At 59.7% G+C, this 57,671-nt stretch carries 45 protein-coding genes (2 of these 45 running past the window's edge); 30 read left to right on the top strand and 15 right to left on the bottom strand.

Annotated elements, in window-relative coordinates:
• The 5 genes in view from cysQ to CO676_RS11610 are tightly spaced (at most 42 nt apart) and all read left to right on the top strand, a layout consistent with a single transcriptional unit that may run on beyond the window.
• On the top strand, nt 1-67 hold the end of the coding sequence (cysQ, locus tag CO676_RS11630) for a 3'(2'),5'-bisphosphate nucleotidase CysQ (RefSeq protein WP_097521150.1). The gene continues 740 nt to the left of window position 1, outside the view; only the last 67 of its 807 coding nucleotides appear in the window; its start codon lies beyond the left edge, outside the window; its stop codon occupies nt 65-67.
• Nucleotides 68-109: 42 nt separating this feature from the next.
• On the top strand, nt 110-2,071 hold the full coding sequence (gene asnB, locus CO676_RS11625; RefSeq protein ID WP_097521148.1) for an asparagine synthase (glutamine-hydrolyzing): 1,962 nt from the start codon (nt 110-112) through the stop codon (nt 2,069-2,071).
• A 41-nt stretch (nt 2,072-2,112) separates the two neighbouring features.
• Nucleotides 2,113-2,853 carry a PHP domain-containing protein gene (locus tag CO676_RS11620; RefSeq protein WP_179875470.1) on the top strand — a complete coding sequence of 247 codons (741 nt, stop codon included), beginning with the start codon at nt 2,113-2,115 and terminating at the stop codon, nt 2,851-2,853.
• Entirely contained in the window at nt 2,850-3,860 is a 1,011-nt protein-coding gene (locus CO676_RS11615; RefSeq protein WP_097521145.1) for an ATP-grasp domain-containing protein, read from the top strand. The genes CO676_RS11620 and CO676_RS11615 overlap by 4 nt, the downstream gene beginning before the upstream one ends.
• Nucleotides 3,861-3,874: 14 nt before the next feature.
• Complete coding sequence (locus CO676_RS11610) at nt 3,875-4,834, top strand: NAD(P)-dependent oxidoreductase (RefSeq protein WP_179875469.1); 960 nt, start codon at nt 3,875-3,877, stop codon at nt 4,832-4,834.
• Between the two features lie 138 nt (nt 4,835-4,972).
• On the opposite strand, the gene CO676_RS11605 is transcribed toward CO676_RS11610, so the two are convergent.
• The 4 genes from CO676_RS11605 to CO676_RS11590 all read right to left on the bottom strand — a co-directional run bounded on the left by CO676_RS11605 (nt 4,973) and on the right by CO676_RS11590 (nt 11,106).
• A complete protein-coding gene (locus CO676_RS11605; RefSeq protein ID WP_097521141.1) occupies nt 4,973-6,136 on the bottom strand; it encodes a calcium-binding protein in 1,164 nt (387 codons plus the stop codon).
• A gap of 255 nt (nt 6,137-6,391) precedes the next feature.
• On the bottom strand, nt 6,392-7,474 hold the full coding sequence (locus CO676_RS11600) for a glycosyltransferase (RefSeq protein ID WP_097521245.1): 1,083 nt from the start codon (nt 7,472-7,474) through the stop codon (nt 6,392-6,394).
• Nucleotides 7,475-7,545: 71 nt separating this feature from the next.
• The gene (locus tag CO676_RS11595; protein WP_348628069.1) at nt 7,546-8,742 is read right to left on the bottom strand and encodes a glycosyltransferase family 4 protein; all 1,197 of its coding nucleotides are present in this window, start codon (nt 8,740-8,742) and stop codon (nt 7,546-7,548) included.
• Nucleotides 8,743-8,994: 252 nt separating this feature from the next.
• The gene (locus tag CO676_RS11590) at nt 8,995-11,106 is read right to left on the bottom strand and encodes a nucleoside-diphosphate sugar epimerase/dehydratase (protein ID WP_245424304.1); all 2,112 of its coding nucleotides are present in this window, start codon (nt 11,104-11,106) and stop codon (nt 8,995-8,997) included.
• Nucleotides 11,107-11,770: 664 nt separating this feature from the next.
• On the opposite strand from CO676_RS11590, the gene CO676_RS11585 reads away from it, so the two are divergent.
• Nucleotides 11,771-12,262, top strand: coding sequence for a hypothetical protein (locus tag CO676_RS11585; RefSeq protein WP_097521136.1), 492 nt, complete (start codon nt 11,771-11,773; stop codon nt 12,260-12,262).
• A gap of 116 nt (nt 12,263-12,378) precedes the next feature.
• On the opposite strand, the gene CO676_RS11580 is transcribed toward CO676_RS11585, so the two are convergent.
• The 3 genes from CO676_RS11580 to CO676_RS11570 are packed head-to-tail and all read right to left on the bottom strand — an operon-like array spanning nt 12,379 to nt 14,865.
• On the bottom strand, nt 12,379-14,211 hold the full coding sequence (locus tag CO676_RS11580; protein WP_097521134.1) for a carbamoyltransferase: 1,833 nt from the start codon (nt 14,209-14,211) through the stop codon (nt 12,379-12,381).
• A 12-nt stretch (nt 14,212-14,223) separates the two neighbouring features.
• Nucleotides 14,224-14,373 carry a DUF5989 family protein gene (locus CO676_RS11575; protein ID WP_015887299.1) on the bottom strand — a complete coding sequence of 50 codons (150 nt, stop codon included), beginning with the start codon at nt 14,371-14,373 and terminating at the stop codon, nt 14,224-14,226.
• A 60-nt stretch (nt 14,374-14,433) separates the two neighbouring features.
• On the bottom strand, nt 14,434-14,865 hold the full coding sequence (locus CO676_RS11570) for a hypothetical protein (protein ID WP_097521132.1): 432 nt from the start codon (nt 14,863-14,865) through the stop codon (nt 14,434-14,436).
• A gap of 429 nt (nt 14,866-15,294) precedes the next feature.
• Between CO676_RS11570 and CO676_RS11565 the strand changes: the two genes are divergently transcribed.
• Nucleotides 15,295-16,626 carry a hypothetical protein gene (locus CO676_RS11565; protein WP_097521130.1) on the top strand — a complete coding sequence of 444 codons (1,332 nt, stop codon included), beginning with the start codon at nt 15,295-15,297 and terminating at the stop codon, nt 16,624-16,626.
• 40 nt (nt 16,627-16,666) lie between these two features.
• On the opposite strand, the gene CO676_RS11560 is transcribed toward CO676_RS11565, so the two are convergent.
• From CO676_RS11560 to CO676_RS11550, 3 genes are all read right to left on the bottom strand, one after another.
• Nucleotides 16,667-17,347 carry a response regulator transcription factor gene (locus CO676_RS11560; RefSeq protein ID WP_097521244.1) on the bottom strand — a complete coding sequence of 227 codons (681 nt, stop codon included), beginning with the start codon at nt 17,345-17,347 and terminating at the stop codon, nt 16,667-16,669.
• A complete protein-coding gene (locus CO676_RS11555) occupies nt 17,308-19,068 on the bottom strand; it encodes a histidine kinase (RefSeq protein ID WP_097521243.1) in 1,761 nt (586 codons plus the stop codon). Before CO676_RS11555 ends, CO676_RS11560 begins: the two co-directional genes overlap by 40 nt.
• A gap of 408 nt (nt 19,069-19,476) precedes the next feature.
• Complete coding sequence (locus tag CO676_RS11550; protein WP_097521128.1) at nt 19,477-20,391, bottom strand: methionyl-tRNA formyltransferase; 915 nt, start codon at nt 20,389-20,391, stop codon at nt 19,477-19,479.
• 418 nt (nt 20,392-20,809) lie between these two features.
• Between CO676_RS11550 and CO676_RS11545 the strand changes: the two genes are divergently transcribed.
• The 6 genes from CO676_RS11545 (at nt 20,810) to CO676_RS11520 (ending at nt 29,491) form a co-directional block, all read left to right on the top strand.
• Nucleotides 20,810-22,810 carry a tyrosine-protein kinase domain-containing protein gene (locus CO676_RS11545; RefSeq protein WP_179875457.1) on the top strand — a complete coding sequence of 667 codons (2,001 nt, stop codon included), beginning with the start codon at nt 20,810-20,812 and terminating at the stop codon, nt 22,808-22,810.
• 90 nt (nt 22,811-22,900) lie between these two features.
• Nucleotides 22,901-24,106, top strand: coding sequence for a glycosyltransferase family 4 protein (locus CO676_RS11540; protein WP_097521124.1), 1,206 nt, complete (start codon nt 22,901-22,903; stop codon nt 24,104-24,106).
• Nucleotides 24,107-24,215: 109 nt separating this feature from the next.
• Nucleotides 24,216-25,550 (top strand): O-antigen ligase family protein, encoded by a 1,335-nt coding sequence (locus tag CO676_RS11535; protein WP_097521122.1) that lies wholly within the window; start codon nt 24,216-24,218, stop codon nt 25,548-25,550.
• Nucleotides 25,551-25,969: 419 nt separating this feature from the next.
• Nucleotides 25,970-26,893, top strand: coding sequence for a sulfotransferase (locus CO676_RS11530; protein WP_097521120.1), 924 nt, complete (start codon nt 25,970-25,972; stop codon nt 26,891-26,893).
• A 29-nt stretch (nt 26,894-26,922) separates the two neighbouring features.
• Nucleotides 26,923-28,404 (top strand): pectate lyase, encoded by a 1,482-nt coding sequence (locus CO676_RS11525; protein WP_097521118.1) that lies wholly within the window; start codon nt 26,923-26,925, stop codon nt 28,402-28,404.
• Nucleotides 28,405-28,600: 196 nt separating this feature from the next.
• Entirely contained in the window at nt 28,601-29,491 is an 891-nt protein-coding gene (locus tag CO676_RS11520; protein WP_097521116.1) for an ATP-binding protein, read from the top strand.
• A gap of 129 nt (nt 29,492-29,620) precedes the next feature.
• On the opposite strand, the gene CO676_RS11515 is transcribed toward CO676_RS11520, so the two are convergent.
• Nucleotides 29,621-30,460: a sulfotransferase gene (locus CO676_RS11515; RefSeq protein ID WP_097521115.1), complete on the bottom strand. Its 840-nt coding sequence runs from the start codon at nt 30,458-30,460 to the stop codon at nt 29,621-29,623.
• Nucleotides 30,461-30,499: 39 nt separating this feature from the next.
• On the bottom strand, nt 30,500-31,837 hold the full coding sequence (locus tag CO676_RS11510) for a lipopolysaccharide biosynthesis protein (RefSeq protein ID WP_097521113.1): 1,338 nt from the start codon (nt 31,835-31,837) through the stop codon (nt 30,500-30,502).
• A gap of 292 nt (nt 31,838-32,129) precedes the next feature.
• Between CO676_RS11510 and CO676_RS11505 the strand changes: the two genes are divergently transcribed.
• From CO676_RS11505 to CO676_RS11490, 4 genes are all read left to right on the top strand, one after another.
• The gene (locus CO676_RS11505) at nt 32,130-33,383 is read left to right on the top strand and encodes a polysaccharide biosynthesis/export family protein (RefSeq protein ID WP_097521111.1); all 1,254 of its coding nucleotides are present in this window, start codon (nt 32,130-32,132) and stop codon (nt 33,381-33,383) included.
• Nucleotides 33,384-33,437: 54 nt separating this feature from the next.
• Nucleotides 33,438-34,127 carry a sugar transferase gene (locus CO676_RS11500; protein WP_179875456.1) on the top strand — a complete coding sequence of 230 codons (690 nt, stop codon included), beginning with the start codon at nt 33,438-33,440 and terminating at the stop codon, nt 34,125-34,127.
• Between the two features lie 73 nt (nt 34,128-34,200).
• Nucleotides 34,201-34,887 carry a PIG-L deacetylase family protein gene (locus tag CO676_RS11495; RefSeq protein ID WP_097521242.1) on the top strand — a complete coding sequence of 229 codons (687 nt, stop codon included), beginning with the start codon at nt 34,201-34,203 and terminating at the stop codon, nt 34,885-34,887.
• Between the two features lie 95 nt (nt 34,888-34,982).
• The gene (locus CO676_RS11490; protein ID WP_097521107.1) at nt 34,983-36,200 is read left to right on the top strand and encodes a DegT/DnrJ/EryC1/StrS aminotransferase family protein; all 1,218 of its coding nucleotides are present in this window, start codon (nt 34,983-34,985) and stop codon (nt 36,198-36,200) included.
• Here the strand turns inward: CO676_RS11490 and CO676_RS11485 are convergent.
• Nucleotides 36,197-37,363: a hypothetical protein gene (locus tag CO676_RS11485; RefSeq protein WP_097521105.1), complete on the bottom strand. Its 1,167-nt coding sequence runs from the start codon at nt 37,361-37,363 to the stop codon at nt 36,197-36,199. The genes CO676_RS11490 and CO676_RS11485 overlap by 4 nt on opposite strands.
• A gap of 734 nt (nt 37,364-38,097) precedes the next feature.
• Here CO676_RS11485 and CO676_RS11475 point away from each other — a divergent pair.
• From CO676_RS11475 to CO676_RS11460, 4 genes are all read left to right on the top strand, one after another.
• Nucleotides 38,098-39,276: a glycosyltransferase family 4 protein gene (locus CO676_RS11475; RefSeq protein WP_097521103.1), complete on the top strand. Its 1,179-nt coding sequence runs from the start codon at nt 38,098-38,100 to the stop codon at nt 39,274-39,276.
• A 152-nt stretch (nt 39,277-39,428) separates the two neighbouring features.
• Nucleotides 39,429-41,552, top strand: a complete 2,124-nt coding sequence (locus CO676_RS11470) for a mechanosensitive ion channel family protein (protein ID WP_097521101.1) — start codon at nt 39,429-39,431, stop codon at nt 41,550-41,552.
• 80 nt (nt 41,553-41,632) lie between these two features.
• Nucleotides 41,633-42,730, top strand: a complete 1,098-nt coding sequence (locus tag CO676_RS11465) for a glycosyltransferase family 4 protein (RefSeq protein ID WP_097521099.1) — start codon at nt 41,633-41,635, stop codon at nt 42,728-42,730.
• A complete protein-coding gene (locus tag CO676_RS11460) occupies nt 42,727-43,497 on the top strand; it encodes a polysaccharide deacetylase family protein (protein WP_097521097.1) in 771 nt (256 codons plus the stop codon). Before CO676_RS11465 ends, CO676_RS11460 begins: the two co-directional genes overlap by 4 nt.
• On the opposite strand, the gene CO676_RS11455 is transcribed toward CO676_RS11460, so the two are convergent.
• Nucleotides 43,484-44,314 carry an MBL fold metallo-hydrolase gene (locus CO676_RS11455; RefSeq protein WP_097521095.1) on the bottom strand — a complete coding sequence of 277 codons (831 nt, stop codon included), beginning with the start codon at nt 44,312-44,314 and terminating at the stop codon, nt 43,484-43,486. The two genes, CO676_RS11460 and CO676_RS11455, sit on opposite strands and share 14 nt — an antisense overlap.
• A gap of 372 nt (nt 44,315-44,686) precedes the next feature.
• On the opposite strand from CO676_RS11455, the gene CO676_RS11450 reads away from it, so the two are divergent.
• Nucleotides 44,687-45,874 carry a DUF3095 domain-containing protein gene (locus CO676_RS11450; RefSeq protein ID WP_097521093.1) on the top strand — a complete coding sequence of 396 codons (1,188 nt, stop codon included), beginning with the start codon at nt 44,687-44,689 and terminating at the stop codon, nt 45,872-45,874.
• Here CO676_RS11450 and CO676_RS11445 read toward each other — a convergent pair.
• Nucleotides 45,864-47,201 (bottom strand): nucleotide sugar dehydrogenase, encoded by a 1,338-nt coding sequence (locus CO676_RS11445; protein ID WP_179875455.1) that lies wholly within the window; start codon nt 47,199-47,201, stop codon nt 45,864-45,866. The genes CO676_RS11450 and CO676_RS11445 overlap by 11 nt on opposite strands.
• 499 nt (nt 47,202-47,700) lie before the next feature.
• Here CO676_RS11445 and CO676_RS11440 point away from each other — a divergent pair, with 499 nt between their 5' ends.
• From CO676_RS11440 to CO676_RS11405, 8 genes are all read left to right on the top strand, one after another.
• On the top strand, nt 47,701-49,050 hold the full coding sequence (locus tag CO676_RS11440; protein ID WP_097521089.1) for an adenylate/guanylate cyclase domain-containing protein: 1,350 nt from the start codon (nt 47,701-47,703) through the stop codon (nt 49,048-49,050).
• Nucleotides 49,051-49,057: 7 nt separating this feature from the next.
• Nucleotides 49,058-50,029, top strand: coding sequence for a polysaccharide lyase (locus CO676_RS11435; RefSeq protein WP_097521087.1), 972 nt, complete (start codon nt 49,058-49,060; stop codon nt 50,027-50,029).
• Between the two features lie 313 nt (nt 50,030-50,342).
• A complete protein-coding gene (locus CO676_RS11430) occupies nt 50,343-52,235 on the top strand; it encodes an ABC transporter ATP-binding protein (protein ID WP_097521085.1) in 1,893 nt (630 codons plus the stop codon).
• Nucleotides 52,232-54,133 carry an ABC transporter substrate-binding protein gene (locus CO676_RS11425; protein ID WP_097521083.1) on the top strand — a complete coding sequence of 634 codons (1,902 nt, stop codon included), beginning with the start codon at nt 52,232-52,234 and terminating at the stop codon, nt 54,131-54,133. Before CO676_RS11430 ends, CO676_RS11425 begins: the two co-directional genes overlap by 4 nt.
• Nucleotide 54,134: 1 nt before the next feature.
• Nucleotides 54,135-55,133: an ABC transporter permease gene (locus tag CO676_RS11420; protein ID WP_097521081.1), complete on the top strand. Its 999-nt coding sequence runs from the start codon at nt 54,135-54,137 to the stop codon at nt 55,131-55,133.
• The gene (locus tag CO676_RS11415) at nt 55,130-56,305 is read left to right on the top strand and encodes an ABC transporter permease (protein WP_014763973.1); all 1,176 of its coding nucleotides are present in this window, start codon (nt 55,130-55,132) and stop codon (nt 56,303-56,305) included. Before CO676_RS11420 ends, CO676_RS11415 begins: the two co-directional genes overlap by 4 nt.
• Before the next feature lie 78 nt (nt 56,306-56,383).
• Nucleotides 56,384-57,598, top strand: a complete 1,215-nt coding sequence (locus CO676_RS11410; protein ID WP_097521079.1) for a glycosyltransferase family protein — start codon at nt 56,384-56,386, stop codon at nt 57,596-57,598.
• A gap of 7 nt (nt 57,599-57,605) precedes the next feature.
• Nucleotides 57,606-57,671, top strand: partial view of a glycosyltransferase family 4 protein gene (locus CO676_RS11405; protein ID WP_097521077.1) — the 5' end (the start) only. 1,182 nt of this gene lie beyond the right edge of the window; 66 of the gene's 1,248 nt are visible here — the first part of the coding sequence; its start codon is at nt 57,606-57,608; its stop codon lies off the right edge, out of view.

The raw sequence follows: 57,671 nt of genomic DNA, 5'->3' as shown, positions 1-57,671 counted from the left end.
CAGCGACTTCGCAAATCCGCATTTCGTGGCCTGGGCGGACATGTCTCCGGTTTTGGCGGCTCTTTAGTGCCGCCAGCGGTTCGCTGCAAACCGCCCAAAGGAATTTCTCATGTGTGGAATTGCCGGCCAGATAGGTTATGCGCAGCACGGTCGGGAGGAAGTGGCGCAGATCCTGACGCACATGACGGATGCCCTCGCTCACCGCGGGCCCGACGCGTCGGATACCTGGCTCGATCGCGAGGGCCGTGTAGGGCTCGGACACCGCCGCCTGTCCATCATTGACCTCTCCCCCACGGGTGCCCAGCCTATGCATTCAAGCAGCGGCCGCTACTCCATCGTCTTCAACGGCGAGGTCTACGGATTCCTTGGCTTGCGGGCCGCATTGGAGGAGCAGGGCGCTCGTTTTCGCGGCCACTCCGATACCGAAGTGCTCCTGGAGGCGATCGAGACTTACGGCCTGGAAGGTGCTTTGCAGCGCTGCAACGGCATGTTCGCCTTTGCGCTTTACGACAGCGCCACGCGAAATATCATCTTCGCTCGCGACCGTATAGGAAAGAAGCCGCTGTATATCGGCGTATCCAAGAGTGGCATTGCCTTCGGCTCCGAGCTGAAAAGCATCAGGGCGCATCCGTCCTTTCGCTCCGTTGAAGTAGACCCCCAGGCGGCCACGCTTTTCTTGCGTTACGGCTACGTGCCAACGCCTTATTCGATCTACCGCGGCGTCTTCAAGCTTCCGCATGGCTCTTGGCTGAGCCTCTCGGTCGACACTCCGCCGGCGTCGGCGTCGGCCGCCCTGAGCGGAGTCAAGAGCTATTGGGATGCTTTCGAGGCTGTGGAACGAGGCTATGAGCAGCGGATCGAATGCCCCGACGAAGCCTTGGACGCGCTCGACGCCGAATTGAAACGCGCGGTGAGCGAGCGACTTGTCTCCGACGTGCCGGTCGGAGCCCTCCTTTCCAGCGGCGTCGACTCTTCCCTGGTGTCGGCCGTTATGCAGGAAGTTTCGACCTCGCGTGTAAAGACCTATACCGTGCGCTTCCTGGAGGAGCAGTATAACGAGGCGGATCTCGCGTCAGGCATCGCCAGGCAGCTCGGCACCGATCATACGGAGATCACGGCAGAACCCGACACGGCACTGCGCATGGTCACCGAGTTGCCGGATGTGTATGACGAACCCTTCGCCGATCCTTCACAAATTCCGGCGCTGCTTGTATCGAAGCTGGCGCGAAGAACCGTAACGGTGGCACTCTCGGGTGATGGCGGCGACGAGTTCTTCGGCGGCTACAAACGCTATCGGCAAATGCTCGCCTTCGATCGGCTGGCGAGGAAAACGCCTGCCGTTGCCCTGCGGGCGGCAAGGCACGCGCCTCACTGGGTGCTGGAATTTGCTGCCGCGGCGGCTCGGTATGCGGGTCCGTCTTCGCTTCAGGACGAAGTGACCGGCAAACGGCTAAGAAGACTTGCCGAGCTCCTGGAGATCGAGGACCCGGACGCCCGCTACCTGGACTTTCGCTCGCTCTGGTCACATCCGGCCGACGTCGTGCTCGGCGGAGCAGAGCCTCCGACCGCAATGACCTCGAAGCGGATACCGGCTTGCCTGGGCGCAGTCGACAGAATGATGTACCGCGACATGGTCGACTATCTGCCCGACGACATCCTCGTGAAGATGGATCGAGCTTCGATGGCGGTGGGCCTGGAGATGCGGGCTCCGTTGCTCGATTACCGCTTCGTCGAACTGGCCTGGCGCGCGCCAAGGGCGTTGTGTTTTGCCGAAGCTCCGGGCAAGCCCGCGCTGCGCAAGCTCTTGTCCCGGAGGCTGCCGGAACAATTCATAAATCTTTCAAAACGCGGATTCGGCGTCCCCGTCAATGCTTGGTTGCGCGGACCGCTGCGTGCCTGGGCGGAAGAGATGCTGTCGCCGTCTCGCTTGCAGCGTGATGGAAACTTCCGCGCCGAGCCGATCGTCAGTCGCTGGAAGGCACATCTTGCCGACCGCCGCGACTGGGGTCCGCAGTTGTGGGCGGTGCTGATGTTCAACTTGTGGCACGACCGCTGGGTGCGCCCCGACTGATGGAAACAGAAGGAAGCTTATCAAAGGGCGCAATGAAAAGCATGGAACCGCAACGAAAGACGGATAGCGGCAAGCCTGTGTTCTCCCGTTTTCGGGATCTCAGTCGCGAGCAACTGAATGTGGAACTCCAGGTCCATACCAACTGGACCGATGGGGAGGCGACGGTGTTCGAGGTGCTGCAAACCGCGAAAAAACGCGGCCTCTCCGAGCTCGCCTTCACGGAGCATGTCCGAGAAGACACGTCCTGGTTTCCCGATTTCAAGGCCGAGATCCTGTCGGCTGTGGATGGCTTCGGCGATATGTGCGTCTATGTCGGTTGCGAGACGAAAGCCATGGACGACGATGGACGGTTGGATGTGTCGCAGTCCGTGCTCGACGCCTGCGATATCGTTCTTGGCGTCGTCCACCGCCTGCCGGACGGGCAGGGCGGCTATCTCGATTTCAAACGATTGTCATTCGAGGAGACGGCCGAAATCGAATTCCGGCTGTCGATAGGCATGATTGCGAACGCGCCGATCGACGTGCTCGGACATCCGGGTGGGATGAGCCTGAGGCGATACGGCCGGTTTCCGGAGAATTACTTTCGCACGCTGATGACGGCGACGCTCGAGCGGGGGATCGCCATCGAGATCAACTCCTCGTACTTGGCCGATATGCCTGGATTCTTGGCGTTGTGCGACGAAATCAATCCATTTGTTTCGATCGGTTCCGATGCGCACAAGCTCAGCGAATTGGGCCGTTGCCGGGACAGGCTTCTTGAACTGGGGGTAGGGCTAACATGAAGGTCTTCATTACGGGCGCGGGCGCCCTCCTCGGACAGGGCATCATTCGCGCATTGCGGCGCTCCACGCTTCGAGCGACCATAATCGTGGGGGACCCGAGCCCGCTCTCCGCCGGGCTCTACTGGGGCGATGCCGCCTATCTTGTTCCGATGGCGAAGGACCCGGAATATCTGGACAGGCTGGGCGACCTGCTGCGAGCGGAGCGGCCCGACATCCTCATTCCCGGAACCGACGTGGAATTGCCGATCCTTTCAGCCAACCGCGAAGCGATCGAGAAGACCTACGGAACCAAGGTGATCATCAGTTCGCCATCTGTCGTATCCATCGCCAATGACAAGTGGCTTACCTCCGAGTTCCTCCGGGAACGCGAACTGGGCTTCGTTCCCTCCTGCCTGCCTGGCGATGAGGAGGCGCTCATCGAAGAGTGCGGCTTTCCGCTTATCATCAAACCGAGGATCGGCGCCAGGTCGATCGGCTTTGGCATCATCCGCGATCGAGACCAGCTAAGGCGCGCAATAGCCGAGCAGCCCGGCATCGTCATACAGAAATATGTCGGCTCCGATGCGACCGAATACACTGCCGGCACACTTACTTTCGACGGGAAATGTCGCGCGACGATCGTCATGCGCCGGGATCTACGCGACGGCAATACCTACCGCGCCTTTGCTGAGCCGTTTCCGGCCCTCAACGCGGCAATGGCGCAGGCGGCAGACGCCCTCGGCGCCTACGGGCCTGCAAATTTCCAGTTCCGCCTCGACGACGACGTTCCCAGGATCTTCGAGATCAATGCGCGGTTTTCGGGTACGACCGGGGTGAGGATCCATGCTGGCTTCAATGAAGTGGAGATGTGCATTCGGCTTTTGCTGTTCGGCGAACCGGTCGTTCAGCCGGAAATCACGCCGGTAACCATATTGCGGCACTGGTCGGAAACCGTGGTCAGACCCGGCGAACTGGTCACGGCCCCGCTCGTCTTGAAGAAGAAGCCTGAGGGAAGAGATCGGCCGTGAGTCCCAAGGAACTGATGATAACTGGCGCGACGGGCTTTATCGGGGCGAGACTCATTGAGCATGCACTTGCACGAGGCTACGCCGTCACGGCGCTTGTGCGCGATCCAGAGCGGGTGCCGGCGCGCAAGCATACGCGCTTGCGCATTGAGCAGTGGTCGATCGGCGAGCCACTTCCGTCGGTAAGGCAAGCGGAGGCGCTTCTTCATCTCGCAGCCTTTATTCCTGCCGACCTCAGCGATGCCCATCAGGCCGCCAAGTGTTTCGAACTCAACACGAACGGAGCGCTTCAGGTTGCGATGGATGCCGCCTCGCAGGATGTTCAGCAGTTCGTCTACTTTGGATCGGGGCAGGTGTACACGCCCGCCCCCGAGTCGGCCTCGGAGACGAGTCCCGCCTTTCCCGTCAATCGCGCCAGCTACTATCTGGCGAGCAAGCTCTCGGCGGAGATTTGCCTGCTCGCCTTCGGAAAAGCGAAGGGGATGCTCGTGACGGTCCTTCGCCCCGCATCGGTCTACGGTCCCGGCATGCATGGCAAAGGCATGGTGACAGCGTTCATCCGCGCGCTTGCTTGCGGACAGCCCGTGATTATTCGCGATGGGGGCGCCTACCGCGTTGATCTCGTCTATGTCGACGACGTGGTTTCACTGGCTCTCGAAGCCGTCGCAGCCGAAAGGGAGGGCGTGTTCAACGCGGGCAGCGGGCAGGCCTGCACGTCGTTGGAGGCGGCCCGTATCATTGCCGAGGTGATTGGAGCGGACCCCTCCCTGATCAAAGTGGAGGGTGAAGACAGGGACGCAGCGGTGGCGGGCTTTGCGGCGCTGAATGTCGCCAGGGCCGCCGAGCAATTGGCCTACACGCCGCGCGCGTTCCGCCAAGGCATCGAGGCATGGAAAGCAGAGACCGGGCTTGCGGACTTTCAGAGCGCGAGCGGGCAGAACAATACTGCCTCGCGAACGGAGGAGGGACCGCAGTGAGGCCCTAAACAGCAACAGGAGGTCGCCACCCTTTTACTTATTTTTTGCTGGCAAGCACGTTGCGTTGAAGGCGACACGCCGCAAGGCGTGTCGCTTTCCCGAATTTATAGGTGCGTCACGGCCTCGTGGCGATCTGCATCAGGCGAAGAGAAAGTCGCCTCTTGAAAAACTAGCGGCGCTCAGAGTGCCGTTGGGGTCGTCCAAGAGAATGGAGAACGCGTTGCCGCCGGAGCTGTGACCCTTTATCAACACGTCGCCGCCGGAGGTATCATAGGCATAGACGGTGCCGTTGGCGCCGGAGCTGGAATACTGGGTGACTCCAAGTTTCTCGATCACCAGGCAATCGACGCCATCCTGGAAATCCACGATCATGTCCTGGCCGCTGAGCGCGGGGGTTGCCTTGAAGACGAAACGGTCGGAATCGGCACCGCCCCAAAGGATGTCGCTTCCCGCTTCACCGATGAGAGTGTCCTTCCCGGCGTCACCGCGCAAGGTGTCATTGCCATCGCCGGCATAGATGAGGTCGATACCGTTGCCGCCCCTGAGCGAGTCCGCGCCGCCTTCGCCAGACAGGATGTCGTCGCCGTCATCCCCGAAGGCGATGTCGTTACCGTCACCGACCGAGATCCTGTCGTTGCCGATGCCGCCGTGAGCTTCGTCGATTCCAATTTCGGAATCGAGCACGTCATTGCCATCGCCGCCATCGAGATAATTGTTCCCGTCGCCGCCATCGACGATGTCGTCGCCGATGCCGCCATAGACGCGGTCGTGTCCCGACTGGCCCTTCAGGGCGTCATTGCCCGCTTCTCCATAGATTGTATCGTTGCCAGCGCCACCCGAGACAGCCTGCTGCGTCAGCTTTCCAGTTGCCGGATCTATGCGATTGTTGAAGCCGTCATTTCCCGAGCCGGCATAGATGAGGTCATCGCCGTAGCCTGCGTCGATATATTCTTCGCCTGCTCCACCGTAGATCTTGTCGTTTCCGCCGTCGCCCAGGATATGGTCGTGACCGTCACCACCGTCGATGATGTCGTTGCCGTCACCGCCTTCGAAGATATCGTTGCCCAAACCACCGATGAGCGTATCGGTCCCAAGCCCACCCTCGATCCTGTCGTTGCCGTCGCCGCCTTCGGCATAGTCGTCACCGAGGCCCGCCTTGATGTGGTCGTTGCCGAGCCCACCGAAAAACCTGTCATTGCCAGCTCCGCCGTCGAGATAGTCGTCGCCGGCATAGCCCCAAAGCTCGTCGTCGCCGAGAGCCCCGCGGATCGTGTCGGACAGAGTGGTTCCCTTTAATATCATCCTCATCTCCTAGCTGTTGCAGGAGGGCCGATAGTTTCAGAATTGGGCGCAAACGTGAACTGGCTCAAAAATGTGAACTAAGGTCTTAGTTACCCTCGTCACAAGAACACACAGTTCTACAGGGAAAGAATATTTACTACCTAATTTAGAAATGATCAATGGGCATTCAACCGAATTGAAGACGCCAACGGAGAGCCAAGCTCGCTCATCGATTTATAAATGCTCGGCAACAGATCTTCCTGATTTCAGTCTTGGTTAAGGCGCTAGAAAACTTGCGTATTTTGCCTTTATCGCGCTGATCTCGTACTCATTTTCGACACGCTCTCGGGCGTTGCGCGAATAGCGGGCATATTCGGTCGGGGAAAGGTCGAGGATTTCGCGGATCGCCTCGGCGAGTGCCTCGGGGTCGCGTGCGGGTACGGCAATGCCCGCATTTCCGGCGATGGCGGCGGCATCGCCGACGTCCGTCGTGACGATCGGCTTGGCATAACTCATCGCTTCTGCAATCACGTTGGGAAAACCCTCGGTCCTCGACGACAGCACCAAGGCGTCGATGCTGCGGTAGTAGGAAGGCATGTCGGAGATTTCACCCTTGAGATCGATGACGTGCTCAGGCAGACCCGCTTCCACCATCAGGTCGACCACAGCGCGGTTGTCGTGGGAAAGCCCGTTGCCGGCCGCAGAAAAGACCGCTCGTGGGTGCGTCTTGCGAACGGCAGCCACGGCTTTGAAGAACGTGGCGTGATCCTTCTGCGGATGAAATCGGCCGACGATACCGATCCGGCGGGCGGTTGTCGCCTCAGTGGGACCGATCCGCGGCAACTCGAAGCCGTTCGGGATGGCAACCATGTTCCTGTTTGCGTAACCGTAAGCTCGATGTAACTCGAGGGCGCGGGCGCTATTGTAGATGATACCGGCAGGCTGGCTCGACAGCAGCTTTGCGCCGGCAATCGCGAGGCGTGAGCTGCGTGTAAGCGAAGCGGGATCATCCAAGGATTGGCGAATATTCCAGTAGATCGGCACACCACGCCCGGCAAGGCGGGCCGCGATCGTGCCAACGATCATCGCGTGGTACATCCAGCACAGGATCACATCGGGTCGTTCCTTGCGGATAAGCCGGGCGAGCCGCAGGATCGCGCCCGGAAGCGCGGCGGGGGACGAGGCAGCCAGCGATACATAGGCAACTCTCGGATTGTCAGCGAGGTTGCGGTTCCGATCCGAGACACCGATCAGCGAAACGACGACAATACGCTCATCTGCCGCACCGTGAAGCAGACGTGCGAGCATGGTCTCGGCACCCGCACTGGCAGTGAAGTTGGTGATGACATGCATGATCATCGCGGCCGCTCTATCTTCGGCGCTGCCCATGCATTTACCGGAGGAATGATCTGCCGCGCCATGAACGTCCATCAATCGGTCAAGCCCATGCCGGCAAAGAGAATTCGGTTGATCATGTGCACATCAAATCTGGTTTCCGCGAGTTCCCGCGAGCGCCTGCCCATTTTTTCGGCGAGATCCGGATCGCGCGCAAACGACGCCATTGCATCCGCAAGGGCGGCGACGTCGAGCGGCTTCACGGTCATGCCGTTCACACCCGGCTGCACCGTATCGCGGCAGCCCGGCAGATTGGTCGTGATCACCGGTCTCCCGACGGCCAGCGCTTCGAGGATGCTCCGCGGAATGCCTTCGCGATAATAGGAAGGCAGGACGAAGACATTGCATGCCGCCAAGTAAGGGCGCACGTCGTCGGTGGTGCCAAGATACTCCAATACGCCTTCGCCGACCCAATCGTTGATCTCTTGGCGCGAGATTGCCGTCGGATTGCTGTCGAAGTGACCGAGCAATTGAAATCGGGCATCGGGGAAAGTGCGTCGCACGATCCTTGCGGCTTCGACATATTCCACCACCCCCTTGTCGCGCAGGAGCCGTGCGATCATAAGGAAGACAGGCCCGCCGGGAGCCGCTCGCGCAAAGGCAAAATGCTCCAGATCGACGCCGGATCCGGGAACCATCGTTGGCGTTAAAGCGTCCGGCAACATACGGTAGCGGCGAATGTCTTCCGCATCCGCGTCGTTATAGACAAAAACGACCCGCGCGCGCTTGAACGCTAACCGATACAGGCGGACGCATAGGTGGCGGATGGCCAATGCTTTGAACGAGCGTCCGCCCACATCGGAAAAGACGTGGCCGAGACCCGTGACGAGGAAGCAGCGTTCCTTGATCCCGAGCGTTCGGGCGGCGATGCCGGCATAGATGATCGGTTTCATCGTATAGGGCAGGATCATGTCAGGCTTCAGGCGCTTTAAGTGTTGCCGCAGCGACCAAAATGTCCGGATGTCCTCCAGCGGGTTGAGGCCGGTTCGGGCCATGGGAATGCGAATGAAGCGCACGCCGATGTCAGCGAGCGCCTGCTCGACTCGCGGGTCGTGCTCGGGAGCAAAGGCTATGACGTCATGTCCGGCGCAGACCAGGCGCTTCAGCAATTCCAACCGAAAAATCGTGAGAGACGCCGCCAGGCTTGCGACGACGGCGATCACGCGTCTGCGCGCTGGAGGGTATGCAACATCGGGCCGACCCGTCGAACAGGCAACGTCTTCTGTTTGCATGCGAGCAACATGTTCAGCGGAACTCAAAGCCGACCTCCCGAATGGACAGCCGAATTGCGTCCCGTGTGCAGAGCGAGGCGTGAATGTCGCCGCCACGCTACGGCTCCGGTTTCGGCAGCGCTGCTCGGTGGCACGCCCGAGCCTGAGACGAGAATCTCGGCGTCAGACGGTTTTCGAGAGAAGGGCCCCTTTGTGGCCAAACCCCTGCGACCAGTAATGGAGTTCAGGCGAACCGCGCTTCCCATTTTTCAATTAATCCGGCAACCGAAGCCCTCCGCGGGCGCTCTTTTGGTAGACTTGTCGCGGTGCAGTCCCAGCCTTGCTGCGGCTTTTCGACGGGAGCCGGCCCCGCTTCTTCTTCATGGCGGGAGGCTTCGTAACGGCGGCCTCGTGCTCGTAGCGCGGAAGCAGTTCGCGCATGACCGCCACGACGGCCGGATCGTTGCCCCGTTCCGCGTGGCGCTGCAGACGGGCGAACGCGTCCCGCAACGTGGGCAAGGGAATCGGCTCCGGAACCGCGCCCAGAACGCCCGGCACCGGCGACGTTGTGCGCTTGTCGCTCTCGTCGAAAAGTTCCTCGTAGAGCTTCTCGCCCGGCCGGCAACCGATGATCTTGATCTCGATGTCCTGGTCCGGGGTGAAACCGGCCAGCCGGATCATCCGGCGTGCAATGTCGACGATCTTGACTGGCTCGCCCATGTCGAGAACGAAAATCTCTCCCTGTCCGAGCTGTTTTTCAAAACCGTAGGCCGACGCCTGCAATGTCAGTTCCACGGCCTCACGGATCGTCATGAAAAAGCGCGTCATGCATGGATCGGTGACGGTCAATGGGCCCCCTCTTGCAAGCTGACGCTTGAAGAGCGGGATCAGCGATCCGCTTGATCCCAGCACGTTGCCGAAGCGAACAGTCATGAACCGCGGACCTTTGCCGGTTTCGTGACCCTCCAGGTCGAGCGCCTGGCAATAGAGCTCCGCGAGGCGCTTCGTCGCACCCATCACGCTTGTCGAGTTCACAACCTTGTCAGTCGAAACCTGGACCATGGCAAGGGTGCCGTATTTCTTTGCTGCGTTGGCAACGTTCATAGTGCCGATGACGTTCGTGAGGACGCCCTCGCGCGGATTCATCTGCACCATAGGCACATGTTTGAGGGCAGCAGCATGGAAGACCAGCTCGGGCCTGTGTCGCTTGAAAATTTCCTCAACACGCTGGCTGCGCCGGACGCTGCAAAGGTAACTCCGCCGAGACAGCTTCGGGAAGGTCTCGGTGAGCGTCATGTCGATCGAGTAAAGATTGTATTCCGAATTGTCGACCAGCACGATCTCCGCCGGCTCGCACGCAGCGACTTGCGACGTCAGCTCGCTGCCGATCGATCCGCCGGCTCCGGTGATCAGGACGCGTCGGCCACGAACAAGACGGGCGATCGCCTCGCGGTCGAGCGCCGCTTGTGGACGCTCGAGGAGGTCGGTGAGTTCGATCGACCGCAGTTCGTAAGGGTTGTCTCCTTTGGCGTGCTTGAGCTCGGTCAGCTGCGACAGGCGCGACACTGCAATGCCGAGCCTTTCGGCGGACCGCAGCAGCTCGCTCGACGCGGTTTCGCCGAAGTTCGCCGGAGCTTCCGTGAAAACGACGTGACGCGGCCGCTTATCGATTTGCTGCAGTTCCGCCACGACCTGCTCGAAATCCTCGATCCGCCCCGCGATCGGTACGCCACGAAGGCTCATCCCGAGCTGGTCTGCATTCTTGTCAAGGCAGGCCACCGGCACATGAGTGGCGTTTGGATCCCGGGCGAGTGCGCGCAGATAAAGCTCGGCGGCGTCGCCCGCTCCGACGAGCAGCAGCGGGACTTGGTGGTCGTCGCCCGCCCCCTTATTGCGCCCATTCTTGAAAACGGGTCGCGCCATCGGGAATTCCCCGGCGCGAAAGCTCAGCCGCGCGGCGGCGAGGAAGGCGATCAGAAGGAGCGACTGCATCGGCACGACGGTTCGCGGCATATCGATCAGTCTTGTCGAAAAGAACAGGAGCGAGATGAGCAACAAAGATGTGACGAGGACGGCGCGAAGAATGATCAAAAGATCGGAGATGGAGCCATATTTCCAGTTTCGGCTATAGAGGCCGAACAAGGGGAAAATGAATGCGCAAATGGCGAGGTACTGAGCACCGGACCACAACAGGACAGAGGCCGTTTCAGGCCTCGTACTGAGCTCCGCAAAGCCGTAACGCAGCAACAGCGCCACGGCGAGCGCAATGACTGCGGAGCCAAGGTCGGCAACATATAGGGCAGGGTATTTCTGAACGCTGGAAAAGGCCCGTCGTAGACGCCGAAAACCGATGTCGATGGCCGCACCGCATACCGCCAGCAGCATTTTGGCCGATGATCTTGCTGCTTCGCCTCTCGGCAACATTAGGAAACTATCGCGCACTGCCTTCGCGGCGTCGTAAAAACGCTGCATGACGGCCCCTTCCTAATATCTGCAAGCCTGTCGTCCCGCCGAACGAAAACCGCACCTCCCCAAGAAGGCTAAGGGTGGATCAAGAACGGTGCGTCTGTAAGTCTTGTCGTCGACCAGGTCGAAAGGCTTGATAAAACTAATTCGACAAAGGATTGCGGATCGCGATATTCTAGATCGCGATACAAAACGAACTATGCTAAAAAAGCACTTAATTAGCGGGTTGTAAATAGTCTTCAGTGCATCGGCCCAATTATAGTTTTCCACAAAAATTGACCGGCTGCTGTGAGCGCCTCCGGTAAAAAGCGGGCGCTCCACACGACATTTTGCCGTTCAAGGTGTCGATGAGGGCATGTCGGTCGGCTTGTCTGGTCGCGAGATGAGCAGGGCACACAGCTCAACGAGGCTATATATCCAAAGGCATATGGTGCAACGTGGATGAAGAAGATAGTCTGTGCGCCGTACTTGAAGCTTAGACATTCAAGCTTTCGACGAAATTGTAATCGATCACGCGCCATCTGGCGCATCGCCATAATGATCGTGGCGTCAGCCCCTCTTTTTCACCGAGGTGGGCGGAATCATGCAAGCACGAAGCGTTATCGAGATTGCTGAGTCTGGCGGGCGGCTGCCCACTGAACTGATCGTGGTCGGATATTGGGCAAGCCAGGCTGGCGTCGTGGTCTATGTTCTCAATGGCGTCACCCCCCACGCGATCAATTTGGTTCTGGATCCGATCGTGACGACCCTGCCGTTGTCGATCCCTGGCGTGCTTTATGTCAGCATCAACGACACGGCGCGCGTATGCGAGGCTGTCCGATGCGCCGAGGAGATTTATGCCGCGACCAGGGTCTTCCGTCGGCAGACAGCTGACTACGGCATCGCACCGAGCCTCATCCGGTCTGTCGCCGCCGCCATTCCAAGACTGGAAAGCCGCACTCTTCTGTCCGAAAGAGACGCGCGCGCGCCAAAGCTCGCGAGGCCCCATGTCGTCATGCCTTTCCCGGCGATGAACCGGGTCCACTGGGCTGCGACGGACACGAACGGTAAGCATCCGGCAAAGGCCGCGGTCTGAAGGACTTTCAGATTTTTCGACGGCATGTTTCACCGCCCTCGACATGGGCGAAGGCGATGAGGGCGAACGCGATCTGCGCTCGGCGTGATCACGTCGCCCTTTTTAGGCGGCATACATTAGTCGAGCTCAAACTGCTCTTTGTAGTCCCGCCGCAGGTGTGACGGCTGATCTTCTTTCCTCAGAAAGCAGTTGCCGACGACAAGACACTCGATCTCGGTGCCCATGAAACAGTGGAACGCATCCTCCGGGGTGCAGACGATGGGCTCACCGCGGACGTTGAAGCTGGTATTGACCAGTACGGGACAGCCGGTTCGCTCCTTGAACGCGCTCAGCAGCTCCCAATACCGTGGATTGGTATCGTGATGCACCGTCTGCACGCGGGCCGAATAATCGACATGGGTGACCGCTGGGATCTCCGACCGTGGAACGTTCAGGCGGTCTATGCCGAACAATGCGGCCTCGCCGGGACCAAGCGGCAATTTCCGCCGGTCGAGCACATCGGCCACGAGCAGCATGTAAGGACTGTCGCTGTCGATATCGAACCACTCCGCCACGTCCTCGCGCCGGACCGAGGGAGCAAAGGGACGGAAGCTTTCCCGGTATTTGACCTTCAGATTGAGCGTCTTTTGCATCGTCGGCGAGCGCGGGTCACCCAGGATCGACCTTCCGCCCAGGGCCCGCGGACCGAACTCCATGCGCCCCTGCATCCATCCGACCGCCTTGTCGTCGACCAACGCGTCGACGGTGCGTGCGATCAACACGTCGTCGTCCAGGACGGTGTAAACCGCGCCGGTGGCCGTCAGCCGCTTCTCGATCTCGCGTTGTTCGAAGGCTGGACCGAGATAGGCGCCGGCCATGCGGTCCCGTCCGTCGAGAATGCGGGTGTTTCCGAGATAGCCGTGCCAAGCCGCCAGGGCCGCACCGACCGCGCCACCTGCATCGCCAGCCGCGGGCTGGATCCAGATGTCGTCGAAAATCCGCTTGTTGAGCAGCTTGCCGTTCGCGACGCAGTTCAAGGCGACGCCGCCGGCGAGACAAAGGTGACGCTCGCCGGTTTCCTGACGGCAAAAACGGGCAAGTTTCAAAACGACCTCTTCGGTGACCGCCTGTATCGAAGCGGCGAGATCCATCTCGCGCCGGGTCAGGGGCGATTCCGGCTTTCGAGGCCCGGCGCCGAACAGTTGATGAAAGGCCGGGGACGTCATGGTGAGACCGGCGCAGTAGTCGAAGTAGCGCTGATCGAGACGGAACGAGCCATCCTCCTTCAGGTCGATCAGATGATCCAGTATTTTCTGCGCGAACTGCGGGCGACCATAGGGAGCCAGGCCCATCACTTTATACTCTCCGGAATTGACCTTGAATCCGGTGTAGTAGGTGAACGCGGAATAAAGCAGCCCTAGGGAATGCGGGAAGCGAATCTCCTTGAGTATCTGGAGGTCGTTGTCGCGGCCATGGCCGAGTGACGTCGTGCACCATTCCCCGACCCCGTCCATCGTCAACACCGCGGCGCTCGGGAAGGGCGACGGAAAAAACGCGCTTGCCGCATGCGCCAGATGATGCTCGGTGAACAGGAGCGAACCGGACCATTCCTTCGATCCGGCAAGCTTTCCCAACTGCCTGCGCAACAGTTTCTTTTGAAACAGTTTTTCCTTGATCCAGAGCGGCATCGCCATCCTGAAAGAGCGGAAACCACGCGGACTTGTCGCAAGATAGGTCTCAAGCAACCGCTCGAACTTCAGAAACGGCTTGTCGTAGAAGACGACATGATCGACGTCGGCCATGTCGCATTCGGCCGCAGCTAGGCAATAGGCGATGGCGTTCGCCGGAAACGCGGCGTCGTGTTTCTTGCGAGTGAACCGCTCTTCCTGCGCGGCAGCAACGATGCGCCCATCCTCGATCATCGCAGCCGCGCTGTCGTGGTAAAATGCCGAGATACCGAGAATACGCATGGATGGCCCGGCTCAGAACAGGGTATAGATGAACGGCGCCACCGCGGTACCTTGCGTCAGCACGATCAATCCGCCAAAGACGCCAAGTATGATGAAGATAGGCAGGAGCCAGAACTTCTTGCGGACGCCCATATAGGCCCAGAGTTCACGTACCAGTTCCATATTGCATTTCCTCCACTCAAGAACCCGACAACAGTTTTGGCGCTTTAGAACTGCTTGCGTTCAGAATTGATTGCGCATCGTAGTCGGATCCGGTTCATGCGGTGGCCGCTTGTTCCAGTAAGTGTCGACGCCTTTGTCGAATGAGGCGGCGAGGGGATCGTAGCCGCGTAGCCTCAAGAAGAGTCCGATCGGCACGAAGGCTACCGCATAAATCAGCAGCATCACCACGGGATTGACGATCTTGAAGAGCAACAGACCGAGCTTGGTCCATAGCCGGTTTGGCAAGGCAAGCCAGTCGGGCAAGGCGAACGCCAAGAGGACGAGGACGCCGCCAATAACCGCAAGTCCTGTTGAGATCGGGGTCAGCTGGCCGCTGATAAGCCACCTCACGAGGACAAAAGCGAGGAGGATGCCGCCGACCGTATAGCCGAAACTGCGGTTCGACGGCCCCTCCAAGGAGTGCTCGGGAAAAGATTCGTGCGACTGGTTCATTGTGCACTTCCTCAGCGGTCAGTGCTAATCCTTGCAATACGATATGCGCGAAATGCGGTCGCGCTTGCTTGAAAGGAATAATCGAGACGGATGATATAGAACAAGCGGTGACCGATCCGGTCAATATGCCATTAGATATAGACGGCCGAGAACGCGTGCTTACAGTTGAAATGATATGGCCGCTTCAATCGGGCCGTCAAGCAAGCCGGGAGTTTTTTGGGGAGACTCGATCGGCAAAACTCCTTATATTCCGCGCTGCAAAATGCTGCCCATAAGTTCTGTTCTCAATCCATTTGTGTGAATTCAAGTGCAAGAGAAAAGACTTTTATCAGCCAAAGCCGGTGAAACAGACAAGTCTGAATCGGCCGCTTGAACGAGCGGTCCGCAAGCGCTCGTCTTGCTGAACGGTTTGCTAGAGGACAAGAGGTCATGACAAAGCGGCATCTTGGACTTTTGGTCTGCGCAGTCCCTGGGCTGTACCTTTTATTAAGCCCCATTTACGCTCTGCTGCATTACCAATTGTTCGCAGCCGAAACCCCGCATTTCATCCGCTACGTGCTGATCCCAGGCCTGCTGGGCGCAGCCATCATTGCCATCGGCTTGCTTGCGAAGCCGCGCTTTTCCGCAGTTGTCGGCATCTGTGCCTCGAGCGTGTTGCTCGCCCTCTTCCTCTTTGAGGCGATGCATACGGTTTCGGTCGTGTCAGTCCGGTTGGAAATGCTCGGCCAGCTCAGCGAGGCGCAGGCCGAAATGCTCAGGCGCAACAAGAACATGGTTCCTGGCTTCACACTTCGGAGCCTGAACCGGCTTTCCGGCACCGACGAACTCCCCGAGGCGCTGCTGTCGGGTTTTCCGTCGACGGAAGTGGTGCTGTGCACGTCCAAGGGCGGCATCGTCAGCTACAAGGCGGACCGGTACGGCTTCAATAATCCCGACGATGTGTATGACCGCCGGCTGGATTTGATGCTCCTCGGAGACTCGTTCGTCGAAGGCTTCTGCCTGCCTCCGGGCGAGGACCTTGCATCGAGCGTGCGGGCAGGCGGCGCTACCACCGCGAGCATAGGCATTCGAGGAAATGGTCCCCTGGTCGAACTCGCAATGCTCGGTCGTTTCGGTGAAGTTTTGCGTCCCCGCCATGTGATGATGGTCTTCGTTGAAGGCAACGACTGGGAGAATCTGGAGCGGGAACTCGCAGTGCCATGGCTTCGTGAGGCGCTTTCGCCGGATGCGAACTACGGTTTGCAGTCGACCGCGCAAGAAACCATGCGCGAGGCTCGGAGCATCTTGGCGGAGCGAAAAAATACGCCGGTGACGAGTATCGACCTGCTCACGAGAACATCCTTGTTGCGCAATTTCGTCGCCCTGCAGCAAACCCTCGCGAGACTGGGGTTGGTGTATCCGAAGATTGCTGGCAGCAAGCCGGAGTTCAGAAAGATCCTGCACCGCGCGAAAGAACTGGCCACGAGCTGGGGCGGCACGTTTACACTGGTCTACGTACCGAGGATGGACCGTTTTATCGGACCGCTCTCATCGGATCAGCCCTTTGACCCGCTGAGGAGGAGGGTTCTCGATGCTGCCGCGGCAGAGGGGATCCCCGTCATTGATCTTCATGCGACTATACGCGCTCAAGGCGAGCCTCTTCTTCTGTATGCGCCCGACGCTCATTTCAGTCGTGCCGGGGCCAAAATCGTTGCGAACGAAATCCTCCGCTCGATAGCGGCGAAGGAGACTGACATTCCGATAACCGCAGAGAACAAATGATCGGCAAACTGCGGCGCAGCGTGCCAGCCGCCGGTGATGATCAATTCGAACCAAGCTGTAGCCGCTGGGAAATATTCGCGAGCTCCACGCGAGTCGTGATGTTGAGCTTGCTGTAGACACTGTGAAGGTGGAGCTTGACGGTGCCGGGGGTTATTCCGAGCCGCGCGGCTATTTCCCGACTGCGTAAACCTTCGGCTGCGAGGCCGGAGATCTCAAGCTCGCGCGGCGTCAACTTCTGCATGACCGAGCGGCGTTCGACATCGCGTTCGCGGATCCGATCAATTGCGGCACTCAAACTTTGATCCACCAAATAGGTGCCGCCTCCCATTACCGCCCGGATACATTCCATGAGGGCGCTCGGCGCCTGTTCCTTGAGGACAACGCCGCGCACACCATTGCGCATCGCCTCGGCAAGTTCTTCATCGCTGATATCAGCGGTGAGAATGACGCAAGCCAGTTCCGGCCGATCGCCGTGGAGGCGACGAACGAGGTCCAGTCCGGTCATTTCCGGCATCCGCAGATCGAGGACGACGACATCGACGGGCTCGCTCGAAACAACCTCGATCGCCTCGGCGGCAGTACTGCATTTAGCAACCACCTGCCAATCGGACTCAGCCGCAATCAAAAGGCATAGCGCATCCAGGACTATCAGGTGATCATCGACGATCACGATACGCGGGCTCATGGATGAGCCGGGATCTTGATGGTTATCCGCGTCCATTGCTCCACCTTGTCGATCGAGAGCTCCCCGCCCCACGTGGACACGCGTTCACGCAGACTTCGCGGACCCACCTTGCTGCTCTCCAGCTCGGAATGCTCAAGCCGCCGGTCAAAGCCGAAGCCCGTTCCGTCGTCGTCCACGGTCAGGATCACCGTGGCGCCGTCGAGCCGGAGCCGGGCCTCGATCGTTCGCGCTTGCCCATGACGGGCGGCGTTGGCGGTTGCCTCCGCGATCATCCGCGCCAGCTCGTCGATGATCCCCGCCGGCAACCAAAGATCTTCTGGATCCAGAACGAAGCGAAAGTCGATCGACCATTGCTGCCGCAAACGGTCGGCCAGGGCTTCCAAGCGCAGCGCCAGTTGAGAGTCGCCGGCGTGGCGATGGTCGGATCCCGGTTCAAGAGCGCGAATGAGGGCGCGGAGGTCTCTTTGTTCCTCGAAAAGCGTGGCTTGGATAGCCATCAGACGCCTGTCGATCTCGTCAGGCGCGGCCTTTGACGAGCGCAAGGCTTGTAGTTGCAGGGCCGTTCCTGCCAGCGTTTGCAGCACGCCATCGTGTATATCCCGCCCAATTTTGATGCGCTCCTCAAGGGCGGCTGCATCGCTGAGACGGCGCAGCAAGATCGATTGCTCGAAGAGTGTCTTCAATCGGTCGGCGACAATCTCCGCCATGGCGACGTCATCCAGTGTCGGGGCCGGCGGATCGAGAAGGAACAGGCGCGCCTCGACATCGTTCGCGTGGAACTGCACCGAGATTGCCGACGCGATCGAGAAATCGGCGACAAGCGCCGGAGAAATTGGCAACTCGTCTCCGCGCCATCGGTCGAAGCGTCCCTCGCCGCGATGAATGAGGGCTCGGGAGCGCTTTGCGTCGATGATCAGAAGACTGGCATGCTGCAGCACTTCCGGTGTCCACGGCAGGTATGCGGTCGGCGACAAATGCCTGACCTCATATGCGCCGTTCTTCCATATAGCGAGGTTGGTCCAAGGTTCGTCACCGTCACTCCAGATCAGCAACGCTCCGTACACGCGCATCATCTGCGCTGCATAATCCAACGCCGCTTCGGCCGGCCAATCGCGCCCCTCGGGCGCCGAAGGCGTCCGCTCGACCAATCGCAACAAATGGGAGCGCACCGCCTCCTGGTGAGTCCCCAGCCATGTGAGAAGAATCGTCGCCGTCAGCAAGGAGAGAATGAACGACAGGGCGACCGCCGCGTCCACGTCCGGATTAAACGGCCAGCCGGTATTCGAAAGCGCCAAGTATGCCAGGACCGCAATCCCAATGGAACCGGTCCACAGGGCACCGCGCCAGAGCCAGTGCAGCGTCGCTGTCAGCTGGACAAATGGCATGAGCATGAAGACTGGGCCAGACACACGACCTGTAAGAAACGCTAAGGCAATCAAAGTGGCGACGTCGATCATATGCCGAACGAATGTGCCGCGGACCAGATGAACCTGCGCTTTCCAAACGAAAAGGGCCGCGGCGATGGCGTAGACCAGATAAGCGATGAGCAGCCAAAAGGCGAGGTCCGAACGAGGGGGCCGAACGGCGGCATCAAGCCAGGTAATCCAGAGGCTGCCAATCGCCAGAACGATGCGAGCGATGGCGATCACGCCGTCCGAGCGAGCCCGAAATGTGTTGATCCAAGTCTGTCGATTGGTCCCCTTGGCCAACGCATTTTCGACCTGCACCGTGGAAATTGCGGACGCCCAGGGCTTCACCTTCAAGGTCCTTCTTTCAGGCCCACACACCGCTGGCAGTGATTGAACGCGCGCTGCTGGTGGAAGGCCTGCGACAGTCTCATTTCGGCTCCTGTAGCGATAAAATGCACTTACAGAGCTGCGCCAGAGATTGGACGCTTCGCGCAGTGGCAGGCAAGTAACGCCCGGCGTTTCGGCAGAACAGAGGGAATTATGTCGAATTGCGCTCCCAAAGGCCAGATTCGTTGCGGATTTTCTGGCTATGTCCGCCTTCAACGACTGGCAAGCGGCACTTGCACGGTGAAGCGAATAGCCGAAGGCTGACACTTGCTCGAAGATGCCAGTGTTGGAGAGGCGCTCCGATGAGTGTCACCGGCCAGTTGCCGGCGGTCTCTAGGAGGGACGGAGTTCTGACCCACTCACCGTCATCTAAGGCGCATGTCGATCGAACTTGCCGTGTACCGGCGGACGCCGGCCAGTGGGCGAGGCCCAGGCGAGCACATCGATACACTCACCGTCGCCACATAGAACGACGAAGCCGCGTTTCGAATGGCATTGAACCTGGCCCACCAACCCGATAAAGCGGCCCGAATTTTCGAACTGCACGGCTGCGTCGATACGGATCCTCTCGCCGTCATAAATGGAAAATGCCCCCGGGTAAGGGGCGCCGACTGCACGGATCAGCCGGAGCACCGAGCCGGCAGAAGCATTCCAGTCGATCAGGCCGTCTTCGGCGGTTCGCTTCGCACAATAGCTCGCCTGGCCATGATCCTGCTCTATCCGTGGCGGGTTATCCGTCTCAACGAGCGTAGCCGCCTCAACCACCATCTCGCTCAGATTTGTTGTGTGCTTTGCATAGAGGCTCCCAGCGGTTTCGTCGTCCGCGACGGTGAACAGCCGCTGAAGCAGGATGGGGCCGGAGTCGATACCCTCATCCAACCAAAACAATGTTGATCCGGTCACATCTTCGTCTCGTATTATCGTCCAGGGAATGACCGCACGACCACGCAAATGCGGCAAGGCGGCCGGGTGGAACCCGATCGTGCCCAGGCGTGCGACATCTCGAAATGGCTGCCGGCAGACTTGCGACCAGCCAATGACAAACGTCAGGTCTGGCTCAACCGACGCCATCGCCTCCAGCACGGCAGGGTGATTGATGTCTGTTGCATAGCAAACGGCACACCCGGCGGTGCGCCCCACGACTGCTACATCGGCATAGTCGGAGTGGCGTCCGGCCAACTCGGGTGGCAGGGTAATAACCAGTGCAGGAGCGCGCCCCGTCCTTATGAGCGCTTCCAGAGCGATTTTGGAGCTCTCAACGGCGCCGACGAAAACGATACGCATGATCTAGCAACGGCCGAACTATTGAAAAGCGCGGGATGTCCTGCGCCGAAGGGCAAACGATGTGATGCAATGCGGGCTGCATTGAACACAATAATGACCGCGGTGTCCAGCGCAGGAACAGCCAGTTTGTCGGCCGTATTCGAGAGGCCGCTGCCGCCCTTGCCCTGCATGCGCAATGGCGTTTTCCGAAACCTAATTATCCCTGGCAACGATTTCCGCGCCCGCTTCAAACGCCCGCGCCCCAACAAATTCTGCCCTCGCCTCTTCGGCAAGAAATAAAAAAAGATGAGTTTATTGAATAAGTTACGCCTGATTCCGCCAAACTACAGGTGGCGACGGGGATACTAAATTATTGCGCCTTACTAAACATTTCACTAATCTAACCAGATAGAGAAAATTGCTGCTTTAGATGGTTTCCATGACGACATTCGTTTCTGATGGCAGCCTATCTGCTCGCGATCACTACCGAGAAAGTGTCGAACTTGCGGTCCAGCGCGAGGGGAATTCGGTAGGTCTGCTGGATGCTTGGGCCTTGATCAGGCGGCGCATGCGGCTCCTTGCGTCAGTGATTGTCGGGTGCACCTTGCTCTCTGCGATAGCATCGTTCACGCTGCCGAAAACGTACACCGCCATTTCTGAAGTCGTGCTCGAGCGGAAAGATGTTCGACCATTTGCCACTGATGCTTCTTTGACGTCCCTTGACCGCGATCGCTCTGCGGCAGAAACCGAAATGGATGTCTTACAGTCCAGACAGTTTGCTGGCCGCGTGGTCGACAGATTGAATCTCACCGACAACCCGGACTTCAACCCGTATGCTCGCGGGGCCAGCCAACCGCTATCCATCGGTGGCGAAGCTCTTAGACTCTTCCAAAGTATATTCGGTATCGATCGGTCGCCTAAGTCTGTCAGGACGCTGCCGGATCTGAAAGCTCAGCGGGACCGCGCAATTTCGTCACTACTGCCCCAGTTCAATGTTAGCCGGACTGGGGAGAGCCTCGCGGTAAAAATTGACGTATCAAATCCGGATCCCAAGCTTGCTCAGAAAATAGCGAATACGATTGCCAACCTGTACGTTGAATCCTCGCTCGAGTTCAAACAGGACGAGCGCATCGCCGACAAGCAACGGGCCCTTAATACGGGCGGCGCTGTAGGGTTCCTTCGGCAAAGCATGACGCAACCGCTTTTGGTCACATTGCGGACCGAAGAAGCCCGATTGCTGCAGAGTAGAGCCGAGATCTCAGCGAAGTTCGGTAAGAACCACCCGCAGATGATTGATGCAGATTCGCAACTGGCTGGCGTGCGCAGGATGATCGAAGATGAGGTTCGTCGTATTTTGCTGGACCTTGAGGCGGAAGCTCTAAAGCCAAGCGCTCGAATTGTATCGGCGGCGGAACTTCCGAATTCACCGTCGTTCCCTCAAGCAAGTATTATTGTTCCGGCGGCATTCGCCGGTTCGACTTTGTTGGCCTTTTTGCTCGCGCTCCTGTTTGAAGCAACTGATACGCGAATCCGCAGCGGACAACGCACCGCGCAGCTGCTGCGAATACCCAACTTAGGCTACGTGCCCAAGATTCCGAAGAAGTATATGTCGCACGGCGCCAGGCGGTCGTCATGCATACCAGACTGGAGTAATGTGACATCTGCGGAAGCAGAGCGGTCGATCTATATGGCTTCCCGCTTCTCAGAGGCGAAACAACTGCATCGTGTTGTGATGGTCACGTCTTGTCGTCACAACATTGCAAACGCCTCAACAGCTTGGGGGATTGCAACCGCAGCAGCAGCCGACGGCCGCCCCACCGCTTTCGTGAACCTGGATTTCCATCAACACAGCGTTCCATATTTGAAAAGCATGGGGCGTTCGCCCGAACTCGTCGAGCGCTATCTCAACAATGAAGCAACGCTATTTGATGTTGTGCAGACGATTCCTGCCTTGCCTGGGTTGGGCTTCATTGACGCGACGCTCGCAATGACGGAGCCGTTCAGATTAGTTGACTCTGACAAGCTATGTGAACTGATCGTAGGGCTCAAGCAGAGCGGGTATGATTTCATTGTGCTTCACGCTCCACCCGTCCTTACCTCGGGGGATGCAACTTGGCTCGCGCCCTTTGTTGACGGGGTCATCCTCATGGTTTCTTGGGGCGAAACAACCGAGGACCAATTGTTGGCAGGTGTTTCGCAGCTCCGAATGAACCATGCGCCCCTGATCGGCACTGCAATTAACCAAGTTAATCCTGACGTTCATAAACGCCACCGCTACGGGGGGTATGTGATAACCTCAAAACGCGTCCCGGCCGGTGGCTGGATCAGGAGCCATTCCCGCGGCAATGGTGCGATCGCCGACCGCCTGACCAAAGAAACGAACACCGCGCCCGTGCTTTCGGCGAGAGCGGCACCCAATTCTTCGTCGAACGTCGTGTAGTTCTGGCTTCCCAAAGTTGGTCGATGGGTTGCTTACATCGAGCAAAGCTCGCCGGTCGGAAGCGATCGTTTGCCAGGGAGAGCATTCAACATGAGCAACGGGGAGCAGCGGATCGTGTGCTTTCCTTTCATTGGGGATTTTATCGGTGGAAGCCATCTGTCCGCCCTCGGACTGATACGAAATCTCCCCAAGTCGGTTTTCGCGCCCTTGGTTGTCCTTCATGATACTGAGGGACCGGTAGCAGAGCTGTTTCGCCGAGAAGGTATCGACTTTGAACCAGCGCCCGTTTTAAACCGCCTGGAGCGGGCCGGTGCGCGCAACGGCGCGGCAGCGCTCAATGTCGCTCGAACTCTTCCTGCGCTTGTCAGATATTTGCGAGCCAGGAACGTCGCAATCGTGCACACCAACGACGGTCGTGCACATCTCATGTGGGGTCTGGCAGCGCGACTGGCGGGATCGAAGCACCTCTGGCACCACCGTGGCGACGCGACTTCCTTCGGGTTGCGGCGCATCGCGCCCTGGCTTCCGAACCGTCTCGTGGCCGTTTCGAAATTTGCGTCGCCGCGCCCTGGGTTTTTTTCCGCTGCGGCCAAATGCAGTGTCGTTCATAGTCCATTCGACGTCATGAAAGCGATAGAGGTCGAGCGTGGAGATAGCCGAAGAAACATCATAGCCACGATCGGATGCTCGCCGGAAACAAGGCTCGTCGGATATGTAGGAACCTTGGTTGATCGCAAGCGGCCAATTCTTTTCGTCGAGGTACTTGCGGCCCTCAAGCGGCTGGAGCCGAATGTCGAATTTGCGGGGCTGTTCCTGGGTAACGCTCTGAACGGGCTTGACGACGCCGCAAGATCGCGCGCTCAAGCTCTCGGAGTCGGCGACCGCATTCATTTCATGGGTTTCCGCTATCCGAGCGAACCTTGGATCGCGGGGCTGGATGCCCTTCTGGTAACCGCGGTGAATGAACCGCTCGGAAGGACGCTAGTCGAAGCAATGCTGCTCGGAACGCCGGTCATCGCCGCAGACTCAGGTGGCAATCCCGAAGTTGTAGAGGACGGCGAAACGGGCATGCTCGTGCGCCCGGACGACCCGGCTGAATTCGCAAGAGCTTGCTTAAAACTGTTCGGCGATTCCAGCTATCTTACGCACATCGTGGAAATGGCTCGTAACGAAGCACGCGCCCGCTTCAGCATCGAGCGCCACGTGCACGCAATCACGGCGGTCTACGAAGATCTACTGCGCACGGGCGATACCACAGCGCCGCGCGTCGTATCAGACGCGCAGAGATCGCTGTAGCACTTTGAATTGCTACATGTTTTTATCCTTAAATCGGCTGCGATTTAAGGAAGCATGCAGTAGGGGTGCTGACCGAGTGCAGGCCCAGACCCGGTGACGGAGTTGCGATATGCGGCGCGAAACGACAGTGTCAGAAATCGGCAAAAAAACGACACCTCACAGTCATTCTGACAGCCATCTGCGCACACTGGCCTTGCCTGCAGTCGAGCGTGCTGTCCTATACACGGGCGTGTTTTTAGCGCCCTATGCGACATTGCGGTTTTCCGAACTGTTCTTTACGCTCAGCGATTTCTTTTTCTGTCTTAGTTTTTCTCTTCTTTTTATGACTGGACGGATTGGAAGTAAGCCGCTCGGCGAAGCAACGCCACTTTGGCTTATCGCGTTCATGCTCTTGTTCGTCGGGCTAATGATTGGCAGCCTCTTGCACAACAGTCCCGAACGGGGGCTGATCGTGACAGCACAGTATTTGTTCGCCTACATATTACTAATGTTCATTCTGATCCGAGATGAACCTAAGGTAGCGTATCGTCTGGCCGCCATTTTCCTAGTCAGCATGGTTCTCATCGATATTCACGGTATCATTACGTTCTACGCGATTGGCTATGTGCCTGGGGAGGGAAAGGGCGTCGTAACCGGGGGACGGCGTTTGGCCACACTCCTTCGAAACCCGAACTTAGCTGCGGCAATGAATGCATTGACGCTGCCAATTCCGCTCTTTTTGTGGGCGACAGGCCGGATCAAGTCATACGTCGTTTTACCGGTAATAGCGGTATTTATAGGTACGGTGATACTCACCAGCTCGAATAGCGGTTTGTTCGTAACGTTGCTTTGCTTGGCTGTCTTCACGGCGTTCCTTTCCACGCCTAAGCTGTTGTTACGTTTGGCGCTTGCCGCCGGCATACTGGCTGCGGTTGTGGCGGGATTTGGAAGCAAGGACCTGCTGCCCAAGACATTTCAAACGCGTGTCTTGGGCGCGCTTTCCTCTGGCGACATATCTGAAGCGGGAACTTTCGTTTCGAGAGCCGCACTTATCGAGGAAGCACTCGATTTGATATCCGAGGAGCAAATTGCGTTTGTGGGATTGGGCGCAGACCAGTTCCGAGAGAGGAGTGTACAAACTGCTCCCGTTCACAATCTTTATCTTCTCCTCTGGGTCGAAGGCGGACTGCTTGCGCTCATGGGCTGGATCATGTTTTCAGCAGTCGGCATGCTGCATGGATTTATGCTCAGAAAGGCTGGAGGAGATAAGAGGGTACTGGCAGCGATGATTACGACCATCGTCGTTTTTCTTACGATCGCTTTATTCAATCCGCATATGTACGCGCGGTATTGGACAATCCCAATTTTCTTGTGCTGCGGACTCGGCCTCGCGCAACTCCGGCAGGCAGCAGACCTTCCTCGGGCGAATTTGAGCCCGAAGGCTTTGTCGCTCAAGCGCCGCTAAGTTTATTGTGTCACCGCGTTGAGGAAGGGGTAGTGGTTAACATGGCTGGAATGCCTCCACGTGGAATAAATAGTTGAAGAATATTTAAAAAAAGAAGCGCGTTCAAGGCTGAACGACAGTAAAGCTCATCGGATTGCTAATCAGGCGTACATGCACTATCATTCTTTCTTTCTTTCATTTGTTTTGTCGAACGAGAGCAGACATTCCCAGCAGGAAGTTGGACGGGGCTGGTCCACGCGGCTCGGGTCCGATTGCTAGTGAGGTTGCGGCTATTTCGTGCCGACCCTTCTAGTGATGGCGCCCGTGGCAACAAGATTGAAGTCGACCCCGCCTGCTGGTGGGGCGTGCGCAGCCGGGCTTGATGCGCGCAAGTAGAATTGAAGGCAAGCTCAAGCGGTCTCATATGAAGGGCTGTAATAATGACCTCGCAACCCGCTCGTATTGCTTACATCGCAGGTTATGGACGCAGCGGGACCACCATACTCGATATTGCGTTGGGCCAGCACGATGCCGTGTTAGGGGCGGGTGAGATAACGTCGCTCACACGGCATGTTTGGCGTCACAACGAATATTGTGCATGCGGCAATCCTATTCGGGACTGCAGTTTCTGGAGCACCGTTTGCCAAGAATGGTTTGCGAATTCGGACTCGAGACTTATGTCAGAGTATTGCGCCCTTCAAGCAAAATTCGAGGGCCTGTCCGTACTTGCAAAAGTGTTCTCCGGGCTGGGTCTGGGAAAGCAATTTGCACCGTATGCCCTTCACACAGAGCGTCTGATGAACATGATGCTCTCCTGTTCCGGTAAACAAGTAATCGTCGATTCTTCGAAATTGCCAGGAAGGGCGATGGCGCTTGCGCAAATACCGGGAATAGACATGCGTGTCATCCACATGGTGCGTGATGGGCGCGGAGTGGCCTGGTCATTGCTGAAACCCTATGCGCGTGACGCGAACTCGGGACTGCAAAAGGAGATCCGGCCAAAATCGGTGTTTAGAACGGCGTTGCGGTGGAGCATAGTCAATCTCGCGGTCGAGTATCTCTCGCGAAAACTGGGCCCTGATAAAGTACTGCGTGTGAGGTATGAGGATTTCGTGTCAGACCCCGTCGCTACCATGCAGCAAATCGGGGTGTTTCTCGAGCTTGACCTCCACCAAATCGGCTCTTCTCTGCAGAATGGCGATTCTGTCGGTCCCGGGCACCAAGTCGCAGGGAACCGGCTGCGGATGGCGGGATCTGTCGCACTCACGAGAGACGAGTCGTGGCGGACCCGGATGCCGGCCGGTCAGCAGGTCTCCTTCGAGCGGTTGTGCGGCTGGATGCTCAGACGCTACGGCTATCTTTAAGCATCGCCCGCAAGAGCGAGGGAAAACTTATGCTGGCTACGCGTTCAACTGTTTCGCGAAGATCCCGACACTGGCACAGCCCCGACTTTGTCGTGGCTCCGCTGATGCTGGCAGGACTACTCCTTGGATTGTGGACCGGGCCTGTGCGGGAGGCCGAGGCTGCAACGGCAGTACAGGAACCGCTTTCACCCAAGCTTCAAGATGGCAGGCAGCGCGCCTTTCCTACGGCCGAAGGCTTCGGCGCCGGTTCCGTTGGAGGCCGAGGCGGCAAGGTGATCTATGTCGTTAACACGAACGAGTCGGGCCCAGGATCCCTGCGTGATTGCGTCGAAGCGTCCGGGCCACGCGTATGCATTTTCCGCACGGGCGGTACCATAACACTGCGCGAGAAATCGCTCGTGGTCCGAAATCCGTTCTTAACCATTGCCGGGGAGACGGCCCCGGGCGGCGGCGTCGCGATCCGGAACGGTGAGACACAAATTCGACCTTCAATCGAAATTTGGACCAACGACGTGATCATCAGGCACATTCGCCTCCGTCCAGGGCCGCATGCGCGCAAGGCTTGTTGTTCTGGCGGTCTCGGGATGTACTCCGAGGCGGCAAGAGACATCATGCTTGATCATATCTCCGCCAGCTGGGGATCGGACGAGACGATAGATTCAGAAGATGCCAGAAATTTCACCTGGCAATGGGGAATTGCCAGTGAGCCGCTGTTGAAAGGCGGCCCGGGGAAACAGAATCGTGCACGCAACATGCTGTTCACCAAGGGCGGCAACGTTTCGGTGCACCACTCGCTCTTTGCGTTCGGCAGGTTCAGAAATCCGCAGATAAAAATGAAAACCCCCGGCGCGGTCGCGGATGTCGTGAACAATGTTTTCTTCTCGCCAGCGTGGCAATACGTCGTAAGCTTTGGCGATGAATGGACGCATATTCAGGCCAATGTCGTCGGCAATTACAAGATCGCAGGTCAGAAGTTGCGCAACGACCACATGGTGCATCTTTTCACCGAAAGCGGACTCGGGCACTCGATCTATGTCAAGGACAACTATGACGAACCCTATCGTACTGCGTCTGGCCAAGATGACAGCTTGGTTCTAGCCGAGGATCAAAGGCGGTTTGTTGTGAAGGCACCGTTTGAGGTGCCGACGATTCGCACTTCCGTGCCCAGGGTCGCCTACGACGAAGTCCTGGCGAATGCCGGTGCCACAAAGCCCGAGCGCGATGCCGTCGACAATCGCATCATTGGGGCCATCAAGAGTCGAAGCGGTCGACTGCTGAAAACGGATCCGCGCGACGTTGGCGGCTGGCCTGATCTTGGTGCTGGAACGCCGTACCAAGACGCGGACATGGACGGCATTTCAGATGATTGGGAGACCAAGAACGGCATCGATCCAATGAAGCCGGATGATGGTCAGCAGGACATGGATGGTGACGGGTGGTCAAACCTCGAAGAGTTTCTGCATTTCATGGCCGGCGATCCCGAAGACGGCGTCCAACTGCCCCAACAATGAGCTGTTGCATTCGTTGCCCGAGACTGCAAGGGCACGCGCAGCGAACATACCGAAAGCGCTCCAAACCGGTGTTGAGGCGCCCGGTGTGCAGGGGCTTGAAAGACCGATGCGCTGGCGAGGGCGAGATGATCGTAATCAGCGATTCGTGAGGCGGGTTCGTTTGGGTTAACTGGATTACGATGGGGATTGATAGGCCATGATCTTGAGTGCCAGCAAGTTCTATTCATCGGGGATGGATTCGACCGACGTCGCGTTGGAATCTGCGTTCTTCGCAAAGCTCAAAATGCGGAACGGCACTTTCAAGTTGACCCAACCGTCGCGCTTCCAAGAACTGGAGGTCGCGTTCCGACCATATGTCGAGGAGCGCGCGAACTCGCTTCGCGAGGTTCTCGACGTGGGAGTTTCCACCGGGCTAACGACCGTGGAGCTCGCCAGATTCCTGACCGATTGTGGAGGTGCTGCCAGCATCGTTGCAACCGATCTTTTCATCGAGGCCCACATCGTCGAACTGGTTCCGGGGTTTAGAGTTTTCTGCGATCCGGAGGGTTGGCCGTTGCAGTATGACGTCCGGGGTATCGCAGTTCGTCCATGGGTCCGAAGACTGGACTACGTGACGCTTGCTTTTATTCCACTCATGTTTGGCCGCAGCGTCCTACGACCTCGCCTGCGCTCGCGCATAGTGGCCGGTATGAGCAGGCCGGTGCAAATGATTACCCGGTCACTGCCATCCAATGGTGAAATCGAATTTGTTGAAGATGACATTATGCGTCGGTCGGAGCGCTTTATCCGCCGGTTCGACATGGTACGCGCCGGCAACATCCTGAATACAGGATACTTTTCTCCGGATCAGATTCATATCGCAATTGAGAACATTTACTCCTATCTCCGCGGTCCCGGCGCCTTGCTCATGATCGCCCGCACCAATCGCGCTCAGGAAAACGCTGGCACCCTGTTTGAGCTAAACGCGAACGGATCGTTTGCCGCATTGGAGCGCGTTGGCGGGGGATCGGAGATCGAAAGGCTCGTGCTGGATTTCCGCGCCCCCGCAATCGCGGATGACTTTGTGAGTTCATTGGTTCATCGATAAGGCGCCAAGAACGTCAGCGAGCTTTCGGTGGCCCTCTACTGACGCTCAACTCAAGAGGCATTGTCAACATGGTCGGCTCTCGTTCAGACTCTGCCTGGGGCGGCGTGCATGCCGTTTTGGTGGCAGTGCTCAATACTGAACGCTCCCATTTCTCAGCCACCCATTCAGGTCCCTGCCGACGATTGCGCCTAGCTTCTCGATCTCCGTAGCGTAGAAATCGCTCATGCGTTCCCGCAGTTCGCGGGTCAGCGGCGCGTACTCCACTTCGGCAGCGGCCATTGACCGTATTTTCTTGAAGCCGGCATTGTTCCTGAAAGGCGCGACCATAGGCTTCAACGGGCGCAGCAGACGGCGCAAAGTCGGGTTAATCGTCGGCTCCGCCTTGTCTTTGACTTTCTTCTCCAGAGGCCTGAGCGGCAGATCGTCCGTCATCTTCATGTGCTTCCGAACGCGATCGAGCTGCGCACACGCGTCAATTCGCATGTCCTCGTAAAGCACGACAAGTATCTGCTCGGCTGGAAACCGATCAAAATAGGCTCGCAATTGCTGAAAGTAGAGGCCGCCGTTCAGGAAACGCCCGCCGGCACCCATGCGTGGGTCAAGATATTGGGCGATGTCGCGGCCGACTTCGCCCCTGCGGTATAGCATGCAATAGTCCGAGTAGGCCCGCTCGATGGGATTGCGCAGCTGTGCGATCAGCATCGCGTCGGGAAGTTTCTGGCTTATTCGCTCAGCTGCGCCCTCTGTATCCATGTAGGAATTGGATTTTTCGCCGACGAGATGTCGATCCTTCGGTCCTTCGAAGTTCGAGAGGTACCACTGGTCTCCGCGATCATAGTAACGACTGAAATAATGCAATTCTGGAGCCGGCATGTAAATGCGGGGGTGCTGTTGCAGCGATTGCTGGAGCCACGTCGTGGCGCTCTTGGTCGCGCCGATAATCAGGAAATCGATATCGTGCAATTTCATGAATTTCCCTCCGTCACAGGTCTCGAGAGAAGCGTTCTGCTATCTTGCCTCTGTCTGCCGATACGCCACCGCCATCGTCCAGAGCCAGATGACGGCCATGAGGATATGAGCCAGATTTGCGCCCATTGGGCCGACCCATGGGATCAGCGTCAACGCGGTGGCATGAAATGCGATCGTTGCGACGAGCGCGCTGCTCAAAACCCGGTCCTCCCGCCCCATGGCCAGAAGCGCTGAGCGCGTAACCGTACCATACAACGTCATAGCCGCCGCGATGGTTTGAACGACGACCAACGGGCCGGCCGCCTCGAATTCCGGACCGACAGCTAGTCTTAGCACCGGATCGATCGCCAAATACACCGCGCCGACCAGCAATATTCCGAAGCCGAGAAGAAGCACTCGCATTTGCGTGGCGGCCCGATGAAACGCTTCAATTGCGCCCGAGGCCCAGGCCCGGGCCAAATCCGGGTAGAGCACGGCCTGCACGTGATCTCCGATTTGCAGCGTCATTCGGCCAATGCGCTTAGCAATGTGATAAAGACCCGCGGCGGTCGGGTCGGCCAGGTATCCGACGAGAAGCGTGTCGAGCTGGTTGGCACTCGAACGCAGGGTCAATGACAGGTTCGTCGAGATCGCGAATTTCCAGAGACCTGGAAAATGAGCGGTGATACCGCGAACAGAAGCCTTAAGCATGCTCGCCAACATTCCTTGTCTTCGCAACTCCGCAAGCGAAAGGAAGACGATGGTCAGCGAGCCGAAGATGTGGGCCACCATCCATATCAGGACAAATTCCTGCAAAGTAGCGCCGAAGGCAAACCCGATTGCGCACAATCCCGCGCGGAAAATGCTCGTAGCGACCTGGCCATAGGCGATTGATCGAAACTTCCCGAACAGGCGCAGCACGGCAATCGGCATGCCGGAGATCTGAAACGGCAGAATGGCACAAAACAGGGTGACGAGTCCGGACATCTCGGGCGAGATCCCGAGCGAGGGACCGAAGGCCCACACGAGCGCCACGGCAATCACGCATCCGGTCGCCGCTGCGGAAATGTCAAGCACAAGGCCGAACTTGAACAACGAAGCGAGCGTTTCCGTGCTCTTCGATTGCGCGCCGAATTTGATCAGTGGCTGCCAGGACTGAAAGTTCACGATCCGCTCTATGGCGCTCGTGTACGTGAAGCAAAGCGCCAAGACGCCATACTCAGACGGACCAAGCGCCCTGGCTGTCAGGGCGAATCCAACGAGGCCTAGCAGAGAGGTAAGCGCATTCCCTGTGAGGAGATGCCGTATATTTCCCAGACGGCCTTTCAGGCCTTTTTCCTGAGCGAGTATCTTGCGGAGGCGGTTGAAATATTTGGCCAGCTTTTCTCGAATCGCCAAACGAGACCTCCTGCCTCTAACGAGGCCGCCGGATCAAAAAAAGCGCCGCCCTTCGGCCGTGGCACGCGGCTGGTGCCCCTATAAATCTATCAGGAGTGAGCCCGACACCGCAGGGCAGGACACCCGCGCAGCCCCTAGGCGCAGTCGTGTTTGAGCGTCCAGGAAAGTCGCCTTGCCGGTCGCCGGCGCAATAAACAACTAAAATCCTTTGACGAGACAGTATGAGGGAGAATATAGTCGCGCAAGATATTTTGATAGCCTTTTCTTTGTTGCTTTTTGGAGGGCGGTTGCGATGGGGACATTACCTCCGCTGACGGCCACGAGCTTGTCCCTACGGGTTTGGGGCGCGTATATTTTGGCGATCGTGCTGCTGGTGGTCGGACTCTTGCTAGGCCCGACGCCGCGTGCGTTTGCCAGTGAATATCGGCTCAACACGGGAGATGTTCTGACCTTCGACTTCCTCGACGATGCCGAGCTGCCAGTCACCGCGACCATTTCGGGCAACGGCGAAGCAGAGTTCCCCCTTATCGGTGGGGTCAATCTCGTGGGGCTCACGATAACGGAGGCCTTGGAAAAGCTTGGCAGCGAGTACCGGAGACGCGACATCCTCGTCGATCCAAAGCTGTCTCTCAATATCTCGACCTTCCGGCCAATTTTCGTCCTCGGTGAGGTCAGGAGTCCCGGTTCGTTTCCCTTCTATAGCGGCCTAACGGTAGAGCAGGCCATCGGCCTCGCGGGCGGTATGCAGGTTGTCGCGGCCAACGCGTCCGACCGGCTCCTTGTACGCGCCCGCCTGCGTGGGGAGATCGAGTCCGCAAAAACCGAAATCGTTCACGAGGCCATCTATGCGGCGAGACTTGCGGCGCAGTTGAAATCCAGCGAGAAGGTCGACCTGAACGACGTCCCGGAGGTCGCCCGCACGCATGTCGAGGAATTGCCGTTTGAGGGCGTCATCGAGCTTGAGGAGAAGATCCTAAAGGAGGATCTCGCCGCCTATAGATCGCAAGCGCAAATTCTCACGGAAGGGATTGCCCAAGTCGAGGGTGGGATAGAGATACTGAACGAGCTCGTGCAGCAGCAAAAGGATATAGTGAGTAACAGCGTTGACGATGTGGCGCGCGTCGGCGCGCTCCGGCAGCGCGGGCTGAACACCGAAAGCGAGCTCTCTCGCGCGGAGAACAGCGCGGCAACGGAAAAGGCCCAACTCCTGGAAACCTTTGCGACCCTTGCACGTACGCGCCAGGAGGTGAGTGAGCTGAAATTGCAACTGGCAAAGCTCGCAGCTGACAGAAAGAAGGATATTCTGACCCAGCTCCAAGAGCGTGAAATTGCCATCAAGAAACTGATTTCGGAGCAACGCTCCGCTGAAGAGCAGATCCTCCTCATGGCCGCGGTGGCTCGGGATGAATCGAAGAAAAATCAAATCTCCTATGCCTATGAGATCCGTCGAAACGCAGTTGGCGGCAAGCCGACCAGCCTTCAGGCGTCCCTCGTCACAGAATTGCTGCCGGGCGACGTCGTCGTCGTGAGTATCGCCGGAATGTAACGTTCGCAGGCAAGTATATTTGAGAACACGCTCCACGCGCCGAGGGCCATTGAAGTGAAGCCCAATCGAGAGCATGCAGTCTTCGCTTTTGGTTTGCCTGCCTCGTCGGGATCGTACCGTCTCAAGCGCGTTCTCGAGTGTGCGCTTGGCGGAATGCTTGTCGTCCTCTGCCTACCGCTGATGGCGGTAACGGCGATCGTCGTTTGGGTGAGCCTTGGCTCGCCGTTGTTCTTCACCCAGTCACGCGCCGGTTCGGGCATGCGGGTATTCACGGTCGCCAAGTTTCGCACGATGACGGACGCGCGCGGTCCGGACGGCGCATTGTTGCAGGACCAAATGCGACAGACCGCCGCGACCTCGCTGCTGCGCAGACTTCGCTTCGATGAGCTGCCACAACTCCTTTCCGTGTTGGCAGGCGACATGTCGATCGTGGGCCCGCGCCCGCTTCCGTTGGCGACGGTTGTAAGCTTCGGTGACCTTGGCCGCCTGCGCTCACTGGTCGCTCCCGGCATGACGGGCTGGGCGCAGGTGAACGGCAATACGTTGCTATCGGACGAGGAGAAGATCGCGCTTGACCTCTGGTATGTCGCGCACGCTAGTCCTTGGCTCGACGTGCGAATTCTCCTGCTGACACTGAAGACAATCGCGCTCGGCGAGCGCATCAACGAAGTACGCCTAAAAATTGCGAAGGATTTTCTTTTGCGTCATTCTTGCGGTCAGCAGCCGCGAATGAAGATGCGATAGCAAGCCAGGTAGCAGTTTCGGCGAAAAGCCCGCGTCTCGGCGCGGGTGGCGGCAAGGTCTTGTGGAGATTTCCGTGGACGGTTCGCATTTCCCTTTTGGACGCACTTTGGTCGTCGCTCCGCACCCTGATGATGAGGTGCTAGGCGCCGGCGGGACAATCGCGAAGCTGGCTTCGGGGGGCGAGGAGGTCTTCGTCGCGATCGTAACCGAGGGAAAGCCGCCGGCTTTCGACGCCGCGACTATCGCCAAGACGCAGGCCGAGGCGAAGGAGGCGCACCGGGCCTTGGGGGTGCGGGAAACCCTTTGGCTGCGTCTGCCTGCCGCACAGCTTGCGGAAACCGCGCACGCGTCGGTCAACAGTGCGCTGCTTGACCTTGTGCGGCGTCTGCGCCCGCAAACCGTGCTCGTTCCCTTTGTAGGCGACATACATATGGATCATCAGCTGACCTTCACCTCGGCGCTGGTTGCGTGTCGACCGCACCAGGCGGGGTTTCCGAAGCTGATCCTCGCCTATGAAACGCTTTCGGAAACGAATTGGAATGCGCCGTACCTGTCCCCGGGATTTCTGCCGAATTTTTTCGTCGACATCACCGAGCATCTCGAGGCGAAGGTCAAGGCAATGCAGCTGTTTGCATCGCAGCTACGCGAACCACCGCACGAGCGTTCCATAGCGAGCTTGCGTGCGCTTGCCACTTTGCGTGGGGCGACGGTGATGCTCCCCGCGGCCGAAGCGTTTGTTCTGGTTCGACACGTCGTTTGAGTTGGGGACCACCGACCGCGGCGTTGTCCGTTGTATATTCGATGCACTCTTTCGGCTCGGCCGGAGGCGGATGAAACACGGAGCTGGAGGGATCCATGGGGCGCTGGCCGATTTACGACGAGGAGCAGATCGAGGACGTCGTCTCGGTTCTTCGATCGGGCGAGGTGAATGCGTGGACGGGACCCCATGTCCGCAACTTCGAGGAGCTTTACGAGCGCTTTCTTGGCGTGAAACACGCGGTGGCCGTGGCGAACGGAACGGTGGCGCTGGACCTGGCTCTGTATGCGCTCGGGCTTCGGCCGGGCGACGAGGTGATTGTTACCCCACGAAGCTTCATCGCCTCGGCCTCAACGGTGCCGATGGCGGGCGGGGTCGCGGTTTTTGCCGATGTTAATCGCGATAGCCAGAACATCACCGTGGAAACTATCAGTGCGAGGCTGACGCCGAAGACCAAGGGCATTATCGCCGTCCATCTTGCCGGGTGGCCCTGCGACATGCCGGCGATCATGGCATTCGCGCGCGAAAATGGGCTGTGGGTGATCGAGGACTGCGCCCAGGCGCACGGGGCCGAACTAGACGGTCGGCCGGTCGGCAGCTTCGCTGACATCGCGGTCTTCTCCTTCTGTCAGGACAAGATCATTACCACCGGAGGCGAGGGCGGGCTCGTTGCGATGAACGATGACGAGCTGTGGAAGAAGGCCTGGAGCCGCAAGGACCACGGCAAGTCTTTCGATGCCGTTTACAACAGAAAGCACCCGCCCGGGTTCCGCTGGCTGCACGAATCAATTGGGACGAACTGGCGCATGACATCTATCCAGGCGGTATTGGGATCGCGACAAATGCTGCGCCTCGAGCAATGGCGCAGCATCAGGGCGCACAATGCTGCCATCCTCGCCAAGGCCGCCAAGGAGATCGAGGCTCTGCGTACGCCCCTTCCTCCGCGTGGTGCCCGGCATGCTTGGTATCGGTTCTACACCTTCTTGAAGCCGGAGCTTCTGAGGCCCGGATGGAACAGAGACCGGATCGTCGCGGAGATTAACAATGCCGGGGTCGCCTGCTTCAGCGGCAGCTGCTCGGAGATTTACCTCGAGAAGGCATTTGTGGGCTTAAACATGGGGCCAGTTGAGAGATTGCCGAACGCGCGGGAGCTCGGAGAGACGAGCCTCGCATTCCTCGTCGATCCCGCTCTTGACACGGCTGCGGTGGGGAGGGCTGCACAGGTTCTCCGTGAGCTCATGGCAAGCGCCAGCTCAACGAGAAGCGCGCCGTCGAACGTCATAGTTTCGCAAGAGGAACAACAACCTCGAAACTAATGGCGCGTCTCGGAAGTCGCCGCCTTCATCTCATCCCACAGCGACGAGGCGGTTCTTGCGAAAGCTTCATAACCGGATTCAAACGGATGGCCATCGCTGTCCGGATAAAAGCGTTGGCCGGCCAGGATAGCCTCCTGCAGCGCGTCGGCAGTTTCAGCAACCGCGCTGCGATACGGCAAACCAAGTCGGTGGGCGATCTCCCGGATTTTCTCCTCAAGCGCAATCTGACGTTCAACGCTGCCGATAAAACCAGGGTCGGCGGTTGCAAGTTGGCCACGGCGACGCAAGTGTTCGAAGATCACACGCTCTTTTGTCGGAAGGACCAAGAGCCCGACCCGGCCAGCCCCCCGTTTAGCCCAATCGGCCGCAAAGCGTTCAAAATCCGCAAACATTGCAGCGATCTCGGGCGAGTTCAGATCGGCCATTCGACCAGCTTCGTCGACATACCGCCTCGACACCGAGGGACATCCGTCCGGAAATACATAGTATTCGGATCGTTCACGATCTCTGGTTGCGAAAAGGCGAGCGTACAAGCTCTTCGCGCGGTCCTTTATCACGTATTGATAGGCGCTCAGAATTGCGACATTCTCGAAGAGCTTCGTCTTGAGGCTTGTCGATCGCGCCTTGGTGCATTGCGAATGGCCTTCGCCCGGACCGGTGAGGGCTAGCAACTGGAGCCGCTCCTGCTCCGCAAGCCAGAAGCCAGAACGCGCGTCCATTATATCGCAAGCGGAAAATACTATTGCGAAGTCGTTGCCAGGGAAAACGGCGACAATAGCTCCTTTCGCGCCAGCAGCCAGCGCATCAAGAACGATCGCGTGGTAAGTGTAAATACCGTAGCTACCAACTCCAAAGTTGTAGGTCGGCTCGCCTGTGATTGCCTCGAAGGCCGCCGGCCAAGCGTTAGCCCGCTCGACGTTGTTGCCGTATGTCATCGAGTCGCCAACCGCCGCGACTTGTAAGCCATGATGTGCGCCAGCCGGATTCCGGAAGCCCTCCTCATCGACGTCGCCAAGAGCAGGATCGAGGCGATAGCCATACTTCTCGTCGATACTCCGATGCGACTGCGTGCCGACGGGAAAAGGCGTAAACATGCGCAGCATGGCTTCCCCGGCGCCGAGAGCCAGTGTCACTGAGACCAACAGTGCGATCAGATTTTTCATGTGCCCTCTCATCTCTCCGCACGATCAGACGAGATCCCCCACAGCGCCGGGCGTCTTTTCAGAGGCACGAAGGGCGCTGTAGCACTTTGAAATGCTGCATGCTTTCATCCTTAAATCGACTAGGATTTAAGGAAACATGCAGTAGCATTGCGATCCGGCTGGCTGTTTACCGCGGGCCGGCTACGGCTTCCCGGTGTCTGCCAGCACGCGGTGGGGGAAGCCGAACAGGCCATATTACCCCGCCAGATGCCTGCGGATATCAGAAAGGTCGATGAAGCGGTTTACCAGTCTGAGCAAATACTTCGCCGACACATGCCGCCTCCAAGCCCTGAGCAAAAATTCTCGTCGTCCCCAAGGAATGCAATATTGTCGTGCTGTCGAGCAATACAAGTGCGTGTTTATTGGGAATTCATTGCACTTATAGTTTCTACCATGTGTTTAGTGCCTCAACCAGTAGAAACACTCAGCATGCGAGGTTCTGGGCACAGCTTTGAGGACTGATTTTGCGTCTCTCCCAATGCAGTCCCGCTGGCACAGCTTTAGGAAAATCAGGTCTTCAAGTTGATTATCACACGAAAACTTCGCATTCTGTCGACAACGCACTTGCCATTGCGCCGAGAGGCGCGCGCAGGGCCATGGCGCCGGCAACCCTGCGGATCCGCTTGGCGGTCAACGGGAGCTGAAGGTGCGGTCTTCGCTCCGATCACTGGAGAACGGTGGGAGGGCACTTCGGGATGGACAAGCGTGCAGATTCTCGGGCGTCCGGGTTGCCGGAGATCGCGGGGGCAAGGATAACGATCATCGTTCCGGCCTTGGGCGCGGGCGGTACCGAGCACGTCGTAAATCTCGTCGCTAACCACTGGAACAGCATCGGCTGCACGGTGACGCTCATCACGCTGGAGCCATTGGATGCGCAAGCTTATTACGATTTTGATCCCGAGATTGCCATTGTCCGTCTGGGTGTGCCGCCGCGTAGAGCCTCGAAGCTGCGGTCGGCTTTCCTTGTGCTTCAGCGAGTTGGACGCTTGCGGTCCGCCATTCGACGGTCTCGGCCGGATTTCGTCTTAAGTTTTCTGACGCGAACGAATGTCTTGACGCTCCTGGCGACGATCGGCTTTACGGTTCCGGTGATCGTCTCCGAGCGCAATAATCCGGCTTCGCAGCCTTTCGGGCCGCTTTGGAGGTGGCTTCAGACAAGTCTCTACCCTCGAGCATTCGCTCTGGTCACGATGACCCAGGGGGCCCTGGATCATTTTCCATCGAACATTCGCCGAAATGGATGGATTATCGCGAATCCGGTCGATTTGCCGCGGGATTGGCGAAATAGACGTGGAAAGAGCATTCTGGCGGCGGTCGGCCGATTAACCCACCAGAAGGGCTTCGACCTCTTGCTGGAAGCCTTCTCCAAGATCGCCGACGCTCATCCCGAATGGCAGTTGGTAATCTGGGGGGAGGGCGATGAACGGCGCAGTCTCGAGGCATTGCGCGACGCGCTCGGATTGCAGAAACGAGTAGACATGCCTGGGATCACCGAACGACCTGGGCTTTGGATTGAAACCGCTGATGCGTTTGTCCTGTCCTCGCGTTACGAGGGATGGGGAATCGTCTTGCTGGAAGCCATGGCTGCTGGCTTGCCTGTTGTTTCCTTCGAATGCGATTGGGGACCTCGGGTTATGATAACGCACGAGAGCGACGGCATACTGGTGCCGAGGGGGGATGTCGAAGCCCTTGCGAAGGCACTCGACAGGATACTTGCCGATCGTGGGCTTAGGGAAGAACTGGGGGCGAGGGCTGCGGCGAGCGCCCAAAGGTACATGCCCGAGCAGATACTTGCCGAATGGGATGTGCTAGCCTCATGCGTGTTGAAGCAGACGTCGAAGATGCACTTGCAGATGCCTGATAACGCTGGCTAATCGGGGCATTCTATTCGTATCTGTTACTTGGCGCCGCGTTTGCGGAACCGGCGCTTCGCGTCTGAACCGGGTTACCGACCTGACCTATGCCGCAAATATTTGATATAACTGGCATTGCGCGATGGTTCAGTGCGTTCATGGGGGGCGCTTGCATGAGTTCGACGTTCAGGCTTGGTGGGCAAGGCGCAGTCCTCGCCCTGTTCGCCCTCGTTCTTCAACTGGCTGGTGGTTTCGACGCTCCCCTGGCTGCGCAGGAGGCCCCGACGACGGCGCCGCCGGCCAAGGTCCAGCAGTTGATCGAGCTGATGGACGACCCAGAGGTGCGTCAATGGCTGGCCGCCAAGCAGACCACGTCGCCGCCGGCGGTTGCCACGCCGCCAAGCGGTGTTGCCTCGCAATGGGTCGCGCAAATCAGGCGACATCTCGGCGGCATGCGCGAAGCCGCCCCGCGACTGGCTCCCGAGTGGATGGCGGCAAGAGAGCGTATTGCGGCCGAGATGCAGAACCAGGGCGCGATGCCGATCCTGCGCGGTTTCGGCTTCGTGCTCCTGGTCGGCTATGGCGCCGAATTCCTGCTGCGCTACCTCCTGCGCCGCAGTGCAAGCCGAAGCGACGCGACGTCGGGACACGGCCTGGCTGCCCTGTTTCGCATCGCGCCGCTCATCGCCTTCGCGATCGCAGCGATCGCCGCTTTCGTCCTGGCCGACTGGCCGATACGGCTGGAGGCAGCGGTCGCACCATTGCTGATCGCCTGGATCGCTGCCCGCTTGCTGATTGCGGTCGCAGCGGCAATGGCCAAGCCTGCATACGAGAAAACGCAGGAGGTGGAGGCGGCCCAGCCGGACGCATTGCCTGCGCCAGATGTCGCCCGGTTTTGGCATGGGCGCTTTGTTGTGTTCGTCTGCTCCGTCGCCGTCCTGTGGGCCGTCTTGGACATGATGCAGGCCCTTGCCTTCCCCGCCTACGTTCGGGACTTGACTGCTGCCGGACTCGGCCTCGTTATCCTAGGAATTGCAATCGACACGGCGCTTCGCCGGCCCGCCGCGGACGTGACGGCCGGGCGGCGGTTGTTGGCCAATGCGCTGCTCGTTGCCTTCCTCATTCTACTGTGGTTCGTCTGGAGCGCCGGCATGAAGGTGCTGTTCTGGGTCGGCGTCTATATTGTCGGTCTGCCGCCGCTGCTGCGCTTCGTAAGTGCTACAACGCGGACGATGCGGGATGCCGAAGCGGCCGACAACATCCGGGTGATGCGCAATGTGCTGATCGACCGCGGTGCCCGGTTCACAATCATCGCGCTTGCCGCCGCCTGGCTCGCCGTCGTTTTCCGCTTCAACGGCAGCACGATGATGCAGGACGATGCCTTCAACCGCGTCTTTCGCGGTGTGCTTGCCGGCATCGTCATCCTGCTTGCGGCGGATTTCATCTGGCAACTGGTGAAGGAATTCATCAATCTCCGTCTGAAACGATCAAGCATCGAAATGGCCGATCCGGCGCAGGTCGCCCGCGATATGCGGCTGCGGACTCTGCTGCCGATCCTGCGCAATTTTCTCGCGGTCTTCATTGCGGTGGTCGCCGGGATGATGGTGCTCTCCGGCCTCGGAGTCGCTGTTGGTCCGCTTATCGCCGGGGCGGGCGTCTTCGGCGTCGCCATAGGCTTCGGCTCGCAGACGCTCGTCAAGGACATCCTCAGCGGCGTGTTCTACATGATGGACGATGCCTTCCGGGTCGGCGAATACATCCAGAGCGGCAGCTACATGGGGACAGTCGAATCCTTCAGCATCCGCTCCGTGAAGCTGCGCCACCACCGTGGTCCGGTGTTCACCGTGCCTTTCGGCTCGCTCGGTGCGGTCCAGAACATGAGCCGCGACTGGGTCATCGACAAGTTCCTGATCAACGTCTCCTACGATGCCGACGTCGCCAAGGTGAAGAAGGTGGTGAAGGGTATAGGCGCCGCGCTCCTGGAGGATGAGGAACTCGGGCCGCTGATCATCGAGACCGTCAAGATGAAGGGCGTCGAGCAGTTTGGCGACTACGGCATCACCTTGAGCTTCGCCATGACCACCAAGCCGGGTCACCAGACCCAGATCAGGCGGCGTGCCCAGGCGATGATCAAGGAGGCCTTTGACGCCAATGGTATCAGCTTTGCCTCGCCGACCGTCCAGGTGGCCGGCGACGAGGGGCAAGCGACCGCGGCCGCCGCCGCGACCCGCGATGCCATCGCCAAGAAGAAAGCCGCCTTGGCTGCGCAACAAGGAGGGGAGGCCGCCGCGGAATAGATCGCCCGGGAAGTGTGCCGGCCGCGGCCAATCGCCTCCGTGTTGACATCGGAAGGCGAAGGCGGGATAGCTCGCGGCGCATGAAGATCGCCTTCTACGCGCCACTGAAGCCCCCGGATCATCCCGTCCCCTCTGGCGACAGGCAGATGGCACGCATGCTGATCGAAGCGCTCAAGCTGTGCGGACATGACGTCCAAATTGCATCGCCGCTGCGGGCCTTCTCGCGCGAAGCGTTCGACGCGGCTTATTTGGATTTGCGCAAGCAAGCGGACGAGGAAATCGTCCGTCTTCGTCGAACCTGGACCGAGGAGGGGCCGCCGGACACATGGTTCTGCTACCATCCCTATTACAAGGCCCCTGACCTCATCGGCCCCGCGCTCGCCGCCGAATTCTCCATTCCCTATGTGACGGCGGAAAGCTCCTATTCGTCGCGCCGCAACGAAGGGGCGAGGACGCTCGCTCAGGACGCGGTAGCGGCGGGTGTAAGGCAGGCGGCGGTGAACATCTGTTTCACCGAGCGTGATCGCAAAGGGCTGGAAGAGGCGATACCGGAGGGGCGCTATGCCATGCTGGCGCCGTTCATCGACGTCGGACGTTTTCAGGCGATCCCGGCGACGAAACCGGCCGACGCGCGCCTGATCGCGGTCGCCATGATGCGCCCGGGCGACAAGATGGACAGCTATCGGATGCTTGCGGCGGCTCTGCGACTTATCGTCGACATCCCCTGGACGCTGACCATCGTTGGCGACGGCCCAGCGCGCGCGCAGGTGCAGGGGGTGCTCGCCGGATTGCCGGGGGAGCGGCTGGATTGGGCCGGCGAGAATGCGCCCGATACGGTGGCAGGCCTTCTCTTCGGTAGCGATCTCTATGTCTGGCCGGGGTGCGGCGAGGCCTACGGCCTCTCTTATCTGGAGGCGCAGGCGGCCGGCCTGCCGGTTGTGGCACAGGCGACCGCCGGGGTCCCTGAAGTCGTCAGACATGGGCAGACCGGGCTGTTGACGGCGGCGGGTGACATCGCTCTTTTTGCGGAAGCGATCCGGCGCTTTCTCAGCGACGGTGCGTTGCGCGCCGAATTCGGCAAGCGGGCGCGCCGCTTTGTGCTCGAGGAGCGCTCGCTGACTGCTGCCGCTCAGCGTCTGGAGGCGATTTTTGACGCCTTTATGAGGAGGGTTGGATGAATACTGGGTCCATCTGGCAAGCGCTCATCGACAGGCTCGACCAAATGCAGGACGCCGGTCAGAACGTCGATTTCTGGCTGCGCGACGATGATGCGATCGAACCGACGGCGGCGCTTCATCGATTGCTCGAAGTGACGGAGCGGTTTTCGGTGCCGCTGACCCTGGCGGTGATCCCGGCCCATACCGACGAGCGCCTCGAGCGCTGCCTCGCCGGCCGCCGTGATATCAGCATCGCCGTTCATGGCTGGTCGCACGAAAACCATGCACCTGCGGGAGAGAAGCGCCAGGAACTCGGCGGCCATCGCCCGGGCGGCACCGTTTCCGAAGAACTGCGCTCGGGATATGGCCGTCTCAGGGCCCTCTTCCCCGCCTCCTTCGTACCGCTGCTCGTTCCGCCGTGGAACAGAATCGATACCGAAGTCGTCGCGGGGCTGGGCGCCATCGGGTTCAGGGCGCTGTCCGTCTTTGGGCCTGAGGCGAGCGGCAAGGCTGCCGCTCTTCTTCGACCGGGGCTACAGATCATCAACACGCATGTGGACGTCATCGATTGGCGCGGGACGCGCGGTTGCCGCGATCATGCGCAGATCGTTCGAGACATTCTCACCAGAGTGGAGCAAGTGGCCAAGGGCGAGGGATCGGTCGGCATCCTCACGCATCATCTCGTCCATGACGAGAATGTCTGGGCGTTTCTGTCGAAGCTGTTCGAGATCACTGCCACTCATCCGGCCAGCCGCTGGCGGAAGGTGTCCGATCTCATAGGTCGATGACCTGGTGGTCGCGGGCCGCAAAGGCGCCCGCAAAGAATGTCTGCACTTCCTGTTCTATTGCCGCAAGCGCCGCGTCGGTGCGGGAGGGGTCGTGGTGGAACATGGCAAGGCGCGGAATGCCGGCGGCCATCGCCAGGCGCGAGCCGTGGATCCCGGTCGAATGCCCATAGCCGCGGTAGGCCGCCATCTCCGATTCGAGATAGGTGCAGTCGTAAACCAGCAGGTCGGCGCCGGCGATGAAGTCGAGGAGCTCACGATCGAGAATTCCCGGCTCGTGCTCGGTGTCGTAGATGAGAGCGACGGCGCGGCCACCCCAATCGACCCTGTAGCCGACGCAGCCGCCCGGGTGCACAAGGCTCATGGTGCGGATCGAGACGTCCTTGCGCGGCGAAAGCGTCTCGCCCGGGAGGAAATCGAGGGTGTCGAGGCTCGCCTGACAGATGCCCGGGCCCACCGGGAACCACGGTGGCCGCATGAAGTCATTGATCATCTCCGCCGTGGACATCTTGCCGTGGAGGTGGCCGGACCAGAAGCGGACCGCCGAGCTACAGCGGTAGATCGGCTTGAAATAGGGCAGGCCGATAATGTGGTCATAATGGCTGTGGGTGAAGAAGACGTCGAATTCGGAGACGCTCTCCGACATCAGCGACAGACCGGCCTCACGCAATCCCGAACCGGCGTCGAAGATCAGCACCTCGGCGCCGCAACGGACTTCGATGCACGGCGTATTGCCTCCATAGCGCTGGAACTGCTCACCGGACACCGGCAGACTGCCCCTTACGCCCCAAAACTTCACTCGAAAGATGTCGTCCCGCATTCCGTTTCGGTTTCATCCTGCCCACCCCAGGCACTTTGCCTGGGCGCGCTCATTAGACAAGCACAAATCATGAGGGTCCTGCAATGGCATTGGCACTTTTGGGGCGTGGAATGCTCGCTGGCCGCCTTCCGGCACCCGGCCGCTATTGAAAGCTTATCGCCGGGCTCAACCTTGATTTAACGGTTCGTGTTCAGCGATTCAGGATTGAGAACTTTGGCTTCAAGCCGGTGCCGCTAGCAATCATCATTTGCACAGCTACGTGCGACTTATCAAACGTGCAAAGGTCGCTATGGCACTTTAAATACTGCATTTTTTTTGTCCTTATATCGGTTAGAATTTAAGGAACCTGCAGCAGGGGATTCGGGGGCATCCATGGCGCAGTCAGCCGACATGCAGTTTTACGAGAGCCTGCCGCTATTCGAAGAGTTCGAAGGCGTGGCCGACGATGCGAATTACAGGCCCCTGCCGGAAGGTTGGTCGCTGGCGGTTGCCGACATCGTCGATTCGACCGGGGCAATCGCCGACGGGCGATACAAGAGCGTCAACATGGCTGGCGCCAGCGTGATCTCGGCCCTCATGAACGCGCTGGAGGAAAGAAACCTGCCTTTCGTCTTCGGCGGCGACGGGGCGCTCGCCGTCATACCCGCGGCCTTGGCGGCAAAGGCGCGCACGGCGCTCGCCGCGGCCAAGACCTGGGTGGCGGAAGAGCTCGGCCTCGAGCTCCGGGCCGCGCTCGTTCCGGTCGCCGACATTCGCGCCAGAGGTCTGGATATGCGCGTCGCCCGCTTCAACACGAGCGAAGAGGTTTCCTACGCGATGTTCTCGGGCGGTGGCGCAAGCTGGGCGGAAGCGGAGATGAAGGCGGGACGCTACCAGATCGACGCCGCGGCGCCGGGGACCAGGCCTGACCTGACCGGGCTCTCCTGCCGCTGGAATCCGATCGTCTCCCACCACGGCGCCATCGTGTCGATCATTGCGGTACCCGGCGAGCGTGGCAACACACCGGAATTCCAGGCCCTGATCACCGATATCGTGGCGCTCGCCGAGGGCGAAGAGCGGGGCGGCCATCCCGTTCCGGAGAACGGTCCCGAGCCTCGCCTTTCGATGCGCGGCGTCACCATGGAATCGCGCGCCATCGCCTCAACGGGCAGACGCCTGCTGGTCTGGCCATGGATAGCGTTGCAGAGCTTGCTTCTGTTTGTGTGCTTCAAGATCGGGCTCAATATCGGCAGTTTCGACGTCACGCAGTACAAGCACGATCTCGCCAACAATTCCGACTTCCGCAAGTTCGACGACGGCCTGAAGATGACGATCGATGTCGGCGCCGGCCGGCTGAAGCAGATCGAGGAGCGATTGAAGCGGGGCGCTGAAGAGGGCGTTTGCCGCTACGGGCTGCATCGGCAGGATTCCGCCTTGATGACCTGCATCGTCCCGTCCCCGATGAGCCGCGATCACATGCATTTCATCGACGGCGCGGCCGGCGGCTACGCCATGGCGGCAAAGAACCTCAAGGAAACGCGTGCAGACGACGGGCCGCAGGCCCGCGCGATCACGCCTTGACGATATGATCGGCTGCCAGGCCGCGGCGTGCGAAGACATTGCGCGTATCGACGATCAGCGGTGCCCAATCGCAAAGTGCGGCGTAATCGACGGCGTCATGGTCCGTCGCTATGAGCACCGCGTCGAAGCTGCGCACGGTCTTTTCGTCGAATGTGCTCGACCGGCGGCCCTTGAGCGCAAGGTGCTCCCGGGTTGAGGGAATTTCCTCGACATGCGGATCGTAAAACGCCGCCCTGCCGCCGCGTTCCTCGATGAGTTCGATCAGCCTGAGCGAGGGGCTTTCGCGAATGTCCGGCACGTTCTTCTTGTAGGCGAGGCCGATGACCAGCACGTTCGAGCGGCTGAGCGCCTTGCCCTGTCTCCGGTCAAGCGCCTCGGCAAGCCGCGTCACCACATGGCGTGGCATGGCCGAGTTGATCTCCCCCGCGAGCTCGATGAAACGGGTCGGCAGCTCGTATTCGCGCGACTTCCATGTGAGATAGAAGGGGTCGATGGGGATGCAATGTCCGCCAAGTCCGGGGCCGGGATAAAACGGCATGTAGCCGAACGGCTTCGTCTTTGCCGCCTCGATGACTTCCCAGACATCGATGCCCATTGCCTCGTAGACAACCTTGAGCTCGTTGACGAGGGCGATATTGACCGCCCGGAAGATGTTCTCCGTGAGCTTCACCGCCTCGGCCGTCGCGTTCGAGGAGACCGGGACGACCGTCTCGACCACGGCGGCGTAGAAGCGCTCCATCAACGCTGCCGCAAGCGGCCCGTCGCCGGCCACGACCTTGGGGATGCTCGCCGTCTCGAAATTCCGGTTGCCGGGATCCTCCCGCTCCGGTGAAAAGCCGAGGAAGAAGTCCTCGCCCGATTTCAGGCCCGTCTCTTCCAAGATCGAACGGACGACACCGTCCGTCGTCCCGGGATAGGTGGTCGACTCGAGAACGACGAGTTGGCCCGGCCGCAGGCAGGCCGCGATCGAGCGGGAGGTCTTTTCCACGAAGGAGAGATCGGGATCCCGATGTCTGGTGAGCGGCGTCGGCACGCAGATGACGATCACGTCGCAACGACCGAGCACGGCGAAGTCAGTGGTCGAGCGAAAGCGCCCGGCCGCGGCCTCCCGGCTGAGCGCATCGTCCGAGACGGCTTCGATATAGGAACGGCCGCCGTCGAGCGCGACGATCTTTGCCGGATCGATGTCGAAACCGGTGACCGGGAAACCTGAGCGCGCAACCGCGATGGCAAGAGGCAGGCCGACATAGCCCAGGCCGATGACACCGACCCTGGCGGTACGCGCGGAGATTGATTCCAGGAGCCTGTCGTGATGAGGGGAGGTCAAGGTCGTTTCCAAATTTGTTGGCGAACAAGCCGTTTTGCGGCGGGCGGCCCGCGAGTTGGTTCCATTTTGTTGGCGAGAAAGCGGCGCCAAGTCAAGCGCTGGCCTACAGCGCCGTGCGTCGCTTCAGACGCAAAAAGCGCGCTGTAGCGCTTCGAATTGATGCACGCTTTTATCCATAAATCGGCTGCGACTTAAGGGCACATGCAGGAGCGTCCGTCGATAACCCCGACAATTAGAGGGTGTAAACGGATGGTCCCTTCCGTGTAGGATTCACTGACGATTTAAATTGTGAACCCTCTCTGGAAATCGGGCTCGGCGGTGAATATCTGCAAGACAGAATCGTGGCGATCCGATCGCTGCGCGCTGCCGCCGTCAGATGCGGCCGGAGCCTTTCTTTACTGACGGGTGCCACACAGCCAATGCTGCCGGGCAGGCGATCAGGTCGCCGGTGCACGGGAGTGCTGTTGGCATTGGCCGTCGCGACAAATGAGGACGTGGAATGAGTACGATCGACGACAAAGTTTCCGAAATCCTCCTGGACAAGGTCGCGGATTGGCTGATGCGGACGTCCCTCAGCGACGAATCGCTCGAGACGATTGTGCGAGGCTTCTGCGAGCGCCTGGCGGCGGCCGGCCTGCCTCTCATGCGGGTCCACCTGTCCTTTTCGATGCTTCACCCGCTTTACGACGCGCTCGGCTTCACCTGGTGGCGCGGCCGGGGCGTCGAGGTGAGCGGACTTCGCCACGAGGAATTGGCGCTCAATCCCGATCGTTTTCTCCGCAGCCCCTATTACTATCTGCTCAGCAACAACCTCGACCACGTGCGGCGACGCATCGATCCGGCGCTGCCCTCGGAGTTCCCGATCTTCGACGAACTCAGGGAACAGGGGGCGACCGACTATATCGCCTTTATGCAGCCGCTCGGCGCCGTCTCCGAGCATGGCATGGTCGGCTCCTGGACGACGGATCGTCACGGCGGTTTCAGCGACGACGTCATCGCCGCGTTGCTGAGGCTGCAGAACCATCTGGCGATTGCGGCCAAGGTCGCCGTGCTCGGCAAGCTCGCCGACAACATGTTGACCACCTATCTCGGCGCCAATGCCGGGCGACGGGTCCTCAGCGGCCAGGTCCGCCGGGGCGATGGCGAGACGGTTCGCGCTGTCCTCGTCATGGCCGACATGCGCGACTCGACCGTTCTTGCGGAAAGGGAGGGCCGGCAAGCCTATATCGAAACGCTGAACGGCTTCTTCGACGCGATCGCGACGCCGTTCAACCGCCATGGCGGGCAGATCCTGAGCTTCGTCGGCGATGGGTTCATTGCCGTCTATCCCTGCGGCCGGCACAAGGAACCTTCGGAACTGGCAAGCCGTGAAGCCTTCGCTGCCGTGGGCACGGCACGCGCCCGCGTCGCCGCCCTCAACGCCGAACGGAAGAGGCAGGGTCGCGAACCGATCGGCTACGGCGTCGGCCTCCACATCGGCAACGTCATGTTCGGCAATGTCGGACTGCGGGACAGGCTGACCTTTTCGGTTTTCGGCTCCGCCGTGAACGAGGTTCAGCGGCTGCAGAACCTGACGAAGAAATACGGCCACAACGTCGTTGCGAGCGAAGCTTTCGTCAACTATTGCGGCGGCGACTGGCTGACGCTCGGGCAGGAGAGATTGCGCGGGGTGCGCCAGAAGTTCACCGTGCTCTATCCCAAGGACGCTGCCCTGGCCGCGATTGCCCAGGAACGCGCCGAGGATCAGACGGAGGATGGACTTTCCGAAGCGGAGCATGTCATGCTTCTCTATCGCAACAAGATCGGGCCGCCGGGGCCGCGCGGCCTGATCGACAAGATGCTGCAATGAGGGATCTATGTTTCGCGTAAGTTTGCTGGCCGCCACACTTCTCGTACCGAGCATCGCAAATGCTCAAGCACTGCAGCAACAACAACCGCCTCTGGAGCAGAAACTGGTCGACGGTTTCGAAGGTAAGGACTTCGCCCCGGAAGGCGGCCTCTATTATCGCGAAAATTTCGAGCAGAGCGCCGGTACCGTCGAGTTTCAGGAAACGGTCAAACGGACGGGAAATGGCGGGCTGAAGCTCAGCGTCGTGCCGCATTGCCCGACATTGAACGACGGCTGCAGCGAGCGGGCGGAAATCTGGGAAAAGACGGCCCTTCGCGTCCCCTATGACCAGGGCGTCTGGTACGGCTTTGCCGTCAAGTTCGAGGACCCCATTCCGAGCGGGAACCATCGTTACCTGATCGCGCAATGGAAGCGCGAGATCGTTCCTGGCGCCGATGGGGATTTCAGCCCGTTCCTGGCGCTGCGCATGGATCTCGGAAAGCTCTTCGCCACGGTAGAGACCAATTATCAGCCGCCGGCCTCTACGGGACCGGAGGGCACGCCGGCCCGGTGCGGCCCGGGGGAGGTGCCGGCCTGGGGCCGGCCCGACGTCAACCAGGTACGCATCCTCGTTGCCACGGATCCAAACTGGACGACGCAGGACAGCAGCCTTTTCAATTCCTGCACGAAGGCGGTGACGGTCACCAACCACGGCAATCCGCTCCCCGAGCCGAATTCCGGCTGGATCGATTTCGCGATCTTCACCAAGCCCGGGCCGGACGGATCGGGGCACATAGAGCTGTTTGCCAATGGTAAGCCGATCATAACGGTCAAGGGCCATATCGGCCACGCCGACAAGGGCCTGGGAGAGAACCAATATTTCAAGTTCGGCCCCTATCGCGCGGCCGACACGACCGACTGGACGCTCTATTACGACGACTTTCGCCGTTCATCGCGCTGTGCCGATGTTCTGACGGACGGCGTTTGTCCCTTTCCGTGAGGTCCGGTCACCTCTTCCGAACCCCTCCACGCACGACTCCATGCTTCCTTAAAATCGGCGCCGATTTAAGGATGAGAACTCGCGGCAATCTCAAGTGCTACAAGTGACTCTTGTGCGACTGAAAAGACGCAAGGCGCTGTAGCCTGGTGGCCTGCTGGACAGCCTGCGGAAGCTAAGCTACTGTTTCGACGGTGGCGGACGCTACAGCGCCGCGGGGTTCGTCAAGGTCGCTGTGACACTTGAAATTGCTGCGTAATATCCCCGCCGGACGGCAGGGAGTCATGCAGGAGGGTAATGAGGGTAGTGTGTTGCAATGACTTCAGCAGCGGACCTATTAAGGGTTGAGGGTCTGCGGATCACATTCTCCGTGCTTGGCGGCCAAGTGGAGGCCGTCCGGGGAGCGAACTTCAGGATTTTACCGGGCAAGGTGACGGCACTCGTCGGCGAATCCGGGTCGGGCAAGTCGGCGATCAGCCAGGCGGTGATGGGCATTCTGCCGAGCGTCGCGAAGGTGAGTGGCCGGGTCCTGTTCAACGATACGGCGGCCGGAGAAAAATCGGTCGATCTGCTCTCGCTCGAAACCGACGGGGGCGAGATCCAGGAAATCCGCGGTGCGCGGATCAGCAAGATCTTTCAGGAGCCGATGACTTCACTGTCGCCGCTCCACACGATCGGCAACCAGATTTCCGAAGTGCTGCAGATCCATACGGACGCGGACAAGGCGGAGCGCAGGGCACGAACCGAGGAGCTTCTGGGCGATGTCGGCTTTGCCAATCCGAAGCGGGCCTATGACATGTACCCCTTCGAGCTTTCCGGCGGCATGCGGCAGCGGGCGATGATCGCCATGGCGCTGATCTGCCGTCCGGCTCTGCTGATCGCCGACGAGCCGACGACAGCGCTCGACGTGACGGTGCAGGCGCAAATTCTGCAGTTGCTGCGCGAGCTTCAGTCCAAGCTCAACATGGCCATGCTGCTGATCACGCATGACCTTGGCGTCGTAGCCAACATGGCCGATGAGGTCGTCGTCATCTATCACGGCGATATCGTCGAGGCGGGGCCGGTCGACGCGATCTTCCGAAATCCGCAGCATCCTTATCTCAAAGGGCTGATGGCGGCCGTGCCGCATTTCGACATGAAGCCGGGCGAAAGGCTGAAGGCGCTTCGCGAAGTGCCGGTCAAGGCTGGGACGCTTCTCGGACGCCAGGGAGCCACGAAAGCCACCGGACCGGACGTCCTCGTCTCGGTTCGCAATCTGTGCAAGACATACTCGACGCGTGCGTCGGGTTGGTTCGGCAGCGGCAGCGCGTCGCGTCATCGTGCCGTCGACAATGTCAGCTTCGACATCCGCCGCGGCGAATGCCTGGGGCTGGTCGGCGAGAGCGGCTGTGGCAAGACGACCGTCAGCAAGATCCTGATGCGCGCGGTGACGCCGGATCAGGGTTCGGTCACCTTCGACGACGGGGAAGGTGCCGTCGACGTCCTGAAGCTCGACGGTGCCGAACTCAAGGCGCTCCGCGCCAAGATCCAGATGGTCTTCCAGGATCCGGTCTCGTCGCTTTCGCCGCGCATGACGGTGAAGAACATTCTCAGCGAGCCGCTCGAGATCCACGGGCGGGGCAACCCGAAAGCGCGAGTAGAGACCGTCCGTTCCCTGTTGCAGGCGGTCGGCCTCGACCAGCGCTTCATCAATCGCTACCCGCACAGCTTCTCCGGCGGTCAGAGGCAGCGCATCGGGATCGCCCGGGCGCTCGCGCTCGTGCCGCAGCTCTTGATCTGCGACGAGCCCGTTTCGGCTCTCGACGTCTCCGTCCAGGCTCAGATCCTCAACCTTCTCAAGGATCTCCAGAAAGAACTCGGCCTGACGATGCTGTTCATCTCGCACAATCTCGCGGTGGTTGACTACATGGCCGACCGGATCGCCGTCATGTGTGCGGGGCGGATCGTCGAGCTCGCACCGCGCGAGGTGCTGATGCGCAATCCGGTTCATCCCTATACGAAATCGCTGCTGGCAGCCGTGCCCTATCCCGATCTGGATCGGAAGCTCGACTTCGACTCGCTCCAGGCGAGCGGGGGCTCGGACCAGCGTCAATGGGGAGCGCAATTCTCGGACGGCGGTGAGGAGAACGCTCTCTTTCCGGCTGATCTTGGCGGGGGCCATTATGTGCTCGCCAGGAAAACGGCAGATGCAAGGGAGTTACGACCGTGATTACCCGAAGAACAGCGCTTGCCATCCTCGCTTCAACTGCTCTGCCGAAGGTCTTGCTCGCCGCCGCGGGCGGGGTCGACGCCTTGGCGCCGCTTGTCGTAGAAGGCAAGCTTCCGCCGCTCAGCGAGCGACTGCCGAAAACGCCGCGGGTGATCAATGTCGCGGCGATGGGGAGACAAGCGGGCCGGCACGGCGGGACGATCCGCAGCCTGATCGGCAGCGCCAAGGACATCCGCCTGATGACGATCTACGGCTATGCCCGGCTGGTCGGCTATGACGAGACGCTCAACCTCCACCCGGACGTCCTGGAACGCTACGAGACGGTCGAGGACCGGATCTTCACCTTCCACCTGCGCGAGGGGCACAAGTGGTCGGACGGCACGCCGCTGACGGCCGAGGACTTCCGCTACTGCTTCGAGGACGTACTGCTCAATGAGGACCTCTCGCCTGCTGGCCTGCCGACGGCGATGGTCATGGACGGCCAGGCGGCGAAGTTCGAGATCCTCGACGAGCGCACGCTGCGCTACTCGTGGCCGATGCCTAATCCGGACTTCCTGCAGAAGCTGGCAGCGCCGCAGCCGCTGGTTCTCGCCATGCCGTCGGCCTATCTCAAGCAGTTCCACAAGAAATATCAGGAAGAGGACAAGCTGAAGGCGCTGATGAAGGAGGAGAGGGTCAAGAAATGGCACCAGCTCCACCAGCGCATGGCGCGCTCCTATCGCCCGGAAAACCCGGACCTGCCCACCCTCGATCCGTGGCGCAACACCACGCCGCTACCGGCCGAACAGTTCGTCTTCGTGCGCAATCCGTTTTTCCACCGGGTCGACGAGAACGGCCTGCAACTGCCCTATATCGACAAATTCGTGCTGAGCGTCAGTTCGTCGGCGCTCATTCCGGCTAAGGCCGGCACGGGCGAAAGCGACTTGCAGGCGGTAGGCATCGACTTCGTCGACTATACCTACCTGAAGGATGCCGAGAAGCGTTATCCCGTGAAAGTCAAATTGTGGAAGAAGACCTCCGGCTCCCGCCTGGCCCTGCTTCCCAACCTCAATTGCGCCGATCCGGTCTGGCGGCCGCTCTTGAGAGACGTGCGGGTCCGCCGGGCCCTGTCGCTGGCGATAGATCGGCGCGAGATCAACATGGCGGTCTTCTACGGGCTGACGAAGGAGAGCGCCGACACGGTCCTGCCGGACAGCCCGCTGTTCCGTCCAGAGTTCGCGAGTGCCTGGGTCGCCCATGATCCGGAGCAGGCGAACGCCCTGCTCGATCAAGCCGGCCTTGCCAAACGCGACAGCGACGGCATCCGCATCCTGCCCGATGGCCGCAGGGCGCAGATCGTCGTCGAAAGCCCCGGCGAAAGCACGCTCGATACGGATGTGCTGCAGCTCATCACCGACTATTGGCAGAAGGTCGGCATTTCGCTCTTCATTCGTACCTCGCAGCGCGACACATTCCGCAGCCGGGCAGTCGGCGGCGAGATCACCATGTCCATGTGGTTCGGCATCGACAACGGCGTGCCGACGGCGGACATGAATCCGGGCCAACTCGCCCCGACAGCAGATGACCAGTTGCAATGGCCGGTCTGGGGCCTGAACTATATTTCGCACGGCGAAATGGGCGAGGCACCCGACCTGGAGCCGGTGGTCGAACTGCTCGACCTGCTCAAGCGCTGGCGGCATTCCGCAGACGATGCCGAGCGGGCCGACATCTGGAGGCAGATGCTGTCCATCTATACGGACCAGGTCTTCTCGATCGGCCTCGTCAACGGTTCATTTCAGCCGATCCTCGTCACGACCAAGCTGCGCAACATGCCGGAAGAGGCGCTTTGGGGCTTCGACCCGACGAGTTACTTCGGTGCCTACAAGCCGGATACGTTCTGGCTGCAAGAGGATAGCTGAGATGCTGCGGTACATTCTCTGGCGCATCGCGGTCATGGTGCCGACCCTGCTCATCATCTCGGCGCTCGTTTTCACCATCATCGAGCTGCCGCCGGGTGACTATTTCGAAAGCTACATCGCCGAGCTCAGGGCGCAGGGCGAAGGCGTCGACATGGAGCAGATCGAGTCGCTGCGCCAGCAATACGGTTTCGATCAGCCGCCGCTGCTGCGCTACATCTATTGGGTCGGCGGCATGCTGCAGGGGGACTTCGGCTATTCCTTCGAATATGAGCTGCCGGTCGGCGAGGTTGTCGGAGACCGGCTGTGGCTGACGATCCTGGTGTCGTTCTTCACGATCATCTTCACCTGGGTCATCGCCTTCCCGATCGGCATCTATGCGGCGACCAACCAGTACAGCTGGGGCGATTACGGCCTTTCGCTGGTCGGCCTCATCGGCATCGCCATCCCGAACTTCATGCTGGCGCTGATCCTCATGTATTTCGCCAATATCTGGTTCGGCACGTCGATCGGCCATCTGATGGACCAGAAATACCTCTCCGAACCAATGAGCTGGGAGAAGGCGAAGTCGATCCTCGAACACATCTGGATCCCGGTCATCATCGTCGGCGCCGCGGGCACGGCCGGGATGATCCGGCGGCTGAGGGCCAATCTGCTTGACGAACTGCAGAAGCAATATGTCGTGACCGCCCGGGCCAAGGGTCTTTCGCCGACGCGAACCCTCGTTAAATATCCGCTTCGCATGGCGCTGAACTTCTTCATCTCCGACATCGGCTCGATCCTGCCGGCGATCATCTCGGGGGCGGAAATCACCGCGATTGTGCTTTCGCTCGAGACCACCGGACCGATGCTGATCAAGGCGCTGCAGAGTCAGGACATGTATCTCGCCGGGTCGTTCCTGATGTTCCTCGCGTTCCTGACCGTCATCGGCGTTTTGATTTCCGACCTCGCGCTCGCCGTCCTCGACCCTAGAATTCGCCTGCAAGGCAGGAGCACCAAGTGACGTCACCGATTCCTGCCCCCGGCGAGCCGCTACCGCATTACGTGTCGACCGCCCCCTTCGATCCCTATTCCGTCGAGGTGATGACGGAGGAGCAGGTGCGCGTCAACCAGGCGTCGCAGTTGCGGCTGATGTGGTGGAAGTTCAAGCGGCACAGGGTTGCGCTCGCGTCCGGCATTTTCCTGGCGGTGCTCTACGGGATGATTCTCATCTGCGAGTTCCTGGCGCCCTACAACCTGCACACGCGCAACATGGACTTCATCTATACGCCGCCGCAGCGGGTGCATTTCTTCCATGAGGGCGACTTCGTCGGCCCCTTCGTCTACGGACGGACGATGGAGCTCGACATGGATACGCTGAAGCGGAACTACTCGGACAATCCCGCCGACATCCAACCGATCCGCTTCTTCTGTCGCGGCGACAGCTACCGCTTCTGGGGCCTGTTTGAAAGCAACCTGCATCTGGCCTGCCCTGCGGAGAATGGCCAGCTGTTCCTGCTCGGGAGCGACAGGCTTGGCCGCGACGTGCTGTCGCGCATCATCTACGGCGCGCGGATTTCCCTGACGATCGGGCTTCTCGGCATCACCGTGAGTTTCGTGCTGGGCATCGTGATCGGCGGCCTTGCCGGCTATCACGGCGGTGTGTTCGATCTTGTCGTGCAGCGGTTGATCGAAGTTCTGCAGTCGATTCCGAGCATTCCGCTCTGGCTTTCGCTGGCGGCGATCATGCCGGCGACGTGGAGCCCTATCCTCATCTATCTCGGCATAACCGTCATTCTAGGCCTCCTCGATTGGACTGGGCTGGCACGCGCCGTCCGCTCCAAGCTGCTTGCGCTCAGGGAAGAGGATTACGTGCTCGCCGCCCAGTTGATGGGAGCGAGGAGCAGCCGCATCATCGGCCGGCATCTTGTGCCGGGCTTCATGTCGCACCTCATCGCGACGGCAACGATCTCCATTCCTGGCATGATTCTCGGCGAGACGGCGCTCAGCTTCCTCGGCCTCGGGCTGCGCCCACCGATCACGAGCTGGGGCATTCTGCTGACGGAAGCAAAGAGTGTCAGCGTGATTGCCTTCTATCCTTGGCTGTTGTTTCCGACTATACCAGTCATTCTTGTGATATTGGCGTTCAACTTCCTGGGAGACGGGTTGCGCGACGCCGCAGATCCCTACAAATAGCCCCGGGTATCGCCGTTCGATCCAGGCAGGCGCTGCAGCGGACTTGGCATTTCCACGTATGAGAGAAAGGTTCTTCGTATGATTCGGCGCTTCGAAGATGCCCGGATTCTCATGTACAGCCACGACACTTTCGGTCTCGGTCACCTGAGGCGCTGTCGCGCGATCGCGCATGCGCTCGTCGAGGATTATAGCGGCCTGCAGGTGCTGATCATTTCCGGGGCGACGATCGCCGGCGCCTTCGACTACCGGGCCCGCGTCGATTTCGTAAAAATCCCCAGCGTCATCAAGCTGAGGAACGGCGAATACACGTCGCTCGACCGCCACATCGACCTGCACGAGACGCTGAAGATGCGTCAGTCGATCATTCGCTCGACCGCCGAGACCTTCAAGCCGGACATCTTCATCGTCGACAAGGAGCCGATGGGGCTGCGCGGCGAGGTCGAGGACACCTTGACCTACCTGAAGACGCACGGGACGAGATTGGTTCTCGGGCTTCGGGAAATCATGGATGCGCCGCACCTGCTCGAGGAAGAGTGGAAACGCCGCGACACGATGCGCAAGATCGAGCAGTTCTACGATTCGATCTGGGTCTACGGCCCCCCGGATTTCTACGACCCGCTGATCGGCCTCGATGTGCCGGCGGCGGTGCGCGACCGCATGAATTTTGTAGGCTTCCTACAAAGAAGCGTTCCGCATGACGGATTGCCCGATCACAAACCGGAGGGCGATTATATTCTCGTGACCACCGGGGGCGGCGGGGATGGCGCCGAGCTCATCCACAACGTCATCCACGCCTACCAGCAGGATCCCGACCTGACGCACAATGCGTTTGTGGTCCTCGGTCCCTATATGCCCGCCAAGCAGCGCAACAAGCTGATCCGGAAGGGCAGCCGAATCCCTTTCATCAAGATCATCGAGTTCGACAATCGCATGGAAGAGCTGGTCGCCGGCGCCCGGGGCGTCGTATCGATGGGCGGATACAACACCTATTGCGAGATCCTCTCCTTCGACAAGCCGGCGCTCATCGTGCCGCGCCTGCAGCCGCGTGAGGAGCAGCTTATCCGGGCGCGGCGTGCGTCCGAACTCGGCCTGGTCGAGATGTTGCTGCCGCACGAGGCGGAAGACCCGCTGCGCTTCGCAGCGGCACTCAAGGCCTTGCCGCAGCGGGCGACGCCGTCGTGCAACAGGAACGGCCTGAGGCTCGAGGGCCTCGTCCATATCTCCGGGATTGTTGGGGAATGGCTCGATCACAGATCGAAAGAACACCTGAGCGTCGTCAAGCAGACAAGCTGAAATACCCGTGTCGCAAACCCGAAAGATCGCCGTTGTGCTGAAGGGCTACCCACGCCTTTCCGAAACCTTCATT

Source organism: Sinorhizobium sp. BJ1, from assembly GCF_002531555.1.
Taxonomy (GTDB): domain Bacteria; phylum Pseudomonadota; class Alphaproteobacteria; order Rhizobiales; family Rhizobiaceae; genus Sinorhizobium; species Sinorhizobium fredii_B.
The sequence above is the reverse complement of the archived record's forward strand: the minus strand, read 5'-3'. Positions and strand labels throughout refer to the sequence as shown.

Coding starts and splice junctions, on each gene's coding strand:
- CO676_RS11485 (WP_097521105.1), bottom strand. CDS start 37,363: ATGAAAAATCTGATCGCACTGTTGGTCTCAGTGACACTGGCTCTCGGC.
- CO676_RS11595 (WP_348628069.1), bottom strand. CDS start 8,742: ATGCAAACAGAAGACGTTGCCTGTTCGACGGGTCGGCCCGATGTTGCA.
- CO676_RS11565 (WP_097521130.1), top strand. CDS start 15,295: ATGACAAAGCGGCATCTTGGACTTTTGGTCTGCGCAGTCCCTGGGCTG.
- CO676_RS11545 (WP_179875457.1), top strand. CDS start 20,810: ATGACGACATTCGTTTCTGATGGCAGCCTATCTGCTCGCGATCACTAC.
- CO676_RS11590 (WP_245424304.1), bottom strand. CDS start 11,106: ATGCTGCTGGCGGTATGCGGTGCGGCCATCGACATCGGTTTTCGGCGT.
- CO676_RS11490 (WP_097521107.1), top strand. CDS start 34,983: ATGGGGCGCTGGCCGATTTACGACGAGGAGCAGATCGAGGACGTCGTC.
- CO676_RS11535 (WP_097521122.1), top strand. CDS start 24,216: ATGCGGCGCGAAACGACAGTGTCAGAAATCGGCAAAAAAACGACACCT.
- CO676_RS11420 (WP_097521081.1), top strand. CDS start 54,135: ATGCTGCGGTACATTCTCTGGCGCATCGCGGTCATGGTGCCGACCCTG.
- CO676_RS11525 (WP_097521118.1), top strand. CDS start 26,923: ATGCTGGCTACGCGTTCAACTGTTTCGCGAAGATCCCGACACTGGCAC.
- CO676_RS11430 (WP_097521085.1), top strand. CDS start 50,343: ATGACTTCAGCAGCGGACCTATTAAGGGTTGAGGGTCTGCGGATCACA.
- CO676_RS11620 (WP_179875470.1), top strand. CDS start 2,113: ATGGAACCGCAACGAAAGACGGATAGCGGCAAGCCTGTGTTCTCCCGT.
- CO676_RS11450 (WP_097521093.1), top strand. CDS start 44,687: ATGGCGCAGTCAGCCGACATGCAGTTTTACGAGAGCCTGCCGCTATTC.
- CO676_RS11615 (WP_097521145.1), top strand. CDS start 2,850: ATGAAGGTCTTCATTACGGGCGCGGGCGCCCTCCTCGGACAGGGCATC.
- CO676_RS11605 (WP_097521141.1), bottom strand. CDS start 6,136: ATGATATTAAAGGGAACCACTCTGTCCGACACGATCCGCGGGGCTCTC.
- CO676_RS11475 (WP_097521103.1), top strand. CDS start 38,098: ATGGACAAGCGTGCAGATTCTCGGGCGTCCGGGTTGCCGGAGATCGCG.
- CO676_RS11460 (WP_097521097.1), top strand. CDS start 42,727: ATGAATACTGGGTCCATCTGGCAAGCGCTCATCGACAGGCTCGACCAA.
- CO676_RS11505 (WP_097521111.1), top strand. CDS start 32,130: ATGGGGACATTACCTCCGCTGACGGCCACGAGCTTGTCCCTACGGGTT.
- CO676_RS11550 (WP_097521128.1), bottom strand. CDS start 20,391: ATGCGTATCGTTTTCGTCGGCGCCGTTGAGAGCTCCAAAATCGCTCTG.
- CO676_RS11575 (WP_015887299.1), bottom strand. CDS start 14,373: ATGGAACTGGTACGTGAACTCTGGGCCTATATGGGCGTCCGCAAGAAG.
- CO676_RS11580 (WP_097521134.1), bottom strand. CDS start 14,211: ATGCGTATTCTCGGTATCTCGGCATTTTACCACGACAGCGCGGCTGCG.
- CO676_RS11540 (WP_097521124.1), top strand. CDS start 22,901: ATGAGCAACGGGGAGCAGCGGATCGTGTGCTTTCCTTTCATTGGGGAT.
- CO676_RS11435 (WP_097521087.1), top strand. CDS start 49,058: ATGTTTCGCGTAAGTTTGCTGGCCGCCACACTTCTCGTACCGAGCATC.
- CO676_RS11520 (WP_097521116.1), top strand. CDS start 28,601: ATGATCTTGAGTGCCAGCAAGTTCTATTCATCGGGGATGGATTCGACC.
- CO676_RS11600 (WP_097521245.1), bottom strand. CDS start 7,474: ATGATCATGCATGTCATCACCAACTTCACTGCCAGTGCGGGTGCCGAG.
- CO676_RS11530 (WP_097521120.1), top strand. CDS start 25,970: ATGACCTCGCAACCCGCTCGTATTGCTTACATCGCAGGTTATGGACGC.
- CO676_RS11455 (WP_097521095.1), bottom strand. CDS start 44,314: ATGCGGGACGACATCTTTCGAGTGAAGTTTTGGGGCGTAAGGGGCAGT.
- CO676_RS11570 (WP_097521132.1), bottom strand. CDS start 14,865: ATGAACCAGTCGCACGAATCTTTTCCCGAGCACTCCTTGGAGGGGCCG.
- CO676_RS11610 (WP_179875469.1), top strand. CDS start 3,875: ATGATAACTGGCGCGACGGGCTTTATCGGGGCGAGACTCATTGAGCAT.
- CO676_RS11470 (WP_097521101.1), top strand. CDS start 39,429: ATGAGTTCGACGTTCAGGCTTGGTGGGCAAGGCGCAGTCCTCGCCCTG.
- CO676_RS11515 (WP_097521115.1), bottom strand. CDS start 30,460: ATGAAATTGCACGATATCGATTTCCTGATTATCGGCGCGACCAAGAGC.
- CO676_RS11465 (WP_097521099.1), top strand. CDS start 41,633: ATGAAGATCGCCTTCTACGCGCCACTGAAGCCCCCGGATCATCCCGTC.
- CO676_RS11585 (WP_097521136.1), top strand. CDS start 11,771: ATGCAAGCACGAAGCGTTATCGAGATTGCTGAGTCTGGCGGGCGGCTG.
- CO676_RS11560 (WP_097521244.1), bottom strand. CDS start 17,347: ATGGACGCGGATAACCATCAAGATCCCGGCTCATCCATGAGCCCGCGT.
- CO676_RS11440 (WP_097521089.1), top strand. CDS start 47,701: ATGAGTACGATCGACGACAAAGTTTCCGAAATCCTCCTGGACAAGGTC.
- CO676_RS11410 (WP_097521079.1), top strand. CDS start 56,384: ATGATTCGGCGCTTCGAAGATGCCCGGATTCTCATGTACAGCCACGAC.
- asnB (WP_097521148.1), top strand. CDS start 110: ATGTGTGGAATTGCCGGCCAGATAGGTTATGCGCAGCACGGTCGGGAG.